Consider the following 54713-nt stretch of genomic DNA (forward strand, 5'->3'; position numbering starts at 1 on the left):
TGGCGACCGAAGTTCCATATTCAGCACGACTTTCTCTATTCTCGCTTACCACTTTAGCTATTTGTGTAAATTGAGCTTTCATGATAGTACCTCCAAGTAAGCATACAAGAATAATAAAGCTCTTTGTCATGTTAATTTTTGTCATTAGATTAATTTTAGAATTAATTAAGTTTATTGTTTGAATAAAAAGAGTGCTCAAAATGTTCCTTGTTTTACACAAATGGATTATTGAGTAATCTGTTTTAAATCGATTAGGGATCAAAAGTATATTTAGAATTCAAGTTTTTAAAAAATATCGTGAGACATTTTGTGACATACCTACTAACAAAGCGTGACATTATATTAAATACTTGATAAATACATGTGAATTGAAAGGTTGCTTGCGATATTCATCTTTTTTGAAATACGCTCTTTTCTCTTTCTACATGACTGAGGTGTAATATTAAGTAAAGACGCAATTTCTTTATAAGTTAAATTCATATAAAGAAAAGTTGTAAACCGAATATCACTCGAAGTTAAATTGGGATGTTGGGCCCTTAATCTGTCCAAAAAACCCTGATTTACATCTTCAAAATGCACAAAAAAACTGTCCCATTGGGTATCTTTTTTTAGGTGTTTTTTTAATTCATTTATTTGTTTCTTTAAAACGGCATTGGTTTCGATTTGCGTATTGGCAGATAAGGTTTGAACAATTTCTTCTATAAGTTCATTTTTACTTGATAAAAACATAGCTTTTGAGGTTAGCTCCCTGTTTTTATTGTCCAATTCATTTTTAAATCTTTCTCTTTCTAACAGTACTTGGGCTTTTCTTTCTTGATTCTGTCTTTCGATTAAAAGATGACTATTTTTTTCCTTAGCCAATTTGAGTTCTGCTATCTTTTTTTGCTGTTTGTGCTTTAGAGAATTGTATTTGTATACCAATATTAAAAATCCCATAAACAGAACTACACAGATTATTAAACCATAAAAAAACTGTCTTTCTCCTTGCAGTTTTTCTTTGCTTTCAGAAAGTTCATGCTGGTAATTATGAATTTGAAACTTGACCTGTTCACTTTTAAACAAAGCAGTGTTCTTAATAGCGTACAGGGAATCTGTAGCGATAACAACCGAATCTTTATAGGCCATTGCTTTTACAAAATCGTTTGTCTCATAATATAATCTGGCAAGATGATTGTAAATTTCTTTACGTCCTTCAATATCTTTACGAGATGAGCGTGCTAATAGAGCATATTTTTGAGCAAGCTTAAATTGCTTTTGTTCTTCATATACCTGAGTTAAGATCAACAAAACAGTAATTCTGTCATTAACTGTCATTCCATCTCTTAAAATTGATAAATCATTTATTTGTGGTAAAAGCTTTAGTGCTAGGTTTTCGGCTTTTACATATTGAGCTCTTAAAAGCAAATTTTCAGCCCTTGCAATTTCTCCCGATAGAAACAAAATAAGATTATCATTTATAAGGGGTAATCCCTCATCAATATACTTTTCCGAAAGTTCCAACTCCCCCATTTTATTTCCTAGCAAAGCAAGGTTAATGGCATAGGCCCCAATTTTTTCTTTATCGTCTAACTTTTTTGCAATTTCATAAGCCTTTAGAAACGATTTTTTCGCCTTTATAAGGTCTTTGTCTTCCGTATATAAAACCCCAATATTATTAAATGCAACCATTTCTTGCCTTGCACTCAAGTGCTTTACAGCAATTTCGTAGGCTTGCAAATAGTATTGAAAAGCCTCACCATAATCCATTAGTAAGTAATAGTTGTTTCCAATATTTAGGCTTGCATTAAATGCCTGAGAATACCATTCTTCTCGGATTGCTAACTCTTTTGCTCCGATTAGTTCTTCTAGCGATTTAGCATGATTTTTCTCAGATAAATATTTTATACCCAAATCAATGCGTTCAATTACACTCGCTTGAGTCTCTATTTGAGCAGAAAGTTTTAGTGGCGATATGTTAAATAGCAGCAATAGGATCGCATATTTAAATAAATGCATTTTTTTAAAAAATGGAGATATGAGTTTGATCACTTTTGATGAAATTGATGTTTAATTCTGACTTCTTTAGTTTTACTATGTTTTTATTAAGACGCTTATTCTTTGGATAAGTTACATAATCATTAGGCACGAAATAATAACTTTTAAAAAACAGTGTATTAATTATAAAGGTATCAAAGTGAAAACGCCTGTATTTTTTTAGGTTTTCACAAAACAGATGTGAGCTCGCTAATAAATTACCGCAATATAGAAGTAGGTATAAAAGAGAGTAGTCAGGCTTTCCTTTCTATCTTTTGCAGAAAAAGCAAAAGGATGCCAATACAATCCCTAACTCATGTCTAAGTAAATTTATAATCACATAAAACTGTATAACAATAATACCTCAAAATATCGATGATTTTTTCATTGATATCTTGAGGTAAATTTTAATCCCCACTGTCTACATACCTTTAAAAGAAACATGCTAAGACATAAAGCTAAAACAGATCAATTAATGTTGTAAAATATTGGTGATATTTTTATTCAAGTTCCATTAATTGTATTTCATTATTAGAAATTCTTTTAAACGTTCCAACTACAAAATCTTGATTCGTTATTGTTGTTTCTAATTCATTGCAAAGAGTATTACAATCAATATCTATTTGATTAAGCAGTTTTAATCCAGAGTCGGTGGTTACAAAACTTTCTCCACCTATTTTTAAATCTATATCAAAAAGAGTTTCAGTATCAACGTCTTGAGTTGACTTAACTTCTACAAGAGTATAGTTCACAGAACTTCCATCAGCAGGTGGGTTGTCTATATTTTCTATTTTTACCGAAAGATTGTAGATTTTACCTGGTTCATAATTAAATCCCTCAATATATGAATAGAATTTAGTCCAGCTCTCTGTTCCAATATTATTTCCCTCCTGTATTTCTAATATTAAAATAGGGCTTAGAGCTATTCCTGTATCCTGGAAATGGTTAATTCTTATATCAATAATTTGAGAGTCATTTCCATCATCATTAGAACAAGAGCATAAAATCCCTAAAACCATTAAAAGTAAAAATTTCGTTTTCATATTTTTTAGATTTAGTTACTAGTACTAAGTTGCATGATTATGCTAACGGTTGCGTCAAAGTGTTGCCAAGGTTTGCTGAAGGGTTTGCTGCACAAACACTTAAATGATAAAAATGGACTACGTGCAGGCAATTCAACAGAATTTCCGCAGTAATCATTAAACGCTCTTTAGCAATAAGTGATACCAAATTATATTTATAATGCCGTATGAATAAATTGAATTATTTTTTGATTGATTGAAATCAAAAATAAGTAGCATAGCCTTAGCTACGGTAATTATTTTTGATGAAAAGCAGGCGAAAAAGAAACGATTTATTGCGTCATTATAGGTCTAATTTGGTATGATATGCTTTGTTTTGCTTAGTTATTATAGATTTTCTTTAAACCAACTAAGGAGTAATCTATTAAGCTCTTCTTTTTTATTAGAAAACGTATGATCCGTCTTCACTTTTTCAAGTTTAAAATCATAGTTTATTTCCTCCAGTTTGTGAGCTATTAAATCAGCTTGATTTGGATGTACTTGTTCATCCTCGGTTCCGCAAAGAATAAGTAAACTAGCATTTTTATCTAATTCATCTGCCCAATTAATAACAGAACGTTTTTGTAATTCTTTTGTTTTGTTCTTATCGTATTCAGGAATCAGCTTTGCACATACCCTACTGTCCATTTCCGGTCTATCAATGATAAGTGCTTCTAAATCTGAAGGTCCATTACCCACTACTGCCGTTTTAATTTTAGTGCTATTTTTTAAGGATAAGTAGGTCATCATTCCTCCTCTTGACCATCCATACATCCCTATGCGAGTTGCGTCAGCTTTATCAATAGATTTAATAGTTTCAGTTAGATTGAGTACATCGTTAAGGTCATCCCCTCCAATCTCATCTTCTTCTCTGTAGCAGCTAGCAATAAGTAAATAATCTTCATCTGCCAGTTTAGAGGCCGTTGTTATTAGAGAATATAGTGTTTTAGCTTTTGCAACTTTCCCAATTTCTTTATTGCCTCCTCTGTTAAATATAATTACAGGAAATCGTCCTTCTTTTTTGGGTTCAGCAATTATTCCATTAACCAAAAGTAAATCACTTTTATAAACGATGACATAAAAATTGATGTTATCTAAATATTTATAAGCATGTAGTAAAGAATCATTTTCAGAAATAGTAGTCCAAATTGGTAGTATTTCTGAAAGGTTAATTATTTTTTTAGATAAAATTTGTCCATTTTTTAGACGCTCTGCTTTAGTGTAATCACTAGAGCTAATTTCATTATCTAAAATTGTATTGGTTAGTATCTCTTCGTTTTGATATGATTTGTAATATCTCATCCCAAATTTTAAACCGAGAAAGAGGGTTCCCGATAAGGTTAGCACTGATATGGTAATTGCAATTCGTTTTAATATTTTCATAAATCATATACTTTCTCTTTAAGACGAATTATTTGTTTTTTTGTTACAATCTTGGCATTAAGTCCAATGCTTTGGCTAAAAAACGTGAGGAATAAAAAACCAGTTACTTCCAAATAACACCAAGCCATTACCCTTCAATATCAATACTTATGGTGGTCTTTTTAAAAACTTGCAAAACTTTGGGGTTTCCACTTTCTTAGCTATTGCTTATACATTTTTAGCAACTGTTATGTTACTTTCCTCTCACCATTTACAAAGACTCAATAGTATTTCTTTTCTTTAAGTAAGTAAACCCCTATAGTTCTTTATGAAGCCAAATCATATAATTTTAATTAGTTTTTAAGTCACCAACAGATTCAAAAAGGTCTGTGATTATATGTTTTTGATCGCTTGGTGCAACCTCTCTAAAATAGCCTAACAGATCTTTGGTAGTTGCATACCTGTCTGTAGTCAACTTTAGTTTTCCATCTCTTGAATTCCAGTCATTTATAAATCGTTTCAAAGCCAGATTGACTTGGTCTTCACCAATCTGTTTCTGAAGTTCATACATAGTAATAGCCCCTTTTTCATAATAAACATACTTTTGATTTTCTACCAAAGCTAATGATGGCTCTTGAGCATTTTCTTTGCGTTTTTCTTCTAAATACCGATCTTTCTGAAGCTCCAAAAATTGCTGCACTTTTCCTTCAGAATAGTGTTGCTTCAATACCATGGTTGCAGCATATTGCGATAAAGTTTCTAATAGCATAAGTCGTCCTTGAACATTAGCAGCTTCCACTTGCATTCCAAACCATTGATGTGCCAATTCATGAGCCGTCACATAAAATGCCATATCCACATCTTTTTCATCATCAATATCTAACACAAATCCGATAGATTCAGAAAAGGGTAATGTTCCCGGAAATGCTTGTGCAAATTCTGCATAACGCGGAAATTCCATAATACGCATTTGTTGATATTGATACGGACTAAAATTAGTACTGTAATAGTCAAACGATGTCTTCATTGACTCCATCATTCTGTTTATATTATAGTCATGTTCTTTATGATAATAAATCTCTAAATCAACAGGTTTCTTTGCAGTACCTGATGTTGGAATCCAAGTATCTTTTTTAACTTCATAGTGTGCTGAACCTATTGAATAAAAGTTGGTCATTTGGATATCCATTTTATAATGAAAATAAGAACGATCGTTTTCTTTCCAACTCTTCAATAGATTACCAGGAGCAATAGCGGTCTGATTCTTATCTGTCCCAATCACAATTTCAAAATGAATACCGTCAGAATCTCCGCCAGACATAGCGTTGACTAATTCTTTGGGGTTTTCCCTCTGAGCTTTGCTTGATCTAATTGGTAAATTATAATCTGCACGATCATCAGCATCACTGAGTTCATATTTTTTGTTATAACCTAAGGTTGGAAAATCCGTATTGTTGAAAAAGGTACCGTTATGTACAATTTTAGTATTGGAGCTACCTTGCTCAAAGCCCTTCGTTGTAAAGGTCTGCTTAAAGTTCATTTTTATGGAATCTCCAGGTTGTAAGGGGTGCTGTAACTTATAATTATAATAAGAGAATTCTGAATACTTTTTATCAATAGTTGCTTCGCCTTCAAAAGTCACAGACTCCAGTTCTACATTTTTTTCTATGAGTTTCTGAATATGAATTTCTTTAATAAGAGTATCGTTTGTGTTTTTCAGAACATAAAAGCCTTCAGCAGTATAATTTCTGGACTTTGGATATAGTTCTACCTTTAAATTAACAGCTACTATTTTGGGCTGCGGCAGGTATTCAAACTTTTTTAATGTTCGTTCATAGTCAACTCTAAATACTGTCTTTTCAGAATTTGTCCAATGTTCATTTAAGATATTTGTGTTGTAAAATATATAGCTACCAAGCATAATAAAAGCTACCACTGTAACTAATCCTAGTTTCAAGATAGGTTTACTTATTCGGTGTTTACTCGCTTTCAATCTTTTTATAAGATTAGTTTCTGTTCCCCTAACGGAAACAATCGATGCTACAATTAGTAATAGCAGTCCGAATAAGAACCAATAGCTTTTAATGATTAGATAAGGCTTCATAAAATGTCCATAGCCGTTCATATCTGAATAAGCACCTAAGGAGCTACCTCCAAAGAAGTATAAATCGTGATCTATTCCGAAGAGCGCCAAAGAACCATTCAATATAAAAAATAGTAGAACCACAAGAATCCCGACAAATTTCTGATTGGTCATTACCTGCGCAAAGAAGGCTATAAGCGTAAATAAAGCTAGAAATGGTAAGATTTCCAGAAAGAAGCCATAGAAATATACCTCAAGATCATAGTTGTAATATCCATTAATCGTTTGAAAAATGAGTCCTGAAATAATCAAGGATATAATAAGTACAATATAGATCAGTATGAGTCCAAAATATTTACCTGCGAGATTCAAGAAATCCGACATTGGACTTGCATCATAGATCAAGTTTAGTTTAGCACTTCTTTCCTTCCAAATGAGTTCTCCGGAATAAAAAACAAGGATGATCACAAAGAAGTAAAAAGACGTTTCTCGAAGTTCTTCAACAATAAAATAAGTTGCAGGATAACTATCAACACCATATACGGTTCCGAGATTCACTGAATTGATTAAAATGATAATCATCCCACAAATCACAATGGCCCAAAAAGAGGTTTGCTTGCAAATACTCACGAAATAAAACCATGAGAAATGCATGAGCTGGGACCATTTCGATTTAATACCTTGTTCTATTCTGAATTCTGGAATTTCGACATCATAAAGTTGATCCGTTTCAGATTCAAGTGCTTGTGACTTTTTCTTTTTAATGCGTTTACTCCTAACTATTAACTTCGAATCAATAGTTCTTTATTTATAGTTAAATATTTCGTATATTTATAGATGGAAAAAATAGACTTAAGGAGTGTTTCTGATCAGGAAAGAGGTATAATTCGAAGGGATGCTGTAAAAATGATAAAACGTGGAGATAAAAAAAAAGACATAGCTCTGTTTTACGGTGTTCATGTAAATACTGTTAGAGATTGGTGGAAGCTTTACAATAAAGAAGGTCATAAATCTTTGTCATATCAAAAACGAGGAGTCAAATCAGAAGATCGAAAACTACTCAATAAAGATCAAGAAGCTGCAATCCAAAAAATGATTATTGATGTAATGCCCGATCAACTAAAGTTAGATTATGCTTTGTGGACTACAAGGGCAGTAAGGGATTTGATAGCAAGAGAGTTTAGTATTACAATCGGAAGAAGAGCTGTCGGTAATTATCTCAACGCTTGGGGATTCACGCCTCAAAAGCCAAAAAAGAGAGCTTATGAACAATGTTCCAAAAAAGTTCAAAAATGGTTAGACGAAGAATATCCAGCAATAAAAGAGAAGGCAAAACAAGAGAAGGCAACTATTCATTGGGGGGATGAAACGGGTGTAAAAAACAATAATCATCATGGACGTTCCTATGCTCCAAAAGGAAAAACTCCTGTTAAAAAACATATGTCGAAGCGGTTTTCAATCAACATGATTTCTACAGTTACAAATCAGGGTTTAATTCAGTTTATGATATATAAAGAAAATATGAACTCAGATGTATTTATTCAATTTTTAGAACAGCTCATCAAATCGCAAGAAACCAAAGTATTCTTAATCCTTGATAATTTACGAGTCCATCATAGTAAAGTTGTAAAGAAATGGGCGGAAGAAAATGGCGAAACCATAGAACTATTTTACCTGCCATCATACTCACCTGAGCGAAACCCAGATGAATATCTGAATTGCGATTTAAAGTATGGACTCTCGGATAAACCGGCACCAAAAACACAAGAAAAAATGAAAGAAAATTTAGAGAATCATATGAAAATGCTTCAAAATGATAGCGAAAGGGTAGCAAAATATTTTAAACATGAGAGCATCAAATATGCTGCATAAAATTAAAGATCTTTAAGTGCGAGGTTAATACATTAAATTCGAATTTCTTATAACCAAAGCCTAGAATAAGCACACCCAATACAACCCAAAATAGCTTATTGTAAAGCAGCACTCCCCTAAAAGGAATTGCCTGTAAACTTATTTCTGCTCCTGTCCAAGTATCTGTGAGTAAGGTGAGTGTAGTTAATGAAAAAGGATCTAAAATAGCTTGCCAAAACTCATTAGTGATCGCTTTGGTCAACATAAATGCAACGAAAAAGAAAATTCCCTGTGTATACACAACCATTAATTTTCTAGTTAATGCGCCAGTTATAAAAAATAGGCAAGCCCCAAAAAATAGAATTGGCAATGTTACCATTATAAATGGCTTCAGATAGGTCAATATATTAAGCGGGAGCAAATGATCTGGTTGATGCCAAGGCATAAATTCCCCCATCATCATTCCAAAGTAAACGCCACTAAACACAAAAAGTAACACTACAAAAGAACCTAGAAACCGGCCTAATAAATAATCTCGTTTCTTGATTGGATTTGAAAATAGGAGAGATTCTATATTATATTCAAAGTCACGTAAAACGGAGACTCCCATAATCATAGAGGCTAGTATCATAAATAGTCCTGTAATCACTCCCATGGTTTTTGCAACAATCAATGGGGAATTCTTTTTAACGAGTCCGAAGTCCATCCCTTGATATATAAAATCGACGCCAACTAGTGAAAACAGTAATAGGAAGACAAAAAAGATGTAAGTATCTCCTCGCTTTAGCCTGTATTTTAATTCGAACTTAAATATGTCGTACCACATCATTATAAAACTGATTTAAGGTTTGTGTTGCTTCCAAATATTTGTGAGAAATACACATCCTCTAAATCGGCTTTAACGGGAGTAAAACCATTCCCAGGATTGGTGTCACTAAGAATGTGTATGATTGGTTTTCCAAGAAATAGTTTTTCACTGATCACTTGGTAGTTTTGCTTATAGGTTTCTAACTCAGACTTGACTATTGTTCGCTGATACACTTTGCCTTCCAGCTCTTCAATTATTTTTAGAGGATTCCCTTTCAGTATCACCTTACCTTGGTTAATCACTGCCATAGTGGTGCATAATTCTTTTACATCTTCAACAATATGTGTCGACAGAATTACAACCGTATTTTCTCCGAGTTCACTTAATATATTATAGAAACGATTTCTTTCTACAGGATCCAATCCTGCTGTAGGTTCATCTACAATAAGGAGTTTCGGGTTGCTAAGTAAGGCTTGGGCAATCCCAAAACGCTGTTTCATTCCACCAGAAAAACCTCCAAGATTTTGTTTTTTTACGTTGTATAGATTCGTCTTGTGCAAAAGCGCATTTACAACATCTTTACGCTCCCCTTTATTTGTAATACCCTTGAGAACTGCAAAATGATTTAATAATGCTTCTGCAGATATTTTAGGATACAAACCGAATTGCTGGGGTAAATATCCTAGAACATGCCGCACCTCATTTTTCTGTGTTAAAACATCTAAATCGCCTAGTGAAATGGTTCCTTCATCGGCTTCCTGCAAGGTTGCAATGGTTCGCATTAACGTGGATTTACCTGCGCCATTTGGGCCTAATAACCCAAACATTCCTTTAGGGATTTCTAGAGAGATATTCTGAAGGGCTTTTACGCCATTTGAATAGGTTTTTGATACATTGTCAATTATGAGTTCCATCTGTTCGTTTTTTGATTTTAATTCTTGTAATTTATTTTTCTTCTTAACAAACATAATGTCATGTTCTTCCTTCTAAAAATAACTGGGACAAATGGTTTTAATACATGTATACAAAGACGCTATACACTGTCAAAGTTCTTTTATCACAGTTATTTAACTGTCTGTACTTCTCTTGAGGCTGTTTGTCAACTTTCTTTGTGATGAGGTTTAATACGCTTAATTTAGAGGAATGGTATTTCATATAAATAGAAAGAAAGGGCTCTTAATTATTAGTGTAGCGATAGTAACAGCGCTAATTCCAGTAGTAATCACCGCTTTTGAATTAATTACAACAGACAAAGAATCTGTTGTCTTTTTAGAAGGATATCCAACTTCAATTAGCGTTATTGTTCTTTTGTACTATATCCTACTCGTCATTTTAGGCCTTTTCTGGTTTATAAAACAACTTATATCCTTATTCAGATTAAAAAATGAAAAAGCAAAAACAGAGTTATTGCATTTAAAAAGCCAAGTAAATCCTCACTTCTTTTTTAATACGCTCAATAATTTATACGGTCTCGTCGGAACAGATACAAAAAAAGCGCAGGAGTTAATCCTTAAACTTTCAGATATGATGCGATACAGTATTTACGAAGGCGAAAAAGAGATGGTAACACTTAAAGCAGAAGTTGAGTATTTAAAGAATTATATTGAGCTTCATAAAATGCGTTATCACAAACCTATTGATGTGAAATTTGAATCTGAAATTGAGGACGATTACAAAGTGATGCCTTTACTTTTTATTATTCTTTTAGAAAATGCATTTAAACATGGTATTGAGAACTTAAGTAAAGAGGCCTATGTTCATATTTGTATAAACTCAAAGAACAATAAAGTAATTTTCGAAATAGAAAATAATTTTGACACGACACTTACAAAAGGAGAAAACGGTATTGGATTGAACAATCTAAAACGAAGATTAGAATTGGTGTATTCAAAAAAACATAGCTTATCTTTTTCTACAAAACAAAATGTATATAGAGCACAATTAACATTGCAGTTATGATTACATATCTAATTATTGATGATGAATATATAGCACATGATATTATAAAGGGCTATTGTGGTTTATTGCCAAATATGCAGTTAATGAAAAACTGTTATGATGCTTTAGAAGCCGTTGACTATTTGAATAATAACACTGTTGATTTAATTTTTCTAGATTTAAATATGCCAAAGCTAAAGGGCTTTGAATTTTTAAAAACACTGACTTTGCCACCAAAAGTAATTGTAACCACAGCTTATAGAGAATTTGCGCTTGAAGGATACGAACTAAATATTTCAGATTATTTATTGAAACCGTTTGGTTTCGAACGTTTTTTAAAAGCAATCAATAAAACAGTAAGTGTAACCACCAAAACAACAAAATCTAGTGTAGATAAAAAAGATGCAGTTTCAAAAAGCATTTTTCTTCGAAGTAATACTAAATACATTCAGGTAACAATGGATATCATTCAATATATTGAAGCCGCTGGGAATTATACTAAAGTGACTACCACCAAGGAGACGATTGCGATTAGAGAAAAGATTTCAGATATTTTAGAATTATTAAATGATATAGATTTTATCCAAGTCCACAAATCGTTTGCGGTATCAAAAAAGCACATTAAGAGCATTGAAGGTAATCGCATCTTTATTTCTGAAACTATTATTCCTATTGGAAAAACTTATAAAGTAAATATTATTCAATTATTGAAGTAGCTCCTTTGGTTCTAATACCAAATTAGACCTATAATGACGTAATAAATCGTTTTACCGATACGAATTCGGCACAGGCTTTTTTCGCCTGCTTTTCATCAAAAATTATTACCATAACTAAGGCTATGCTAGTTATTTTTGATTTCAATCAATCAAAAAACCTGTGCTGAGCTACGCCGTAGTATAATTCAATTTATTCATACGGCATTATAAATATAATTTGGTATAAACAACTAATGTACCTTTCTGTTTTGTCTAGAGAGGTATAATAAAAAATTCAAAGAATCACAAATGTGAATCTCCAAATCTAGAATACTAGGGTCTCATAATTAATGAAGATAAGAGTTGTTTTTTACCTCAGTTCTTTGTTAAGTGTAGGCTATTTAACTGACTTTAATATATACTTAGGTATCATTTCATTTGGTGGTGTACTTTTACCATATAATTGATAAGAATTATAGTTTCCACCAGTAAATACTGTAATCATATCAAGTTCAGGCCAAATATTGATTTTTTGCCCCCCATTTCCTGAGGCTAAATATGAGTTATAAGTTTGTCCATTAATTACAAAATATTTGTGCTCCCATAAATAGCCATAATCTCCTTTGTCCATTTTAATTGTTTTATCAATCCAACTTTTTGAGATTATTTGCTTGCCTTTCCACTTCCCCCCATCTTTAAATAACTTCGCCAATTTTATCAAATCTCTAGGCGTAATATACATTTGACTGAAATTATTTCTACTAGCCTGATTCGGTTCGAAAGTCCAATCATAATTCAAGATTCCCAAGGGGTTGAATAGGTTTTCTTTTGCGAAATCTTCAATTTTCCTACCTGCTGCTATCTCAACTAAACTACCTAAAGTCAAAGCGCAACCAGTACAATAGGATGATGATATACCAGGTCTTTTTACCATTGGTAAATCAAGCGTGTATTTTACCCAATCCTTGCTTTCCATCATTGTAACCTCATTTCCCTTGCTTTCAGGATTGTTATTCTCACAGTCCATACCGTGGTGATACATCAAGAAATCTTCTATTGTAATTTCTCTTTTACGATGATCCAAATTTGAGATTTTTGGATATCTCGATTTGAAATAGGGCAAGATTTTTTCTTTTTCACTATCTATAAGTCCATTGTCTACTGCTATTCCAAGAATTCCACCAATAAACGGTTTTGTCGCAGATCTTAATTGATGCGGTGTATTTTCATCATAACCATAGAAATACTCCTCAAGTACCAATTTGTTATTCTTGTAAATCAAGATGCTGTGAACATCGGGAAATTTTCCTTTTATGGTTTCTTTGACCATCTCGATTATAGGTTTGGGATTTTTGAATTCATCTGCTAAACTGCCAGTTTCTAGTCCATCTGTGGTTTTTTTTGGTTTGTGATAAACGTAGTTATCAGGATTATGAAATAATTCTTTTCTCGGGAACATTTCCATTTTTTCAATGTCGGAAGTAATTAGTTTGAACTCTAGTCCGTCAGTTCTGTAACCTTTAACTCGATTGGATTCGTCTCGTTCAAAAACCACAGGAATGTCTGCGATATTCGCAAAACTATCCAAGGCGATATGCTTTAAAGGATATTTTGCTTTATCTATGACTGCATAGAGCGTGGTATCAAAATCTGAAGCTTTAAGTTCTAGTGTAGTATTATCAACATATTCATATTTACCTTCATAATCAAGTAGCTTTTCATATTCAGATTTTTCTTCAGCCGGAGAACAGCTGATAAGTAATGGAACTAGTAAAAATATTTTCTTCATTTGGCTCTTGTTTTAGAAAAACGCAATTTTTTTTCAGATTAAACATAACAACTCGGCTTTGAGTATTTGAGGGTGTTGACAATTTATTTTAAGTGCAAGCTTCCATCACTTGCAAACGCTAAAAAAACAAAGCCTTTTAATTTCTTATTAAATCTAGAAATTACAGTAAAGAATCCTCGGGGTATGCCCACGAGGCATTTAGAGGGCTTTTTTTTGATTGATGAAAACCATCCGTTTTCAAACTTTCCTCAAAACTCGAGGCAAGGCTCGGGGAATTAAACCCAATAGAGATTAAAGTTCTTATTGAAAAAAACTTAATTTATATTTCGTCGGTCTCATGCAAGAGAAAAAATTTGTAACTGCATAATCCACGCCTTAAAACTTCTATACACTCCCAGTCTTGCCTTTAAATTAAACACAATTAAATTAGTTATTATTTTAATCTAGGAGCATATCATACATGTAATTTAGGTTATGGTTTTTAGAAGATCAAAAAATTGTTAGTTTTATTTTATTTTATTGTAGATTTAAGGTGTTTATCTCAAATAAATCAATCTTTTATTAATTTGAATAGTTATCCATGTCGAATGCCACTAGAATTAAGTTCCTTGTTTCCAATATCTACTCAGGTATTGGGATAGGTTTGTTATTGGGTTTTATTATGGGGAATTCTGTTTCAGGGACAGTACAAACAGTAATAGTCGTAATTACTGGAATGCTAGGGGCTTTGTTGGGTCTGGAGAATAAAATTGGAAAAACAGAAATTAATGAAAGCAACAATACCGCAGTTAATATAAAACTTGGAAGTTTTGGTTTTGGTGTGGTTCTCGGAATATTATTTGGAATAACAGTCCGCACACATAATTTATTTGCTCCAACTATAACTGAAAGAATGAAAAACTGGACAGAGGCAGGCTTTGATTCTATATCAGCAAGGAAATATGTACTCTATGAAAAGTTTCAGATAAATCCTAAAACGGGAGACATCACTTTGGAATCAGACCAACACCAAAAAGGAAATAGTTCCATACTCTTCAAAGCTGAAGACCTCTCTAATATTGGGACGGAGTTAGATACTACTTACTTTGAAGGTGAAATTCAAAATGCAATTGACAGATTAGAAATTTTTGAAAACAATGCTCTAAATGATTTGCTTACTACTGCCTCTAAAACACTTCCTGAAGAAAATCAAATGATTTTCTTAGCCATAATTCAGAAAATGATATTTCAATCTGAAGATGGAATAAGTTATTGTGATTTACCTCAAAGCATAGATAATTCGGATAGTGAAGTAGTAAGAAATCTTTACGAAGTTCTAAGTGAAACCAATAATCAACCCAGAAAAAATCTTATTGATAAAATTAGAACCTTTTTATGTAATAGTAATAACTAATGAGAAAACCAATGATTCGAAATTTATTAGTATTTATCGCAATAGTCCTTCCTTTATTTGTTTTTGCTCAAGTTTCGAGTAGTAATTTTGCTAAATCCTCTGTAGTTTACATACAAGTTAGTTCGAAGAAAACGAATGGGAAAGTGGGATTAACCCATGGCACAGGTTGGGCTTGGTCATGGAATTCTGAACTTTATGTTGTTACTGCATTGCATGTTGTGGCAGGTATGGAAACAATCACAGTACGGCTAGCAAATAAATTCAATGAAAGGAGTTCTGCAACGCTAGTAAAAACATTTAAGAAGGCAGATTTGGCTTTACTCAAATTGGACAGGGATATAGGACTTGTTCCCTTGGACATAGACACTGTTGATCCAAATTCAAAACCATCACTTATGATATGGGGGTATCCTCTATCTTCGCGAAAAATAAATGGGAAAGCAATTGAATTTTCGTACAGCCTTGAAAAAGAACCAACACTTAACAGTATGTTATTAGGATTGAACCGGAAGTATCTAAGCGAACTTAAAGAACAAGGCTTTCCTCTACTTGATGTTAATATCTTCCAAGTGGAAACTACAATAACACACGGTCACTCAGGAGCACCAATTATTAACGACAAGGGAAAAGTTATTGGGATTGCCAATGGCGGTTTGAAAAATGGTATATATGGATTGAATTGGGCTATTCCCTCAAAATATTTGCCCGAACTAGCTAACTCTCAAGAAAATAGTCCTAATAAAGTATCCATTCAAGGGATACTCCTCAGTGGTGAAGTAGAAGTTTCTGAGGACACGAGTGAAGAAGAAATATATTCATATTTTGATCGAGAGGAGATAAATTCTACTATAAACGGGGGTAATGGGTCTGAATTACACAGAACTTGGGTTGCGTCGTTAGAAGATATTGCGTACACAATGGACGATGAGGATATAAGTGCAATAAATGATATGATAGAGTTAGAATATATAGACTTAAAGGATACTTTCGACGTCTATGAGGATTATAACACTGGAATCACTTATGCAGTTCCGTCAGGTTATGAAGTCAATTTCGAAGATGACATGTATTCAGTTGAAGGAAACGATTTTACATTTGGTTTTTCTTCTGTTTCAAATGTTCCATTCAACCAGGCAAATAATCAGATAGATTTGTTTGTCGATGATATAATACAAAGTTTTCCTGATGCAAGGATCTCAGAAAATTTAGATGATAGTTTTGAAATGAACTCCAATGATAAAACTCTAGATAAAATAATCTATAGAGAAGTTTATTTTGAAGGAGAAAATTATTTGCTCAGCGTAGGAGGTACAGCTAAAGGTACTGATGTAGGATTCATATTTATTATTTCAAGACTGCCACGAGAAATGAATTATGATGAATTGAGAGAGTATTTCTTATTTACAATAGCAATGAGTCTTTTTTCGTTATCTTAAAAAAACATTTAAAAGAGAAGAAAGATGTGTTCAAATTCAAAGCAGTTGATTATCCAAATGTTTATAAAGGAAAAATAATTATCGATAAAAATTTGTTCCACATACATTATACTTCTCTCCTATTATCGTTTTGTAAAAATAGTGTTACATCAACATCACAGTAGAAATTTTAAAAAAAAATGTATTGCTTCTCTTTTAGCCAAAGTAAAGTGAAATAATGCAAAACATTATAGAATAGTTGTAGGAAATGCGGAATAGTGATTTTTGTGTTATTCTACATTTGTTTTGTTGGGTGTGAGCACTATAAGGTACAATTATGAGAAGCATATCTCCTAGATCACTAATCCTAGTGCAGTTATAAATACTCAAACTTTAATATCTGATAATACCAATTTAGTTTTTAAATGTTGTATTGAAAATTTGAATTAGACTAAGGCGCAGCTCAGCATATATTTTTTAGATAATTGAAATTAAAAATAATTTATATAGCTTTAGTTATGGTAATTATTTTTGATAAAAAGTAGGTTAAAAAAACATGTGCCATATTCGTTTCGGTAAACCAATTTATGGCAACATTATAAGTCTAATTTGGTTTAATAGGATGTATTACGGACTATTTTTAATTTTTGGAGCCACTTACTATCCTAGAAACAATTCCTTTTTGGTTTGTAAATTCTGCTATCAGTACACCCAACCAATGGAGAACAAAAAAACCCACTAAATAATAAATACCAAGCTCATGAATCTCTTCGATTATCTTTTTGAATGCTTTATAACCAAATTCTATAATCAGTCCAGTAACTAATGAAACAACTACACAGATGTAAAAAATGATATAGGTCCATTTCTGAAATTTCTCTTTGATGGGTAGATTATTCGCAAAAGGATTTTAAAATTTCATTTTTCCAAAAAGAGGAAGAATAAAACGAATACTGAATAAACTAGTTAAGACATATCCCATATATATATATGCCAGTCCCACATAGGTTGTCTTATTTTCTTTGCTAGAGAAATAAGTTGGTCTTGTGCAAGTGTAATGTTTGTATCACTGAGGTAAGTTTCAATAATAGCAGCGATACTATACTTATTCAACCAAGTTAGTCTAAGAAAAACAGTAATTAACAAAAGCAAAAATGCAATAGAAATTGCCCAGTGAACTAGTCTATATAGGTTAGAATACTTTTTAGTTGCCATGATTTTTTCACTTAGAGAATGATGAAACAGTATTAAATAATATTTAAAAATACCCTTATAAAATAGGTGACTGAACTTCTAGTATTATAAGGTCACAATATGTTTTTGGATTTTTTAATTGATAGAAATTGAACGTATAAGTTAACTAACGAAATTTAAAAGAATACTCTTGTTTTATAGGGGTCAAAACAGTCAGTTTATCATTCTCACAAATAGAACAATACTGTTCTAAAGTATTGAAGTCTATATGCTTTTTATAATGATCTATAAATTGAAATAGTCGCTTTTACTAATTTGAATAAATTTCTTACCAATTTTCACTTTTCCGTCTCTTAGCTAATTACTGTGATAACCATAGTTTTAAACTGAAATAAATAAAGGAAAAAATAAGAAATTGAACCAGAGAGAGATCCGTAGGGTGTTCCGATTAATTAGTGCAAAAGCATTGAATCATATATGTTTTTTTGCAAATGCAACGAAATAGTAGAGTGATAGGTTTAAGTTTAACATCCGATTTTCAATTTATTTTTATTAAAAGAGTATTTTTTGCTTCTTTAAATTTCAAAAAAAATAACGAAAAAAGAACAAGACTTTTTTTCTCTACAGTGATTTACCGTTTGAGAATTGAAATCCGTAAGTTGTTAAACATCCGTTAGAGTTAGACTCCGAGTTTGGATAAGTAAATAGTCAGATTTTGAATGATCAGAAACTCTGATTCATTTTATTGAGAGTAAAGTGATAAGAATTTGGAATATTCAATATGATTTGATCCCTTAATTAGTGCTTTAAATTTTTTGAGATGTTTTTGGTGAAAATTAGATATGGTGCGTATGGCATTTTAAAATACTTCATATTCAACTCATTGTTAACGGTATTTGTTGCCATAATATTTACTCTGGTCTTAATTGTAAAATACACAATATCTATTGTTACCATATGGTTTTTATTCAGCTAGCAAAAAGGATAATTCAACACGGCTTCCTTTGGGCTTGTTTTCGCTTATGATCAATTCTCCTTCATAAAAGTTTATTAGTTTTTTACTGGTGATTAATCCAAGCCCTAAACCTTGTTGCTCCATCTTTGATCGGTTAAATTGTGTAAAGGCTCCAATTTGATTTAGTGTTACTTCATTAAATCCTACACCATTGTCAATAACTGTGATATAAACATGAGAATCATCTAATTCTACCTCAATTATAACTTTATCTCCTTTATTAGAAAATTTGAAAGCATTGTCTATAATATTGACAATAATTACATCAAAATGAAAAGAACTTATTTTAATATTAAAAGACTTAATATGCAACTCAATATCAGACTCCCGATTAAATTTTTGAGCTATAATTTGGCTTTGTTCTTCTAACTCATGTTCACCCGTTTCCGTAATTTTTTCTTTTAATAAAGCTTTTTTTTTGTCATTACTGAGTAGTAATTCAACTTCGGTATAATAAATAAACTTTTGTAAAGTGCTCAAGAGTCGATTGCCAGAATCAAAAATACCGACGGCAAAATCTCTAAGTTTATTTTTATCTATCTCGATCTCTGGATCTTTCATTAAGCCCGATAGGCCTATAATACCGTTAAGCGGCGTAAGTAATTCATGAGGGATAGCAAAGCTAATATTGTGCTGTAAAGTCTCAAGTTTATTATTTTCAAATTGTTTTCTTTTTTTCTCTTTAAACAAACGACTCTTAACGGATTTAATTAGCAAGTCAATATCAAATGGTTTGGTAATATAATCGTCTACTCCCAGTATCATACCCTCCCTAATATTTTCAACTGTAGCTTTTGCTGTCAAGAAAATAAAAGGTGTGTGCTTAATAGCGTTGATATTTTGAATTGTTGCAAACACCTCAAAACCATTTTTTAGGGGCATCATGATGTCACATAATATAAGATCGGGTAGATGTTCTTTGGCTTTATCGATTCCTTCTTGTCCATTTTCTGCAGTAAATACCTGCATGCCCTCAAAACTTAATATATCTCTGAGTTCTTCACGAATACTTTTAGTATCCTCAATGACTAAAATGTTATATTTTCTCATTATTATATAACTATTATTTATTAATAGGTAAAATTATTCTGAAATATGATCCCTTACCTATTTTGCTCTTCACCTCTATTGTACCTTTATGTAACTCAACGGCCTTTTGTAAAACGGATAACCCTAATCCCGTACCGGATATATTTTGTACATTATTTCCGCGATGAAAAGGTTTAAACAGTAGTTTAATGTCTTGTTTTGAAATACCAATACCATAATCTTCAAAAGAAAAACTAATTCCGGATTGTTCTTTTTTTATACTGATTTCAATCTGTTTATCCTTGTTTGAATACTTGAGTGCATTACTAAAAAGATTAATAATAATGTGTTTAATCCATTTTTTATCTACTTGTGCCATGATTACAGGTAAAGAGATGTCATAAACTATGAATCTTTTTTCAGATTCACCAAATTGGTATTCAGTAATAATGTTTTTAATTAGAGCAACAATATCCAAGAGTTTTGGATTGTAGTCTAGTTTTTGAGCCTCTGATTTTCCAATAATTAAAATATCTTCTAACATAATGACCATGTCTTCTACTTCTTCTTTGATTTTTTCTAGTCGCTTGTTAATGTCATTCCGACTCAACTTTTCGTAGTACCTTAAAATGACATCAGCGATTGCATTTATAGACGTAAGTGGTGTCCTAAATTCATGAGATGCCATTGAAACAAAACTGGTTTTAAGTTGCCCTAATTCCTTTTCACGCTCTAGGGACTCTTGAAATTCCTGCGTGCGTGACTCCACTTTGGACTCTAAGTTTTCTTTGTGTTCGTTCAAAATAGTAATATCCTGTCCTACACCAATCACACCAACAATTTCACCCTCTGCATTTCTACGCGTAGATGCGTTTAATAATACCATTACACGTTGTCCACCTTTGGTAAATAGCGGAAATTCGTAGTTGGCAGTTTCTTGTCCTTTTAAGGCATTGTCTAATACTTCTTTTACTTGTTTTTGGTAATCTTGGGTGATATATGTTTGTACCAAATCTTCCCCCAATACATCTTCTTTTTTAAATCTAGTGATTTTTTCAGAAGTTTGGTTCCATTCGTTAACTCTCCCTTTATTGTCTATTCCGAAAATTGGCGCATTGGCAGTTTCAATAAACTGACGTAACTCTTTGGCAACAGATTCTGATTGGGTACGCAGTTTATCCATTTCAGAAATATCTTGTCCTACACCTAGCACTCCAACAATTTCACCCTCTGCATTTCTACGCGTAGATGCATTTAATAATACCATTACACGTTGTCCACCTTTGGTAAATAGCGGAAATTCGTAGTTGGCAGTTTCTTGTCCTTTCAGGGCATTATCTAATACTTTTTTTACTGCATCTCTATAATCTTCGGTGATGTAGGTTTTAACCAAATTTTGACCTAATACGTCTTCTTTTTTAAATCCAGTAATTTTTTCAGAAGTTTGGTTCCATTCGTTTACCATCCCTTTATTGTCTATTCCAAAAATTGGCGCATTGGCAGTTTCAATAAACTGACGTAATTCTTTGGCAATGGATTCTGTTTCGATACGGTTCTTAGTTAACACTACTTGAAAGTCAAGTTCTTTCTTGGCAATGGCTAATTCATTTGCACGCTTTTGCTTCTCATCGTTCTGAAAGGTAAGTTCTTTATTGGCAATGGCTAATTCATTTGCGCGCTTTTGTTTCTCACCGTTTTGAAAGGTAAGTTCTTTATTGGCAATGGCTAATTCGTCTGCTCGTTTTTCTTTCTCATCATTCTGAAACGCAAGTTCTTTATTGGCAATGGCTAATTCGTCTGCTCGTTTTTCTTTCTCATCATTTTGAAACGCAAGTTCTTTATTGGCAATGGCTAATTCGTCTGCTTGTTTTTGTTTTTCTTCATGTTGAAATGCAAGTTGTTTGTTAGTAATGGCTAATTCTTCAACTGCTTTTGATTGAGAAATTTTGAAAGAAAGCATTGAAGCTATCGTATTTAATATTTTTAAGTCATGATCAGAAAAGTAATCTTTCTCTGGATACTCAGAATCGATAATACCGATCACAATACCATCCGAAAGAATAGGCACTGTTATCTCTGAACGTCGATCTTCATCATCAACAATATATCTTGGGTCTTTTGAGGTGTCGGCAATAATCTCACCTATTCCTGTGAGGGCAACGTGTCCACAAATACCTTCACCCATTTTCAATTTGATAGGGTTCAGAACATCTTGAGCAATAGGATTTTTATTTCCGTGAGCTGCACATTGAAAAAGAACCCCATCATCATTAAACAAGTAAATAATGCAATCAATGTATCCCAACTCTCCAACAGCATGTTTAGTCACACACCAAACGGACTCTTGCGTTGTACTAGTTTTCATTAGAAGAGAACCAAACGTATTGATTGTTTCCAAAAAATGCGCCTTTCTCTCACTTTGCAATCTTTCTCTCATTTCGCGATATTGTGTTTCGATTTATGATAACATTCTTTAGAAATAAAATCACTTAAAATGCTGCTGTTAAGTTTTAATCCAATGGTATTATTGACAATTTAATACACGTTTTTACTTTTTAATTCTGATTTAAAAGGAGATGAATTTACTTCAGGGTATAGGCTTAAAACTTCTGAATGAATTTGTTTTTCAATATCTTTTATAATTGCCAATCTAAATTCATTTCCAGCCTTAAAAACGTTATCGCTTTTCATTAAAAAAATAGTGCTTCTGGCCTCTCTTATTGCCAATATATCTTCCAAAATTAATATTTCATACATATTACCTATTTGAACCTTTAGAATTTTCACAAAAAAAACAGATATTCCTCCTCCTGTAGCACTCTTCATAATTATTTCTCATCCTATTGCATTTATTGCTTCTTTAGTAATTGTTAAGCCAAGGCCAATTCCTGATATTAAATCCACACTTTCTCCTCGGCTAAAAGGTTCAAATATTTTTTTTAGCTCTAATTAGGAAATTCTAATTCCAAAATCTGTAACTAAAATAATTGTGTGGTCTTTTTCAAGTGATAATTCAATAACTTGTTTTTCTTTCTCTTTATTCTTAAAGATAAGTTTTTTTGGATTTTATGTTGAGTCTGAGCTTGGACACTAATCAATTTATTTTTTTACGCAATATATTATAAAATTTTATTAATTACAATTATTAATATTTTCGAAGTAAAGGCATTAAAAAATAAAGGAAAAACATCTTCACAATAAAATCTTTGTTCAAAAACCGTTCTACTAGGAATACAATCTGAAAGCATAGTAACATTTAACTCTTTTCAAAAGTAGACCTTAAAGTAGAGTCAATATAAACGGAACTGAGAGATCCAAAAAAGCTATGTTAGTGCTATTAGATTCTATCCAATCTGACTCAAGAGAGGTGTTTGCAAGAGCATTTAATCCTTGTTTCTCAGGAATCTCAATAATTTCATCTCCAAACTGTGCTTGCTTACTAATTGTTTGAAACCCGAGAGATTCTTTTTTAAAAGCGCCAACTTTTTTAATGGTTTTTCGTGTGCAAACAGGTTTAATTAGTTTTGAATAATTTTCTGAAAAGATAATAGAGGTAGATATAATTAAGACATCCTCTAGTTCCTTAATATTCCTGTAATTTCTAATGATTCTTGAACAATTCTTCTTGATAGTCTATCTTTTGAAAAGTAGTCGTTTTGAAATCCAATTATTACTATTGCCGTTTTTGTGGTTTAATGTGTTAATTGTTTTCGTTTCGTCATTTAAAATGGAGTAAACTTCTTTGTACGAGTTAAGGCGGTATCAAATCTTATTAATTTTCAGTATATCTTTTGCGATCATCTTCTTCCCTTATTTTTAAGATATCAACCTTTTAAACAAAAAAACTTGAGTAGCCTTTTATAATTGCTAATTATAATAGTTAGCTTTGATAAACGAACACTCATGTAATTGGTAAAGTCACTTTAAAATTAGAGCCTATTTTAATTTCGCTTTCAACCTCTATTTTACCCTTATGTAACTCTACTGCTTTTTGTAAAACAGATAATCCTAATCCAGTACCAGAAATTTCACCTACATTTTCACCTCTGTGAAAAGGCTCAAACAGGAGTTTAATATCTTTTTTTGAAATACCAATACCATAATCTTTAAAACCAAATACAACTCTAGTTTTGTATTTATTCATGCTTATTTCAATTGGTGTATTCTTCTCTGAATATTTTAGTGCATTACTAAGAAGATTAACTACAACGTGTTTGATCCACTTTTTATCCACACTTGCCATTATTGAGGGTAAAGAAATCTTATAGGTTAGGTTTCTGCTTTTAGACTCACTGAGTTGGTATTCGAAAATGATATGCTTTATTAAAGGAATAATATCCAAAACTTCTGGATTATAGTCTAATTTTTGTACATCAGATTTTCCAATAATTAAAATATCTTCTAGCATGATGGTCATGTCTTTTACTTCGTTTTTAATCTTTATCAAACGCTTGGTAATATCTTCTTTACCTAATTTGTCAAAGTACTTCAGAATTACATCAGAAGCGGCGCTTATAGATGTGAGTGGTGTTCTGAACTCATGAGATGCCATCGCAACAAAACTACTTTTAAGTATACTCAATTCTTTTTCGCGTTCCAATGATTCTTTAAGTTCTTGTGTTCGTTCATTTACTTTTATTTCGAGATTTTTAGTAAAATTTTCTTTTGCTTTCAAAGATTCTGTTTTTTCAGTAACATCAATACAAATACCATATAAACGGGTAACGTTTCCGTTCTTTCCTAAACGAACCTTTCCACGGCAATCTATGTACAAATCCTTTCTGTCATCAAAAATTCGTCTCTGTGTCAATATATACCCTTTCTTTTGGTTAATAGCTTTTTCGAATGCTTCATTAGCAAGTTTATGATCGTCTGGATGCAAAAGATTAACGTAGTTTTCATGAGATGGAATGAACTTTTCTGAATCGACATGTAAAACGTAAAACAAATCTTCAGACCAAATCATATTATTATTGATAAGGTCAAGTTCCCAACTACCCATTTTAGCGACTCGTTGTGCTTGCTTGAATCTTTTGGTAATATTTTGCATTTGAACTTCTGTTTCCTTTAAATCCGAAATATCAGCAGTATATATATTGAGATACTTTTTTGATAAAATATATATGGCGAAAAAGCGTATGGTCTTATTGTTAAATTGCAAATCAAATTGATAAACGCCCACTTTTTTAAATGAAAAATTGAGTTCTTGGATAAACTTTTCTTTTAATTTTGAATTTGAAGATCTATTTAAAAATAAACTAATTTTCTTACCCTGTTTATTGGCATATATTAGATCTTTGGTCTGTTTCGAGAACCTCATAACAGCATTCGGGTTTTGTTCTGAAAACAAATTAGTGTTTTCTAATGCGTCCTTTAGCTGTTCATTGGCATTATATAATTCTAAACTTTTTTTTTCAAGTATACTTTCCGCTTCTTTCCGAGCTTTTTTCTCCCTTATAAGCGCTTTTTTAAGTAATTCTATATCCATAGTGACATCATTTTTTTTTGATTTTCAGTATGACTATTTCACCATCATCCTTTTCACTGATTTTTAAGATATCAATGTCCTCATTAAAATACTTTGATGCACCTTTTATTAGACCAATGGCCAAATCAGACAATTTTCTTGATGACATGTAATTTAAAGTCATCTCATCCTTACTATTTATTTCTGCTTCGAAAGATGGTAACTCTGCTTCGGGGTATAACTTCAAAACTTCTGGATGAATATATTTTTCAATAGAATCTAAAAAACTAAATAAATTAGATTTCTCCATAAAGTGTGGGTAATCATTGCTCAAAGTAACAAAGAAATATTCACCAAAAATAGTCAGTAATTTTGGAACCGGAATTTCCTTTATTTGAGATAATTTCCCAACCATTTTAAACATATCTTTATGGCTATATGTGCCTACAGATGTATAAACGCCATTAGTGGTGAGGTCACATTCATCAATTATCTTTTGAACTATCTCTAGTCCAAATTTATTTTCTAATAGCTCTAAAAATTCAGTAAATATAATTCCTTTCATAATCGTTATTAAAAAAAATGAATAACAAAACTTAGTTAATTTAAGGATAAAAAACGATTTGAAATAACTCAGTTAAAATTGAGATATTAATTAATCATTATAGTCTAAATATACAGAATTTAATAAAAACTGGAATCGTTTGTAAAAGGCATTAGTTTTGTTCTTTAATTATACATTATTATAAAATCGTTATTGTTTTTTATAAAATACAATAGGAGAACCATAATATTCTATAGATTTAAAGATTTACGATAAAAGCCATTTTTTTTTGTTTTTTCTAATAGCGTAATTAAATTCAAGATTTTAATTCAATAAGGCTCTAGTTTAATACAGCTATTATATGTATATTTAGATTATGAACATAGATAATCTAAAAGAGGAAATACTATCACTATCCACTCTAGATCGTGATAATCTGTTAAAGGATATTACAGATTCACTTGAGCATAATCAATTGGTTGAGCGGGCTTCCCGTCGCCATATTTTAGATAATAAAATGGGCGGATGCCCACATTGTTTACATGAAAAATATGTTCGTTTTGGAGTTGACAAAGGCTCGCAGCGCTATAAGTGCAAGTCTTGCAATAGAAGCTTTACTGAATATACTGGCACTTGGATGGCGGGACTTCAAAGAAAGGATATGATTTCATCTTATTTAAGTCTTATGGTTCAAGAAAAAAGTTTAGATAAAATAAGTTCAGAATTAGGCATCAATAAAAAGACAGCCTTTGATTGGCGTCATAAGATATTAGCTTCATTCGATACTAAAAATGACGATGACCAAGACAACTTTACAGGTATTACAGAGAGTGACGAAACCTTTTTCCTAAGATCAGAAAAAGGTATGGAGGTAAAAGATAGGGAATCAAGAAAAAGAGGCGGTAAGTCTAAAAAGAGAGGTATAAGTAAAGATCAAGTTGCGGTAATTGTAACACAGGATAGAAAATCAACATTAGACCTTAGCGTGGCTAAACTCGGTCGAATAGGAAAAGTAGATATAGAAAATGCTATCGGTAAACGTGTTATAAAGGATATAACCATATTGTGTAGCGATGCCCATCACAGTTATAAAGGGTTTGCCAAAGATAGCGAAACAGAGTTCCACATCGTAAATGCATCAAAAGGAGAAAGAGTAAAAGGAAAGTATCACATACAACACGTTAATTCTACTCACAATAGAGTTAAAAAATGGATTGAAAATACCTTTTGGGGAGTATCAACAAAATATCTACAACAATATATGAATTGGTATCGAATAAAGGAAAATATAAAGTCTAGAAGCGATAGAGCCAACGCCTTTGTGGAAGAAACAATTGCTCTAGGTACATTGAAACGGTATAATCAAATCGAATCTAGATATGAAAACTTAATATCAACGCAGACCTAAACTAGAGCCTTCAATAAATAAAAACCGTACACATATAAAATTTCGAAGAGCTTTTGTAAGTAGGCGAAGACTGGCGACTTTTTGCGAGCATTATAATACTGTAGTTCTTCACTTTCGACCTAGCGTTACAAAAAGTTGAGATTTTACTTTCCATACATTTGACAGTTTAATCCACATAGCTGAATAATTTACATCAACTAAAGAATCATCACTTTTTCTGGATCGCCCCCATTCCAAGTTCCGGTTTCATAAGCCAGTCTTATTTTTTAATAACTATAATTTCTTTTGTTTCGCGAAACCAATATATTTTATTTTTTCCACCATCTAAATATGTTTTTTAATGCTTTTTTCCAGATAATAAATTTCCGTTTCCTGTTGTAGTTAAAAGGTGATCTGTTAGATATATAAGTACTGTTTTTTCTTTGTGCGATTTAAAAGCTAAATTTGACCCCTTTCTAATTGCTAATATTTGTTCTTCATTAGTTTGAGGTAATAGCTCTGATGTGTAAATAAAGAGGCCTAGAACTGCAAGAAGAATCTGTTTTGTGTTTTTCATTTATTCTATATTTTGTTAGGTACTGTTTTTAGTTTTTGTAATAAGAGGTCATTTGATTTAGACCATGACTAAATCTGCTGTAAGGAGTCTACTTGTAAATAGCTACTTTTGGTTTTAGAGCTATAAATCAAGCATACATTTTATATTTTGTTGGTGGTAGTTTTATTTCTTTTAGCAATGTTTTAGATTTAATCATTGGCAAGTGCTGACGACAGATAATGAAAAATCAAAAAGAAATTGATATTTATCTGAATTCTTACTAACACCTATACTGTGAACTAGCTTCTTTCTGTCTCCGATGCCTAAGTCTTGAAACTTGTTTGTAATTATTATACCGTTCTCTGGGTCATGTGCATTTGGATTTATTGGATTTTCAGATGATCCTGGTTCTCTCTCATAAACAAAGTAAATTGGTGCTGATGATATCTTTACTTCGTCTTTTGGAGACCACCAGTTAGGATCTATCCAAATACCATCAGGAAGCGCATTATAAAAATAAAATCCTTTAATACTTGGGCTCTATTGGTGTCCATATTTGCAGCTGATAATACTTTCGCGAGAAGAGCCTCCGATAATAAAGTTAGACGTGTCAAGCTTGTATTTTTCAGCATTATTTTAACCCATTCAAACATAAGTTCCACGTCATTCCATCCCGTTTCTACCTCACTTGGTGTATGTACTGAAGTTAGAGACTCCCATGCAATAACAGAGGTGCCTTGGGCATTCAAATCTTCTATTATTGAGTTTAACATATAAGTACTACCATCATTTCCGTGAGCATGAAAATAAACAGGCGTTGAACAATCTGATTCAGCTTTATAGAGATCAAGGAACTGTCTAGACTTTGAGCTATATTGTACTCCTTTTAAAACTAAAATTTCTGTTAAAGAGTTATTGGTTTTTCCTTCATTATTAGAACTACAGGAAACAAAAAGTATAGCGACATTTAAAATCAACTACTTGAAATTATCTGTACCATTTATCAAACCAATTGAATCTTTTGACAAAGTAATTTCTTGAACACCGCCTAATAAACCACCATATTTTGTAGAATAATAGAATCCCGTTTGATTTAGCTTTTGAATTTTGAAGTACTCATTTTCATTAGTTTTCTTACCAGAATTTGAGTAATTCAATAACAATATACTGATGATTAAAATCAGAATTATGTTTCCTCTATTATTCATGTTATTTGATCAATATCTTATGTTACACAACGACTCGGCTAAAAATAACCCTACGGGTCGCAAATGCTTATTTTTAGCCGAGTCGTTGTGTGTAGTTAATTTAATAGGCTAGCTATTAATTTTCCTCCACAAACGATTATTGTTTCCTTAATTATACCTGCGAAAGTTTCATACGATGTTATTGTATAACCGTCATCCCGCAGGGAATAGGTGCCGTTTATATTATCAATTACTGTGTTTGATTTTCCTGAATTAATTACAGCGCAACCACTTGAATTTGTTCTAATAATTACAATGCCATTTGGTTTAAAATTGTATTTCTAATTATCCTTTTTGGGTTTAGAATCTAATTTATATGACCATTCTTTGGAAGTGATATCCTTGGAGCTATATGTCCAGTGGCCTAATAATTCTTCATTTGATTATGCAATTAAATTCTATGTTATGAATAGATAGATAAGAAATATAAGTAGCTTATTTATTTTTTATTTAATTATACACAATTATTTGAATTCAAGATTTACATTCAAGTCGTTCGTCGATTCTTTAAATACTTTCTTTGTCAATGGCCCAATAAGACTGTCATTTACTTTTTGGATAATGAAATATTCTATCGTCCCAGTGTTATTGTCACGTTTAATCAGAGGATCACGCTTAGCAATTATATGTCTTGAATCTGATTGTACTTCAATTACGTCACCTTTAATAATTATATCACTAAAAAGATATTCCTCGCTTGACCTATAAAGGATTGATTCATTTTCAGGATATCCAACATCTATCGCTTCATATTTGGGAAGATGGAAATATCCATCGCCTAAATCTCTATCACCACACGAGGCAAAGAACATTAGAATTAGTAAGAAATATAAAGCTCTGTTCATCATTTTTAATTACACACAATATCCATATAACCCCTGTTCAACTCTTCAGTATAGAGTATATATCTATTTAGGACGTTGATTTATTATCAACTAAATCAACACTTTGATATAATTATTTCAAGAGATTTTTTAATTAACCAATAAAAATGCTAAAATCAAGATTCTAAGGCGACAGAGGTTTTCAACACTACTCCCCTATTTTTTTCTTGCATCACAAACGCAGGTTTTAGTCATTAAGTTTTCCCTAAACGTCTTCGTATTCTACTTAAAGCTTCTGGAGTAATACCAAGATAGGATGCAATCATATATTGAGGGATTCGTTGTATTAATTCTGGTCTAGCGATAAGCATATTGGCATAACGCTCTTTGGGAGAATTTAAAATAAATGATGCGTTAATATCGCATACTTTTATATACAAACTTTCAGCTAGCAACTTTCCGAATTGCACAAAATTTGGAATGTTTTTGTACATAACGTCAACATCCTTTTTTTTAAAAAAGATAACCGTGCTATCTTCAGTAGCCTGTAAATAAGTCAAAGACTTTTTCTCGGTTAAAAAACTTGAATAATCTGTACAAAACCCACCATCCAAGAAAAATTGTTTGCTGTATTCTTGACCATCAACCGAATAAAAACCTCTAAACGCTCCTTTATTTATAAAGGCAACAAAATCACATACCTTTCCCTGTATTAAAATAAATTCATTTTTCGAAAAATGTCTTACTGTTGTCAACTCTTCAATAAGAAGAACATCCTTTTCTTCTAAATCTATAAATTGTTTAAAAAATGAAATAACCTGCTTGTGCATTCTTTTGAGTTTAAAACATTAGATTCCAGCTAAAATACAACATTTAGCTTTTTGATTTTGTATCGCCTGTATTTAGGTTATTATTTTCTGTTCTAAGATAGCATGGTGTCTATCAGAAAATATTCAACTGAATCTCTGGTGGTTTATTGGTTAGATCCTCCCTCTTTTGAGTTTGGTTTTCCATAAAACTGAACAGGTCAATATAGCTCCTTAGGTGTAATCTTAACATCGAGATCATATTTGAGTATGCCCAGTTCTTTTTCACCCGTTTTTGTACTATCATCATCAATAAGTGTATGTTCAGTCCACACCATATCTGTATCTCTATGGCGCTCTGGTGGTCTCCCAAGACCTATTTTAATGGAAAGTTCTGCTTTAGTCTTTTAAACATCGTTTCAATCTGCCATCTGTGCATGTAGATATCACATATTTTTTCTGAACTCAAAAGGAAGTTGTTGGATATGAATCTAGATTTCTTTTTCTTTATGCCCACCAAAAGGCTAGGCAGCGTAATTTTATGGTCTGTCCGTTTTTCTTTACGGTTATAGTCTCATCCTTAAGTATATTGTCTAACGTACCTTGCTGTGGATTAAACTCGGATATGCTTTTACAGGACAGGAGGCATTCTCTTTTTGGCGTGTCACAAAATAAATGTCTTGCCGTGTCCATTCAAAGTATTGCTTATAATCAGTATAAGCTTTATCAAAAACAACAAATGACCCTTTCTTTAAGTCGAGTTCTTTAATAAATGTAATGCGTGGCTGCGCTACTAAAACGTACCAGACAAGGATCGTCTTCCAGTGCGATGATTATTATGTACATTGTAATACCACCTTTCTTTTTACCATTTGTAGGGTTATGCCCAAAACCTTTCAAAATATCACTAAACAAACTGATGGTGGTAGAATCAACTATTTTGAGATATTTATTAGGCAAACGAAGCGGGCTGCTGTCCGATAAATCTCTTGCATACTTACCCAGTAGTGCATAATAGATACTTGCAAAGACCTCGCCATTGCGATTTGCATTGGCATCAGATAATGTACTTCGTTTTGGAAAAATTTTAAGGTTGAGATGACTGAGTATGCCCTCACACGAAAGCATCACTGTTGATAATTCTCGAAGTTAATTCACACCATTTAATATACCGTAGAGTATGGAAACTAGATGTTCGTAGGTTTTACAGGTCTTGTAGTAGCAACACTGTCAAGGGATTCAGCTGTCCGACTAATTATTTTTGCAGGAATCAAGTTTAATAACTGCTTTATTATGTGATGTCCGCTAAAGTGGTATACTATAAAGCGGGTAATCCTTTTAAGAAATCCCGCTTTTAAATATGTTTAATTGAGCACTACTGTTTTTAAAATTGAAAACGATAGCCAAAATCAGGGAAAAAGCCAATTTGATTTATTTGTTCTATGCTACTAGTACTTCTATTATATCTTCTAACAAAAACATTATCTCTATTGGTAAGGTTTTGGAAGTCTACATAAAATTTATGAGATGTTTTTTTCTTATTACTATTAAGCGTTACTGCAAATTTTAAATCTAGTCTCAGGTAATCTTCATATTGCTCACTAAACGCTAAATCATCTTGTAAGACTTCATACCCTGCATTTTGTGAAGCCTCCAAATCTACCGGTGTAAAACGATTTCCTCCTGAGGTTACAAAACGAGCATCGATGGAAAAAATATTTTTCTTATTCTCTCCAAACTTAAACTCTTTCCCCGCTAAAAAATTAAAGATGTGACCACCATTAAAAGGGGTGCTTCGTTCGATGCCATCACTACCTTTATAGGTACTCTCAAAAAAAGAACTTGTTATCAAGGCATGATATCCTTTGCTAAATGATTTTTCTAAGGTGAGTTCCAATCCTATATTTTCTCCAGTTCCTGAACTAACTAAATCTGTATTATCTGATGAAAATGTGAAATCTGCTCCTTCGGTTAATGAAGAATAACTAGATGGGGATCCGTCTATGGCAGCATTATCTATTTTTTGATAATAGGTTTCTACTTTTGCTCTCCAGCTAGGTGCAATTTTAACATCATAGCCTAAAACATAGTGCTGACTTCTCACAAAATCTAAATTTTCATTAGGGTTTGTGATCACTCCATTTACTTCTTCATTTAGAAATAATAATGGGGTGGCTATATTTTGATGATGAAGACCGTACCCTATATTTAGCGTATGTTTAGGGTCTATTCTATAAGACATAGAGGCTCTTGGTTCTACAACAAACTGCTCATTAAGATCACTATACATGGTATGTATTCCTGTATTTAGGGTCAGTTTTTCAGTCAATCTATATTTAGTTTGAATGTAGGGTTGAAATACATTATAACTCCCGTTAATACTTCTAATGGTTACTAAATCAGGGTCTCCATCACCGTTTAAATCTTCTTGTTCATCTCTCTGCTTTCTATCTAAATCTGCTGAGAAATTCTCTAATAATAATCCTGTTCTAAGGGTGAATTTATTGTTGATTTTAGTATTGAATAATGTTGAAAATGTTAATCTAGTTTCTTCATTGTTATTTTCTGCAAATCTTATAATCCTTTGGTCATCGGTAGCCAAATCAATAATACGGTCTTCTTCAAAATCGCTGCTATTCGATGCGCCTGCAATGACTGTTTTTAAATACGATTTTTCGCCAATGTTCAGTAAATGCTTAGCTCCTAAAACACCAATGTTAGAAGACACATAAGAGTTTTCATCTTCTGCTGAGAAAAGGTCATCTTCATCAAAATCCTCACCGATTAAATCGATGCTTGATGTACCCATGATTCCAAATAGAGAGAATGTACCCAGTTTGCTTTTTCCTAAATTAATATTAAATGAAACATCAGAATAATTAGGGGTGTCGCTGGTTCCTGCCCCTCCTATAAGTCCGATAAGCGAGTATCGTGCAGCCACCAAAAACGAGCCGTTATTCTTTCTGTTCAATGGGCCTTCTGCCGTTGCTTCTAAACCCGTGAAGGCTCCCACTTGAAAAGAATACTCATACTCATCTTTGTTTCCATTTCTAAAACCCAAATCAAAAACACCTCCAATGGCATTACCATATTCGGCAGGGAATGCAGAGGTTATAAAATCAGAATTTTTAAGAAGATTGGGGTTTAATGCAGATACGGGGCTTCCTGTTGTCCCTAAGGCCGAAAAATGATTGGGACTTGGAATTGGAATACCTTCTACCCGCCATAACAACCCTGTTGGAGAATTCCCCCGAACTACGATATCATTACGGCTATCGTCTGGTGAAGCTACTCCTGCAAAATTACTTACCAATCGTGCAACATCATTTCTTCCACCAGCATATCTTGCAACTTCTTTTACACCAAATTGACGTGCGGAGACTGACGAGAATTTGTTTAAAGATTTTATTTTATTCGTTCTACTTGTAATTATGATCTCGTCTAGACTCCCATAAGATTCTGTAAGTGCTACGGTAACATCTACATCTTTTCCTGTACTCACTTCAATATCTGGAATTGTACTGGTTTCGTAACCAATGTAACTTACTCTAATGGTTTTTCTGCCCACAGGGACATCCGTTAATGTAAAATACCCGTCAAAGTCTGTAATTACACCTTTGGAAATTTTAGCCCCCAAGAGTTCTACATTAGCTCCGATCAATGGAAGTTCGGATTGTTTATCGAGAATTTTACCTTTTATAGTTCCATTCTGTCCATACATTATGGAGGCAAATAATGTAAAAATAATAAAGATTGATTTTTTCATAGTAATTGGTTTGATTTTTATTTCTACAAAGAAACATTGCTTCAAAGCTTAAACTCGTTGACTTAAATCAATAAATTTAGTTGAGTGATAAAATTTATTAAATTTTTCTTTAAGCACATATAAAAAACCAAAATATGCATGTATCATATTGTTTTACAGTGTTTTGTATAACATTCGCTAAAAAATATTAATCCATATTTAAAAATACGTTTAGCCTTTCTGCCCTATTTTTTAATTTTAATTAGATTTATTTGATGCCGATTTATGCCAATTTTATAACAACACACGAAGGCTATCATAACAAGTCATATTAATTTTTCTATGCTTTGAATATCTTGTAGATGCGTTTTTTTAATATCAAATCCACTAGACTTCACTGCTTTAAAAGACCTCTCAATTTGCCATCGTTTTTGATAATCGTGTTGTGCATTTTCAGGCTTTTGAGTTAATCATTTAGTCATGAAAGTATTCAAAGGTCAAAGCATACTCAGTTTTGTAAAAGAACTACCAAATGATGAGGCTTGTAAAGCATATTTAGCCAAAATTAAATGCTAGGATGGTTTTAAATGTATGATATGTAATCATAGCAAAAGCTGTGAAAAGAGGGTTATAGGTATCATTGCTACGGTTGCAATCATGTCGAAAGTGCCACAGCAAGCACCTTATTTCATAAGGTTAAATTTGGTTTACAAAAGGCATTTTGCGTTGTATTTGAAATGAGTACGAGTACTAAAAGTGTTTCCAGTATTCAAATGGGAAAGCAATTTGTTATTCGACATGGTACAGCTTGGTATTTTATGCAAAAGGTTAGAAAATCTATGAGAAGTAGTCTAATGTATCCTCTAACTGAAATAGTTCATGTAGATGAGTTTACTGAAGGAGGCCAATAAGAGACAAAGCAAGGCAGAAGTTATGATTCAAAAAAAAAGGCAGTAATAGCTGTTGAGTTGAACGTAAGACATCAAATAAAAAGAGTCTATGCAAAGTCTATAGATGATTATTCAGCGAAATCATTAACTCCACTATTTGAAGAACAGATAAGTTCTTCGGCAAAAATAGTTACCGATAAATGGAAAGGTTATGTTCCGCTTAAAAAAAGCTACATTATAGAGCAAAAACTAAGTAATACCAATTTAGTTTTTAAATGATGCATTAAAAATTTGAATTATACTACGACGTAGCTCAGCACAGGTTTTTTACTTAGCTGAGGAAAAAAATATAAGCATAGCAATAGTTACGGTTCTATTTTATGACGATTAGTAAGTGAAAAAGAAACTAATTTTATACGACATTTGAATGCTAAATTGGTATAATAACAGGAGAAACTTTAAAGAATTACATGTAGTAATTATGCAGTTGAAATCTTGGCTAAAGGCTATACCAACTCATGTTAGTAAATGGCATTTGCAAAGCTATTTCGAAGAATTCTGCTTTAAAATTAATCGATCTCAATTCAAACAAAGTGTTTTTCACAAGACTATTGAAAAAATGGTAATAGCTAAACCGATTTTTCATAAAGATATTAAACAGAGGTTAAATGTGTAACTCAATAAAATTGCATAAAGTTATTAAGTAATATCCATTGAATATAGACTTGGGTTCTAGTCATTTTTCTTTTTCTCCCAAAATAGTAATGATTGGTTTTATTTGTGGTAATGATAAATGTATGCTCAGTGACCCTTATTCATATCCCATATTTTGTCCATTGATTATACGTCGTGTTAGCCTTTGTATCTCCAAATTTAAGAATCAGATTATGTTTATGGTGTTTAAGTCTATATTTCTTTTCTTTCCTCTAAGCTCAATACTTCCCAAAGGGATTAGTTTATATCCGTCAGTATCAGAAATAAGATTAAAAGTCTCCTTAGAAATCAAGATGTCTACGTTGTATTGATTGCATTGTTCCTGAATTCGTGCAGTGGTATTTAGTACATCTCCAGAATAGATGATATCTTTTTTAATAACACCAACTTCACCTGCCATGACAGAGCCGTAATGAATACCTGCCTTGAATTCTGGCATAACCTTATATTTCTTTTCGTAAATAGGCCTTAGATCAACAAGTTTTTCTTGAATCTGCGAAAAACAATTAAGACAATTTGCATTTCGTATACCCTTTTTCAACGACCAAGAGATTACAATTTCATCTCCAACATATTGGTATATCTCCCCTTCATTATTAAGAATCGTACTGGTCACATCCGCAAATAAATCATTCAATAAATTGAAGTATTTCTCATTGCCTATTTTCTCTGCAATTGAAGTTGAAGAACGCATGTCCATGAACATAAAAATTCTTTCCTCTTTTTTTGGCTGGTGGTAATTTCCTGCGAGGAATTTTAATAATATACCAGGGCCAAATTTATCATTGACTTGTAATAGGAATAGGGTTAAAAGTGTTATAGCACCCCACAAAATAAAAGTTGTAATTAAGGTCGGATTAAGAATGAATCCCAAAGCTGTTTTTATTGTGTCAAATGAAACTCCAGAGAATCCCTGTTCTACTAATACATTTGTAAATGTGGTCACCACGTTAACTAGAACAAAGATCAAGACATAAGCCGTGAGCGTTGTGAGCATGGCAAACTTGAAAGATCTTCTCCTGAACAATTGGCTATTTACAGAAACAAGTATGATCCCTCCAAGTACTCCGGCAATTAGCCCGACTACTATGTTTGATAGAAAATAAATTCTAAAATTGAATAAAGGTGAAGGACCTAGGGAATATGGGGAATTGATTAAAGCATAATTGAAAAAAAAGATGAATATATTTATTAAAATGTAGCCAATCGTAATTACGGCTACTTTGTTGAGATTCATCTTTAGTTGTCGGGATAATTTCATCTAATGGAAGATAACGTCTGGTATAATGTTAGTTGCGCGTTTAAAGCACTAAATTTAGTAAATAAAACGAACCAGAGGAAATACCGAAGGAATTTCCAAGCAAACTAGAACCAAGCCATTAATTATACACGGCTTAAGTTTACAATTCATTTAATTTAGATATAAATCAGAAAGCACCAAAGAGAGGAATAAGGTTAATATACAGGCAGAGACTATGATCTAGTCAATCCCGAAGCCTCGGAATAAATCCCCTCTCTTTTCTACACAGGTTTCGAACTTCCTATATCTATCGGGAGTATGAGGCTTTATACCAAATTAGACCTATAATGACGCAATAAATCGTTTCTTTTTAGCCTGCTTTTCATCAAAAATAATTACCGTAGCTAAGGCTATGCTAGTTATTTTTGATTTCAATCAATCAAAAAATAATTCAATTTATTCATACGGCATTATAAATATAATTTGGTATTAGACCTCGAATAAGTAAAATAGGCAACCAAAAACTTCGCAATTTATTATTTATGTGCAGTTTTAAGCCTTGTTGTACCTGCCTGCCAGTAGGCAGGTACAACAAGGCTTGTAGAGATCTTTATGAGCGGATATTAGCCAAAGGAAAGAGTAAGAAATTGGCATTAATTGCGGTATGTAATAAGCTCTTAAAACAAGCCTTTGCCATCGCAAAATCAGGGTTGATATATGATAAAGAATATAAAAGTACTCTAGTGAAAAATTAATGAGTTTTTACTTGTTTTTTGCCACAGTACTTTGTTGTGGGTAGTTTTTATTCACATTTATTTAATTCCGAATAGAATTTAATCGGATTGCGTTTTATGTATTCCTTGCCATTTATGGATTTACAAAATTTCGCTTTATCCATTTTTATAATTATTTCTAAATACGTAACAAAGTCCTCTGCGTATTCTCCGTCGGCGAAGCTTATTAGCTTTAAGCTCGGTAAATAAAAATCAGAATTTTTTTCAGAAGTCACTTGTTCAAAAATAAGTCGAGTCGTTTCATAGAAAAAGTCTGTTTTGCCAAGATTATGGTCAGGTCCAGTTGTTCCGCAGTATAATTCAAATTCAGTATAGTTTTCAGGAACAAGTTTTATTAAAATAGAGTCAGGAATTTTATTTTCCTTTAAATATAATTCAGATGCAGTATTTAAGTTTTTCTCATATTCAGATACATTCAGAGTATTTAATTCGGTTAAATTTCCAAAAGTCAGAAACGAAAAAATCATTAAAAGTGGTAATGTCAAAAATTTAATCATAGGTTTTTCTCAAATGTGCTACGTTGTTGCACAAGATTAGTTGCTGTATTTGAACACTAAAGTTAATAAATAATTACTGAATAGAAAGTCCACGAGTCCCGACGGTTCGGGATTCCTAAGTAAGCCAAAACAAAGCAATTAATTTTGTATGGTGGTTTGGGTAGGCTTTCTGCGTTCTAAAATTCAATTCTATTTCCTTTTTATTTTGTCCGACGAATTATAAATCCGTTTTCAACTTTTTCAAATCCAATTTTTGGGTAATATTCCATTGCAATAGATGCCGAAAGTAAAATTAGAGCCGTTTCTTTTCCGATTTCCTTTTGAGTCAATTCTATTAGTCTTTTTCCAATTCCGTCTTTTTGATATTCACTTTTTACAGCCAAATCCGACAAATAGCAAGCATAACAAAAATCAGTTATCGAGCGTGAAATTCCAATCAGTTCGTTATTCAACCACGCAGTTATAATCAGATTTGAATTTTCATACATTTTCCTTATTCGTCCGCTATCTGATGTCGGTCTTTTTATTCCAGAACTATCATAAACTTCAATTATTTCTGATGTTTTTGGAACAATTCCGACTTTAAATTCAATTATTTTCATTCGATTACAGTTTTTTTTAGCTTACACCCCTCCCCCCTGTATCAATCGTGCGTTATGGTTAAGATAATGTTCCGGACACAAAATAGCCAAATATGCAGAGTGGTCTATACCTTTTTTTTATTCCTAATAGGCCAATTCGCAAAATTGGCGGGTCTACCAGAATACACAGAACTTTCCCCTAGCACTGCCCACGACGCATGATTTGATCACAGAATGTTATGCTTATTTTGTTAAGAGTTCAACAAATCTGCTACTCATCCAACCGACAGAGAAATAGCTGTCTTCATATGCATAATCATAGAAAGTTCTATCGTTCGTTTGATTGTTCAGCATAAATACAAACCACCAGACTCTTCCAGTATTATCAGTTCGTTCGGCTAATGCATAACCCAGGTCACCTGCTGTAAAAGTTGCTAAGATATTGTCATCCAAAATTTGGGGTGAATCTCTTAAAGAGTATGCTTCATTTAGAACCTTGAATTTCTTGGGACTAGAAAGTTTAGCTGGAAATACAGTTCCACCAATCCAATTTACTTTTTCAAGTATTTCGAAATTGGTTCCATCGTAATTCCAACGTTCCAATGAGTAGGTGTTCCCAGCGCAACAAGGCCAATGAATAAGCTCAAAATACAGAGTTCCGCCTATATTTGTTCTCCAAAAAGATTCAACTGTTCCGAACCTATTGAATACTTCAGAATACTTTCCATCTGAATTCTTTTTAAGAATTGTTATTCCAGTTGGTTCTCCTCCAGAAAATCCTTCATATACGATTTCCAAATCATCGTCCATATCTAGATCAATGAATTTGAACTTTTCCAACTCTTCTTGGAGTTCGATCCAATCATTTTGCCCGTAATAATCCTTTATTAACCAGTGATCTAAAGACTTTGCAATCTCAAGTTTTGTTGAATCGGGAACTTGAGTTTCAATGCTTGTCCATTCTACAGGCTTGGTCAACAATACTTCATGCTCCTGACTGAATGTCTGGAAAGAAATAATAAAGGCCAAATGGGCAAAGAGTATTTTCTTCATGAAGGTCAATTGAGCATAACTTTGTTGTACAAGTTTTTTCGCGGTGATTAAGCGATAAAGTTAATAAATAATAGCTGAATAGAAAGTCGGTGAGGACTTTCGTAAGTGGGCAAGAACTAGCAATAAATCATATACTTTGTTAGCCACTGTTACTGTTTTTCTGCATACTTTAGAGGTGTTCGATATATGTCTCTTACCTCTGTCGCACCGTTTTCAGTATCAGACGTATTTACAAATACAATAATACCGATTCCATTTTCCCGCAAAAAATAAGCGTGCGAAAGCAAACCTAAATCGTTTCCGCTATGACCAATTTTTTCAGAATCCACAGTCCAAAACACACCTTTTCTAAAATCAGACGAAACAGGATCTTTCATCATTTCTTTATAACTCTCAGCAGTTAATAAATTATCCTCACCTTTATATCCTCGAATCATCGTACTTAAAAACTTACCATAATCGATTACGTTTGAAATCAAATTGCCATCAGGATAAGTTATTAAATCGGCATCTGGCATTGGATACCCATACCAGTATAAAGATGAAACATTCTTGGGTTCGTAATTTTTGCCTCTCCAACCTGTATTATTCATCTGCAAAGGGTGTAATATGTGTTCTTTTACAAACTCGGCATAATTTTCACCTGTTGTTTGCTCAATGATGTAGGCTGCAATATTTGCCCCCATATTACTATATTTATAAGTATTCCCTGGGTGTTTATTGGAGAAGTTTTGTTCTTTGTTATACCAAGTTTGGTCCTTAACATATTGTTTTTTTATAAATTCTCCTAAAGGCATTATTTTATTTGTATTAAATAATTCAATCCATTTTTTCACTTCCACTTTTAAATCTTTATCGGAAAAGTTGGTGTAAAAAGACGGTATTTTGTTTTCAAACACGTAAGTTCTATCATAAGAATCGCCATCAAGTATACTTGACGTATGGTTTGCTAGTTGTTGTATGGTAATGTTTTCGTTTGGAAAATTGGGGTTGTATATTTTAAAAGGTAAATAGTTATTAATATTGTCATCCAAACGTAATTTCCCCATTTCTTGGGCTTTCATTAATGCAACCGAGAGCAATGTTTTAGAAATAGAAGCAATGGGTTGTGCAGTATGGATAGTGTAAGGTTTTTTTGTTTCTTTATGAGCATAACCAAAGCCTTTTGCATAGACAATACCGTCTTTATTTACGATTGCTACACCAAAGCCAACAAGATTACTGTTTTTACTTAATTTCGTCAACTCAATAGTAATTGAATCATTAGTACTTTGTGCTTTGATTGATATGCTTATAGCTAGAATTAAGAATAGGATAATTACTTTTTTCATAAATGTAAATGTCTGTTCTGTTTAAAAGAAGACGAGTAGAAGGTTTTTTTGTTACGCCATTCTTTAAGTTAGCATGACGTTTTGAATATGCGTAGTGCAGGAATTCAAAGCTCCAGTTTATCAAGCCGTTGCCGTTTTTAGTAAATGTACTACAGTTTAAATTTCATCTAATGATAGAGGTTTCGGTTGTTTCCCATCACTATCTTTTACTCCGTACTTTATAGCCTCTTTTGCAACTATCAGTATTTTTCCCGTCTTTTCAATGGCTTTTATATCTGACGCTATTTTGGATATTACAATACCAATAAATTCAGGTGATTCCGAATTGCTTAAATCAAAATGTTCTTTATTTTCTATTAACTTCGAATCAATAGTTCTTTATTTATAGTTAAATATTTCGTATATTTATAGATGGAAAAAATAGACTTAAGGAGTGTTTCTGATCAGGAAAGAGGTATAATTCGAAGGGATGCTGTAAAAATGATAAAACGTGGAGATAAAAAAAAAGACATAGCTCTGTTTTACGGTGTTCATGTAAATACTGTTAGAGATTGGTGGAAGCTTTACAATAAAGAAGGTCATAAATCTTTGTCATATCAAAAACGAGGAGTCAAATCAGAAGATCGAAAACTACTCAATAAAGATCAAGAAGCTGCAATCCAAAAAATGATTATTGATGTAATGCCCGATCAACTAAAGTTAGATTATGCTTTGTGGACTACAAGGGCAGTAAGGGATTTGATAGCAAGAGAGTTTAGTATTACAATCGGAAGAAGAGCTGTCGGTAATTATCTCAACGCTTGGGGATTCACGCCTCAAAAGCCAAAAAAGAGAGCTTATGAACAATGTTCCAAAAAAGTTCAAAAATGGTTAGACGAAGAATATCCAGCAATAAAAGAGAAGGCAAAACAAGAGAAGGCAACTATTCATTGGGGGGATGAAACGGGTGTAAAAAACAATAATCATCATGGACGTTCCTATGCTCCAAAAGGAAAAACTCCTGTTAAAAAACATATGTCGAAGCGGTTTTCAATCAACATGATTTCTACAGTTACAAATCAGGGTTTAATTCAGTTTATGATATATAAAGAAAATATGAACTCAGATGTATTTATTCAATTTTTAGAACAGCTCATCAAATCGCAAGAAACCAAAGTATTCTTAATCCTTGATAATTTACGAGTCCATCATAGTAAAGTTGTAAAGAAATGGGCGGAAGAAAATGGCGAAACCATAGAACTATTTTACCTGCCATCATACTCACCTGAGCGAAACCCAGATGAATATCTGAATTGCGATTTAAAGTATGGACTCTCGGATAAACCGGCACCAAAAACACAAGAAAAAATGAAAGAAAATTTAGAGAATCATATGAAAATGCTTCAAAATGATAGCGAAAGGGTAGCAAAATATTTTAAACATGAGAGCATCAAATATGCTGCATAAAATTAAAGATCTTTAAGTGCGAGGTTAATAATACTGCTTCGGTTCTTACAATTCCAGGATATAAACCAATTACAGGAACATTGAATTTAAATAATTCAAAAGCCATAGCTTCAGTCATCTTATCTGTTGCTGCTTTCGAAGTGCAATAAGCTACTCCTTTGTCATTTCTTTGAGCAACCCAAAATGAAAGGTTAAAGATTATACCTGACTTTTGTTCTGTCATTTTTTTAGCGGCTTGAGCGCTTGCAAAATAAGCTGCTCTAACTCCAGAAGAAAACATTTTATCCCATCTTGAAATTGGGGAATCCCAAAAACCTTCTTCTAACCAAAATTTTGTACCATCGTTAAAGTATTCATATCCTCCCCAAACACTATTTACTAAAATATCGATTTTGTTATGTGTTTCAAAAATGTGTTTGAAAACCTTAACTACTTCTTGGTCGTTAGTATGGTCACAACATATAGCTTTACATCTGCCTCCATTTGCAATAATTTGTTTCTCAGTTTCATAGATAGTTCCTGAAAGTTTAGTTGTATTATTTTTTTCGTTCTCCGTTCTCCCAGTTATATAAATTGTTGCTCCACTTTTAGCCAAAGCAATAGCTATTCCTTTACCTATTCCTCGACTTGCACCTGTTACTAGTGCAACTTTATTTTCTAATTCATTCATTAATGTATTCAGTCTGTTTTAGTGTAAACTACGTTTGTTATATGGTTTGATGCGTAATTAAGTACATAATTTAGTAAATAAAAACTGAGTAGAAAATCCGCAAGTCCCGACGCATCGGGGTTAGTAAGCAAGCTCAAACTAGCAATAAATTATATGCGGTATTATAAAGCGTATTATTCCAGCTTCCCCATTAAGCCCCAACCATTAGCTTTGTCGATAACAACACAATCAAGTGTATTATTACCTTTTTTTAAGTTTAAATATAATTTGTTAGCATTGATATCTATGTGTCCTTGGTATTGTAATCCTTTAGATCGGAATGCGTTATTGCCACTAAAAATAGCTGTTCCATTTAGATAGACTATTATTTTATCACTATAATCAAATGAAAATAGCCTCACTTGATTGTTATTTGATTCAATACTAGTTGAAGCCACAGCATAGACTTCTTTGTTTTTTTCGAAATTACCTGATGATGGCTTTTTAATGAATTTTGAGAATGGAAGTAGACCAGAATTTTCGGTTGTAACAGTTACGAATTTCTCTTTTGAAAAACTGTTGAAGCTTAATTCGTCTTCAATAAATGGAAATGCTTTTGTAATATTCCATTGCGATATAATGTTAGGTTCTTTCTTGTTTTGAGTTTCTTTATTAGTTTTAATAGTAACCTCTTTACTAGTAAAACTAAAATTTGAAAACCTATTATCAAATAGTGAAAATAGGCCTATTTCTCCATTATTGTTTGCCGTCCTAAGATCATCTAGCGTAAGCACTTTTTCATCATTAATAAAAACTTCAGCAGTATTACTGTTTATTTCGATACGTAAGGTATTCCAACCTTTATTTTTAAAAGTAACATTGGCTTGGTATTCTTTATATAATTGCCAAGTAAGCTCTTCATTATAAGTTGGAGAGTATTGTAATGCATCAGCTTGGTTAGATTTATGAAGCCTCATATAGACTTCTTCCATAGTGTTTTGTTGCTTTCTAAAAATGATGCCAGCAAAACTTCTATTTTTATTGGCGAATACATCAACCTCTATAGTTCCATTTGAGAATTGTTTGTTTTTCACAAAAGCTTTGCCATTTAGAAGAAGTGTTTCTCTATCGTCAAATGTTTCAAAAGTAGAAGTTCCTTTATGTATTTCCCAGTCCGAAGAATTCATAGGAATATCAGTAGCGTTATTTTGTGCATATGATAATTGCAAGCTAAATAGGATGATAAACAAATTGAAGCAGAATAAATTTTTCATAGTATTTTCGATTTTTTAATACTTGCAAAGGTTGGCCTTCGTTCTCGCAAAGAACATATCATTTTATAATAAATGACTATCATTTTGGTAATTTGCGATACATACTTGGAGTAATACCCTCGAGCCTATTGAAAAAGCGTGTAAGATTATTGGCTTCACTAAAATTTAGAGCATTTGCAATTTCAGAAATAGTTTTATTGGAATAACTTAATTCCATTTTAATTTCCTGCAGTAATCTAAAATGGATAATTTCTTTAGAAGTACATCCAAAGTACGCTTTTGTAACACTATTTAATTGCTGTCTGGAAGTGTTCAGAATTTCACAATACGCTGCTACAGAGTGAAATTTCCGGATATGTAACTCTAGCTTTTCTTTAAACCTGTAAGCAGTTGAACTTCCTTGTGTTTCTGGCGAAAGATTATAATGTTTTGAAAATAATCTGTTTATTTTTGATAAATAGAAATATAAAAGAGACCTGATAATATGAATACTATCATTTTGAAAATCATTTATTTCAGATATGATTTCATTTAATATAAATTGAATTTTATCATATTCTCTTCTTGGTAGCTGTAAGTATTGTGGGTATTTTGAATTGTAAAAGTATTGAAGTCTATATACAAACAGTTTGTCGTCAAAAAAATCAGATAAGAAATCATTTTGAAAAACAAGATGAAAGCCTTTAATATCTGAAAGGTCTATTTCACAGCTTTTTTTTTGGTATGGTGAAATAAAAAATATGGAGTTTTCTTCAATATTTAATCTATCTCCATTTAACTCGATATACCCTTTTGCTTTTTCAAAAATGAAAATTTCAAAAAAGTCGGTAGTATGAGGGGAATTTTCAAAAAAAACATTGGGATTTGTTTCGAATTTGTGCAAATCCATTAGGAGTTCAAATCCATATTTTTCTTTTTCAAAATGAAATGTGCTCAAATCTTAATTCTTTTTGTTTGTGGTTTTATATAATTTAGTAGAGTAGAGCCTGATTGTTCTTCTCATATTCTCTATACGAATATAATAAAACAATCAGCACCCCCTTCATCAAACACTTCGACAGGCTCAGTGCAGCGCCGTGCATGAAGTTTTCCCTCACACAGCCTGCCCCGTTTTTGTCGGGGGCTTACCGATAGATTTCTTTATTGAGCTTTCGCAAGGGTTTTTAAACGTGCATACTTTTCTATGTCAAATAGGTTGTAAAATTTAACCAAATTCTCATAGGGTCGCTGGCGTAGCTTCCGATGCGCTTTCCTTCCTTTGCACTTCATCCATTTAAATAATTTGTAATCCAGATGCTTTTTAATGATTTTTATGGTTTCCCAAATATGTGTAACCTTACTGATAGAAAAGTAATTTAGCCAACCTCTTAATAATTGATTAACCTTCCATACTATCCACTCAATTGTCCAATGTTTTCGATTTGCAAATAGCTTCGTCGAAAAGCTTCTATAAGCGTATTGCCCTCACAGAGTTTTCCGTAAAGACTATAAGCCTTGAAGCCCTTATCTTGCTTGGCTCTAATATATAGCTTCCTCTGAAAAACACGAATAGCTGCATCGCTTTGCGATGGACTTGTTAATAGATTTACATCAATATTTGTCATTCTGTCTTTCATATAAGCATATCTAAAGTAGTGTCCCTTTCCTAATTAGAGTTTTGTTGTCTCTAACATCATAGGTACTATGAACACCTCCGACTTCTCTTGCTACAGCTAGTAATTTCGTAATACTTATGTACTAGCTTTTATAGTTGCCACCATTTGTAACAAGAGACCTCCCACAGCCTGCCCCGTTTTTTCGGGGTTTCGTAGTTTTCCATCTATAACCACGCCATCCCTATGACTCCGGTAGATTGTTACACTTCATACTACTGTTTATCCATGCAACATAACAGGGTTCGAGAACGTCGAAACTCTCCCCAATCTACAGATACACTTATCGAAGCTACTACGGGTTCACACTTGCGTATTACAGCTTGGTTATTTGAACATGCCCAGCTTCAGCGAAACCCTCACAAATTTAACTGTCGGCAGCTCTTCTAAATGAACAGCAAATTATTTAGGTAGGATTTACACCTACTGGAAAAACACAACTTCGTGGCGCACCAGCGGTTTGGTGTATAAGAATAGTTGAGTGATTTAAATATTAAAGTTAGCAAATAATTCACAGATATAAAGTCCGTGAGGACTTTCGTAAATAAACTAAAACCAGCAACCCGCCATAATGACGCTGTCGGGCTGGTTAATTTTATACGGTGTTGGAAATTGGCTTTTGTTACTCTATCTCATCAGATAGTCACCCTTAAATAAATTGACATAAAATTAGTCTTTTGAGCATTGCTTTTATAGTTGGTTCTATTGATTAATTCTCTAAATTCTTTTAGTTTGTTCCTTACATTTGAATAGACTCAATTGTGTTTATTAAGTCTATGATTACAAGACTAAAGAATATTTAGTTTTTTTTAGTTTAATACATACTAATCATTAAACTGTACAAGTAATAATTCACTAGTCATAAAACTATAAAAGATTTTAATGTTCATATGATAACTGGAAGCCATAGACTCAGTACTACTTTTTAATTCTTCAATTTTTTGTTGATCATAATACATTCCATTTTGAATCACTCCATAAATTTGTTTTGTATTGCTTATGGACTCTAATGGATTTTTATCAAGAATTACCATATCTGCTAGCTTTCCAGTTTTAATACTTCCTAGTTCGTATTCTTTTTTAGCATACTCAGCAGGGACTATAGTTGCTGCTCTTAAAGCTTCGATATTCGATAATCCAGCATCTACTAAATCTATTAATTCTTGATGGACACTAAAACCAGCAAACGTATAGGAGTCTGTAACGTCCGTGCCAACCATAATTGGTACTCCGAGACTATTGGCTTTACTCACTAACTCTTTAGATTTTTCATAAAATTTCTCACTAATGATAGGGTTAGGATGAGCCAAATTCCGCTCTTTATTACCTGAAATGTCAAATGACCACCATAGTTTTTTTCTTGCTATAGAAATATATTTTGTCATTGAATTGTTTAAAAATTCCTCTTTATGAGCATTCGCTTCAAATTTAAGAGTCTGTAGCGTAGGCGTCCAATAGGCATTTTCTTCACTCATTAATTGCATGAGTTCTTCAGCTTTTCGATCGTTAAATTGATCGATCATCTCATTTTTATACAAACTATAGTTTTTACGCCAGTTTAGACTCAATCTTAAACTGTCTGCATGGGGAAAGCAATCATACATAAAAATGCGTCCATGTTCAAAGCTTTTTTGGCCTGCTTTTATAGCTTCTTCTAGGCTTATAAATATGGGTTTATGACCTGCTAAATGCATATTATATTGCGAGGCTTTTTTAACTAATTCTCTGTAAGATTCAGGTTTTATCTGTTGATAGATTTTTATGAAGTCTACCTGTTCTTTTTTATAAAAATCTAAAAAGGGTTCAACATCTTTTTTGTTATTTAGTTTGAAGAAATCTGGCACGCCATTTGGAACCGATTGTTCACCATCTATTTGGTAACTACCCTGTAATACATATCGAGGCGTAACACGCTTCTTGTTTTGTAAATCTTTATTCCATTGTAGTCTGGTCTTACTTCCTACCCAATAGGCATCCTCTTTATCTAGAGTCCCAGACATATCTCTAATAGTGGTGACACCATTTGCAATGTATAAAGGATGATGAAGCCATTCAGAATGCACATTAGAATGCGTGTGCATATCCCAAAGTCCAGGAATTACATATTTTCCTTTGCCATTAATGATAAAGGTTTCATCAGCACTGTTAATGGAACCAGAAATTCCGATTTCTGTAATTCTATTATCTGTTATTTTTATGTCTTGGTCTTTAATTAATGTTCCTGATTCTATATCAATAATTGATATCGATTTGATTAGTATTGTCTCATGTATTTCAGGCACTTCAATATCTTGAAGCGGCCAATACACACCGGCAAAAAAAAGTAGTACTAGTCCGATAATTAGTAATGAGGCTATTTTTAAAACCCTAAAAAGTTTCCGTTTCATTGATCGTTTTATTTTAAGGTCTTATATACAGATTTTCTAAAGTCTTTTCTAACTTTCAAAGAGTGCCATCCTCCTAATTGTGTCATCATCAAAGCAGCAAAGCCTTCTTTGGGATCAATTATAAACGTGGTTGAATAAGCCCCTTCCCAATAATAACTGCCTTCGCTATAGAATTCATTAAATGCACCATTTTCGGTAATTATATTTAGACCGAAACCAAATTTATTGCCTTTACCTAATATAGGATAAAACCCTTTAGGATAATCAATGCCTCCAATTTGATTTGTAGTCATCATTTCGATTGACTTTCTTGATAGGATTCGTTTGTCTTCATAGATTCCATTATTGAGAAGCATTTGACAAAACCTTATATAATCTGAGGCTGTAGAAATTAATCCACTTCCTGCCATAAATACTTTTGTTTTGTACTCTTTTTTCAAATCGAGTTCTTTGTTAATCCCTTTTAGGCTATCGCCTTTTTTTGAATACGCTCTAACTAATTTATCAATGCTTTGACGATGCGCGTCAAAACCAGTACTAGCCATGCCTAAAGGCTCAAATATGTTTTGTTCTAAGTAAATTTCTAAATTTTGACCAGTAACGACTTCAATTAAGTATCCAAGAACATCTGTAGATGGGCCATAGGTGAATTTTTCTCCGGGTTGATGAACAATTGGCATGGAACTTAAATCTTTCATAAAGCTAGAAAGGCTTTCGTGTGTAGGATTAGAAAAAGATAAACTTTTCTCTTTGTACAGTTTTGAAATTATAGGGCCATCGTAAGCAAAACCAGCAGTCTGATTTAGTAGCTGCCTAATGGTTATTTTTTTTTCAGTGCTTTCAAGTGTATAATTTTCAGAAGAACTATCTTCAATAATCACTTTGGTGTCTTTAAAAATTGGAAGATAAAGCTCTATAGGATCATCTAAATCAAAATTGCCATCTTCATATAATTTCATGATGGCAACAGTTGTAATCACTTTTGAAAGTGATGCAATTTTAAAGTAGTCATTGACCTCCATATCTCTTTGAGATTCTAAATTAGATTTCCCTTTAGTTGTTGAGTATAAAATATTGTCTTTGTCTGCGATTAAAATTACAGCTCCAGATAAATTATTGTCATTTATATTTGATTGTAACCAAGTGTCAATCGTTCTTAAATTTTCGAATTCTGGATTTTGAGCTTCCGTGGATTGATAGAAACTACATGCGATTGTAAATAAAAATAGTGCTCTTCTCATAGTGTTTGTTTTATATTAATGCCACAAAAAGAACCTATGTGTAGAGATAAATAAGCAAGTATTTATAAATCACAAAGACGAATTTATAAATTCGTCAGACGTAAGACTATGAATCTCGATATTGAGAAGGTGTTTTGGATTCAATTTTTTTGAAAGCCGAATTAAATGAAGACATGCTGTTGAAACCTGCATCATAAGCTATTGAAGCAATCGTAAACCGTTTCTCTTTATCATTAGAAATGATTTTTTTCGCTTCTTCAATCCTGAATTTATTGATATAACTATTAAAATTATAACCTGTTTCTTCATTGATAATATGAGACACTTGATGTACACTTAAAGATGAAATTTTTCCAATTTTATTTAAATCTAAATTTGAATCCAAATAGAGTTTGTCTTTCCTAATGACATTATCAATACTTTTAAACAAGCTACTATCATTTGAATCATTTTTAAAAACCATTCCATCATAATTAATAACGCCCAATTTAAAAGCAATACATGTGAGGATATATATGGTGATGCTGTATATAAGTGGGCCTAAAATATAAGGTACCCTATCTTCGAAAATATTTAAAATATAGGAAAACCATATAATGAATACTCCAGCGATCACATATCTTGACCAAATTAGTACAGTGTTTTGAGATTTAGTTCGTGTATGGTTTTCTTTTTTTAATATCTTTTTTACGATTTGCCAAGATTTGAAAATATAGAAAGCTAAATGACCATACACAAAAGCCAGAAGTATAAAAGCCCAAAATTTACCGTGTTCAATAAACCAGTCTTCGGTAGCAAGAAAACTCAAAATAAGCATGAAGACGAATGGCCAAAAATAATGGTAATTCGTTTTCTTTAGTTGGTAATTAGGAATTGTTAGAGACTTAATATAAAAGTAGAGTAATGGACCTATAAGTAGTAAAAAAGACAAACCAATAAATATAATAAAGAAATCTAAATCTTCAGCAAAATTAAATAATACCGATTTACCTACTCTTAAAGCCATTAATAGCAGCATGATAGCCATCAATGATTTTGAAAGTGTTTTTTTTGTTCTGTTCGTTAGCAGAAACAATGAGATTAGAATACCATGGATTAATCCAGCTCCACTAATTATAATTAAAATAATATCTAAGCTTTCCATTCACATCTTTTGGTAGAATAATTATACGTACTAATTCTCACTTGTAATTCTTTCGTTCACTAAGTAATAAACCAGTGCTCCTCTTTTTTGACATTACTGCTAATGAATAGGTTTAAGTCTTTAAAGGTTCACTTTTTTGCAGATACTTAGCAATATAATATTTTACACTTCAAAAAAATCTGGTTTTATCAAGGTTTCAAATTATTATTTTCGGGAAATAGTTGCGAAAGTCAGAAATACAATAAGAATCGATGTGTTTATTTGATAGTAGGACTAGCTTGTTGCCAACGTGTTTGTGGTCGAGTAGACAAGGGGAATTTCACCCCAAGCCTCTCACAGAAGACTACGACAGGCTCAGTGCAACGCCGTGCTTGAAAGTCTCCCCTCACACAGCCTGCCCCGTTTTGTCGGGGCTCTTCTAATTTAATTTACAAAAATAAGCTCTTCCTCTTGCAAGTTGGCAAATTGTAAATAAAAATTAGCCCATCCCTTTGCTCCAGTTCCATTACACTCCCGATCGCTATCCGGATCAACACTACTACGAATGAGTCCGCCTCTGCTTATAACTTCTCCCGATTGCTATTGGGACTATCTCTCGATTGTATATTTCCCTTTGACTTGTAGCGAATCCTAATGCGGTAGCCTTACATAAGTCTATCATCCATAAGCAGTTTCCCAAGTTCCATAATTAAGCCCAAGTAAAGTTCCCCGAATAAAACGGGGCAGGCTTTACCATCTGAATGATCCCGATAGATATCGGGACTTTACAGAAAATAAATAGGTTATCTCTGTAATTAATGTTGTTGCTAACATTACTTTTCACTCCGTATGCCTCGCGCCAGCTGGCTCGTTCTCTAAAAATATCCTCAGGACATTTTCTTAACACACTGCCCTGTAGCTTTTGACAGGAGGTTCCTACTTCTCAGCCTGCCCTGTTTTTTCGGGGACACCTCGTCAGTGGTTTACTGAATTTTATCCTGAGCTTGACGAAGGGTTCAACTTCATTACTCACACCTTGCCAACCTCGTGGATTGGATTCTCCTAAACACTCAGCACCCCCGAGGCTTCGGGGCTCTTTACAACAGCACCTTTAGGGGGTTTAGAGCCATCGCCTATACAACGACTCTGATGGACCTACCATCATCTTAACTAGTGACTGGTTGGAAATAGACGAATTTTATCAAATGAATTATTTTTAATGAGATTTGTTTTTTATTTTATGAGGTGATGCCATAGCATCAGGCGATTAAAATAAAAAACAAACATCGCAAAAAGAAACATTTTTAATTTTGCTGTATTTCCTACCAAACACTATACACAGCATTCAACCATTTTATTTATTGCCATGGTTGATTCTTGGCACACTATGGAAAGTAGCGGTTTTGTGTGCGAGGATTTTCCGAAGGAAAATCAGACGTAACAAAAGTGCAACTACCTTTGGTTTAGTCTAAAATAAGCAATTTTTTATACACGTTATTGTAAACAGTTTTTTACCAATTTCTAATTTAGAAGTCTCTTAAAACACAAATAATTCCATTAATTTGTTTACTCATAACTGAATCATCATAATAAGTTGTATATCCACTAAATGATATAATCATAAATTCGTCTACTTGCCCTATAGAATGTTCTATTAAAGAAATATTTGGTTTATAACTAGCATCAGAGATATCTCCATTAGCATCACTTAAACCAAATTGAAAACCTTCATATCAAATTAATGAAAAAAAGCTTTCAGAACTATTAGAATTGTATGTCACTTCTTTGTAAAAGCTATTGTCTTCAGCTTGAAAAGCTACGTTTTGATATGTTATAACTGAATGATCGGATATCTGATAAGTAATCATTTCCTCTAATGCAGAACAAGTATTGATTAAACCTATTTCCATGTTAGTATCAGTTGAAGGGAAAGTCAATGTTTCTGATATTTGATTAGTATTAAAATCAATAGCAAATATCGAATAAGTATCTTCTGCAGTGCAATTTATCCCATTAAATTCAAATGCACCATCATTAATAACCTGTATTAATTGTTTTCCATTTAAATTAAGTATTACAGCTCCATTAGTTGTAGAATGATTGTTACAGTCATTAACAGTTCCAGAAATATTATAATTAGCATAGGTTTCTGAATTTTCAACTGTAATTAATACATCATCTAAACTTGGGTCAAAAATAAATGGGCCATGAATTTCAATATACGTTTGTGCATTACCACAATTATGTGTATAACCTATTTCGAATGTTATTAACTCCTGAGCTGGTATATTTAAACATATATTGCTGGAATTATCAAGACAATTCTCATAACTTTCACCTCCTGAACTAGAGGTTATGTCAACAGTAAAACAAGAATTTAAATCTTCTGTGAATTGTATTTCTGAACATAGTATAAACTCAGTAATATCTTCAAAATCTTCTTGCTCATTAGTATCACTATCCGAACAAGAAAATAAAAATGCAATCAAACTTAAAATTATATAAATTGTGTTTCTTTTCATTCCTTAAATTGTTTACAACAACTTTTGGTATATGAGCTGTGGCGTGTTTTAACACGAATTTCTCCAAATATAAACTAATTTTGGGAAATCCGTAGATTTTCCAAATAGGCACACACCAAGCTATAGCTTATATACGGTGTTGCCGGTAGTGCTTCTAATCAGCTTAATTTTTCAGTTCGTTTTGACTTTTAGTCACTCGCTTTGTTTTTGCCAAACGTTTTTCTTTATCAGCTTTTATAAATTCGCTAATAGCATTTTCTTCTTCTTTTGTTAATGGTCTTGGGTCGACTACAAAATCTACATCCAAAGGTTCTTTTATTAGTCCCATATCATTATGTTTTAAAATATTTACCAATTAATTTTAATGCTGATTCAGTTGTTATTACCATTAGATGACCTCCAAAATGAATTGCTCCCAAAGTATCTATGTAATGGTCAATTAATTTTGTTTTAGCTATGAATGATATATATCCTTCGCCACCTCGTTGAAACGATAATTTACAGGCAAAAGCAACTAAATTTCCTGGTATCCCTAAATAAACCTTCGTCTTTCCTATATTGAACGGCGCACTTTCAATTAAATGCATATACACGTGGTCTTTCTTTACTTCTAAACTTATAAGACCTTGTATTATGCTAGGATTGCCAACTATTGTTAGTTTATAAATATCCTTTTCAGGTTGTTTGAATTCATTTTTCCAATTAAAATTCCAACCGTTTTTCTTAATTATTGCCTTTAACTCCGAAACATTTAATATAGAAATTTCGGTAGGAAAACTATCGCCAGTTTGAATATTCTCAATCGAGTTTGTCAACTTGTCGATTATAAAATCTAATTCTATTTTAGAAAATTTATTCATAGTAGCAATTTACGAAATATTGGCTGTATTTGTAAATCGTTCAATGTTTTTTTGCATTAATGGGTAGAGTAGAGCCTCATTGCTTATCCAAAGTTGTCACTTTAAAAGTAACAAAATAAATAAACAATCAGCACCCCCTTCATCAAACACTTCGACAGGCTCAGTGCAGCGCCGTGCATGAAGTTTTCCCTCACACAGCCTGCCCCGTTTTTGTCGGGGGCTTACCGATAGATTTCT

47 protein-coding genes and 4 pseudogenes (1 of these 51 running past the window's edge) are annotated in these 54713 nt (G+C 32.5%); 11 read left to right on the forward strand and 40 right to left on the reverse strand.

What is annotated here, in order from left to right:
- The 5 genes from P700755_RS18320 to P700755_RS18340 form a co-directional block, all read right to left on the reverse strand.
- Nucleotides 1-145, reverse strand: the 5' end (the start) of a protein-coding gene (locus tag P700755_RS18320; protein WP_015026097.1) for a T9SS type A sorting domain-containing protein. Its footprint begins 1352 nt before the window's first position; only the first 145 of its 1497 coding nucleotides appear in the window; its start codon is at nt 143-145; its stop codon lies off the left edge, out of view.
- Between the two features lie 197 nt (nt 146-342).
- Nucleotides 343-1995, reverse strand: a complete 1653-nt coding sequence (locus P700755_RS18325; RefSeq protein ID WP_015026098.1) for a tetratricopeptide repeat protein — start codon at nt 1993-1995, stop codon at nt 343-345.
- Between the two features lie 518 nt (nt 1996-2513).
- Nucleotides 2514-3056, reverse strand: a complete 543-nt coding sequence (locus tag P700755_RS18330; RefSeq protein WP_015026099.1) for a DUF4377 domain-containing protein — start codon at nt 3054-3056, stop codon at nt 2514-2516.
- Nucleotides 3057-3422: 366 nt separating this feature from the next.
- Nucleotides 3423-4457: an alpha/beta hydrolase family protein gene (locus tag P700755_RS18335; RefSeq protein ID WP_015026100.1), complete on the reverse strand. Its 1035-nt coding sequence runs from the start codon at nt 4455-4457 to the stop codon at nt 3423-3425.
- 328 nt (nt 4458-4785) lie between these two features.
- Entirely contained in the window at nt 4786-7173 is a 2388-nt protein-coding gene (locus P700755_RS18340) for a M1 family aminopeptidase (RefSeq protein WP_015026102.1), read from the reverse strand.
- A gap of 183 nt (nt 7174-7356) precedes the next feature.
- Here P700755_RS18340 and P700755_RS18345 point away from each other — a divergent pair, with 183 nt between their 5' ends.
- Entirely contained in the window at nt 7357-8391 is a 1035-nt protein-coding gene (locus P700755_RS18345; RefSeq protein WP_015023751.1) for an IS630 family transposase, read from the forward strand.
- Here P700755_RS18345 and P700755_RS18350 read toward each other — a convergent pair.
- Nucleotides 8375-9199, reverse strand: a complete 825-nt coding sequence (locus P700755_RS18350; RefSeq protein WP_041758523.1) for an ABC transporter permease — start codon at nt 9197-9199, stop codon at nt 8375-8377. The two genes, P700755_RS18345 and P700755_RS18350, sit on opposite strands and share 17 nt — an antisense overlap.
- The gene (locus tag P700755_RS18355; protein WP_015026103.1) at nt 9199-10092 is read right to left on the reverse strand and encodes an ABC transporter ATP-binding protein; all 894 of its coding nucleotides are present in this window, start codon (nt 10090-10092) and stop codon (nt 9199-9201) included. The genes P700755_RS18350 and P700755_RS18355 overlap by 1 nt, the downstream gene beginning before the upstream one ends.
- 229 nt (nt 10093-10321) lie before the next feature.
- Here P700755_RS18355 and P700755_RS18360 point away from each other — a divergent pair, with 229 nt between their 5' ends.
- Together P700755_RS18360 and P700755_RS18365 are read left to right on the forward strand one after the other, a co-directional pair.
- A complete protein-coding gene (locus P700755_RS18360) occupies nt 10322-11137 on the forward strand; it encodes a sensor histidine kinase (RefSeq protein ID WP_015026104.1) in 816 nt (271 codons plus the stop codon).
- Nucleotides 11134-11832, forward strand: coding sequence for a LytR/AlgR family response regulator transcription factor (locus P700755_RS18365; protein ID WP_015026105.1), 699 nt, complete (start codon nt 11134-11136; stop codon nt 11830-11832). The genes P700755_RS18360 and P700755_RS18365 overlap by 4 nt, the downstream gene beginning before the upstream one ends.
- Before the next feature lie 376 nt (nt 11833-12208).
- Here the strand turns inward: P700755_RS18365 and P700755_RS18370 are convergent, their stop codons facing one another.
- Nucleotides 12209-13600, reverse strand: coding sequence for a serine hydrolase domain-containing protein (locus tag P700755_RS18370; protein WP_015026106.1), 1392 nt, complete (start codon nt 13598-13600; stop codon nt 12209-12211).
- A gap of 580 nt (nt 13601-14180) precedes the next feature.
- Between P700755_RS18370 and P700755_RS18375 the strand changes: the two genes are divergently transcribed.
- Nucleotides 14181-14993, forward strand: a complete 813-nt coding sequence (locus P700755_RS18375; RefSeq protein ID WP_015026107.1) for a hypothetical protein — start codon at nt 14181-14183, stop codon at nt 14991-14993.
- 11 nt (nt 14994-15004) lie between these two features.
- A complete protein-coding gene (locus tag P700755_RS18380) occupies nt 15005-16429 on the forward strand; it encodes a S1 family peptidase (RefSeq protein WP_157609344.1) in 1425 nt (474 codons plus the stop codon).
- A 619-nt stretch (nt 16430-17048) separates the two neighbouring features.
- Here P700755_RS18380 and P700755_RS20945 read toward each other — a convergent pair.
- From P700755_RS20945 to P700755_RS18420, 7 genes are all read right to left on the reverse strand, one after another.
- Entirely contained in the window at nt 17049-17294 is a 246-nt protein-coding gene (locus tag P700755_RS20945; RefSeq protein WP_342626363.1) for a cytochrome b/b6 domain-containing protein, read from the reverse strand.
- 80 nt (nt 17295-17374) lie between these two features.
- Nucleotides 17375-17623: a hypothetical protein gene (locus tag P700755_RS20950; RefSeq protein ID WP_245535974.1), complete on the reverse strand. Its 249-nt coding sequence runs from the start codon at nt 17621-17623 to the stop codon at nt 17375-17377.
- A gap of 943 nt (nt 17624-18566) precedes the next feature.
- Nucleotides 18567-19667: a hybrid sensor histidine kinase/response regulator gene (locus tag P700755_RS18395; protein ID WP_015026110.1), complete on the reverse strand. Its 1101-nt coding sequence runs from the start codon at nt 19665-19667 to the stop codon at nt 18567-18569.
- Between the two features lie 13 nt (nt 19668-19680).
- On the reverse strand, nt 19681-22083 hold the full coding sequence (locus P700755_RS18915; protein ID WP_015026111.1) for a PAS domain-containing protein: 2403 nt from the start codon (nt 22081-22083) through the stop codon (nt 19681-19683).
- 98 nt (nt 22084-22181) lie between these two features.
- Nucleotides 22182-22472 carry a hypothetical protein gene (locus P700755_RS18405; RefSeq protein ID WP_015026112.1) on the reverse strand — a complete coding sequence of 97 codons (291 nt, stop codon included), beginning with the start codon at nt 22470-22472 and terminating at the stop codon, nt 22182-22184.
- 1075 nt (nt 22473-23547) lie between these two features.
- The gene (locus P700755_RS18920) at nt 23548-25134 is read right to left on the reverse strand and encodes a sensor histidine kinase (protein ID WP_015026113.1); all 1587 of its coding nucleotides are present in this window, start codon (nt 25132-25134) and stop codon (nt 23548-23550) included.
- Nucleotides 25135-25141: 7 nt separating this feature from the next.
- On the reverse strand, nt 25142-25678 hold the full coding sequence (locus P700755_RS18420; RefSeq protein ID WP_015026114.1) for a heme NO-binding domain-containing protein: 537 nt from the start codon (nt 25676-25678) through the stop codon (nt 25142-25144).
- Between the two features lie 355 nt (nt 25679-26033).
- Between P700755_RS18420 and P700755_RS18425 the strand changes: the two genes are divergently transcribed.
- Nucleotides 26034-27065 (forward strand): IS1595-like element ISPto1 family transposase, encoded by a 1032-nt coding sequence (locus P700755_RS18425; RefSeq protein WP_015022784.1) that lies wholly within the window; start codon nt 26034-26036, stop codon nt 27063-27065.
- Between the two features lie 337 nt (nt 27066-27402).
- On the opposite strand, the gene P700755_RS18430 is transcribed toward P700755_RS18425, so the two are convergent.
- The 9 genes and pseudogenes from P700755_RS18430 to P700755_RS21435 form a co-directional block, all read right to left on the reverse strand.
- Nucleotides 27403-27621, reverse strand: coding sequence for a hypothetical protein (locus P700755_RS18430; RefSeq protein ID WP_015026115.1), 219 nt, complete (start codon nt 27619-27621; stop codon nt 27403-27405).
- Between the two features lie 461 nt (nt 27622-28082).
- Nucleotides 28083-28577, reverse strand: a complete 495-nt coding sequence (locus P700755_RS18435; RefSeq protein ID WP_015026116.1) for a hypothetical protein — start codon at nt 28575-28577, stop codon at nt 28083-28085.
- A complete protein-coding gene (locus P700755_RS18440) occupies nt 28578-28808 on the reverse strand; it encodes a hypothetical protein (protein WP_015026117.1) in 231 nt (76 codons plus the stop codon).
- A 503-nt stretch (nt 28809-29311) separates the two neighbouring features.
- Entirely contained in the window at nt 29312-29695 is a 384-nt protein-coding gene (locus P700755_RS18445) for a DUF3997 domain-containing protein (RefSeq protein ID WP_015026118.1), read from the reverse strand.
- 230 nt (nt 29696-29925) lie between these two features.
- A complete protein-coding gene (locus P700755_RS18450; protein ID WP_015026119.1) occupies nt 29926-30501 on the reverse strand; it encodes a Crp/Fnr family transcriptional regulator in 576 nt (191 codons plus the stop codon).
- A 352-nt stretch (nt 30502-30853) separates the two neighbouring features.
- Nucleotides 30854-30994: a transposase gene (locus tag P700755_RS21430; RefSeq protein ID WP_157609345.1), complete on the reverse strand. Its 141-nt coding sequence runs from the start codon at nt 30992-30994 to the stop codon at nt 30854-30856.
- A gap of 248 nt (nt 30995-31242) precedes the next feature.
- Nucleotides 31243-31608: a hypothetical protein gene (locus P700755_RS19740; protein ID WP_157609346.1), complete on the reverse strand. Its 366-nt coding sequence runs from the start codon at nt 31606-31608 to the stop codon at nt 31243-31245.
- A gap of 253 nt (nt 31609-31861) precedes the next feature.
- Nucleotides 31862-34243, reverse strand: a complete 2382-nt coding sequence (locus P700755_RS18460) for a TonB-dependent receptor (RefSeq protein WP_015026120.1) — start codon at nt 34241-34243, stop codon at nt 31862-31864.
- Between the two features lie 305 nt (nt 34244-34548).
- Nucleotides 34549-34656 (reverse strand): annotated as a pseudogene (locus P700755_RS21435) (transposase); the annotation flags it as partial.
- Nucleotides 34657-34702: 46 nt separating this feature from the next.
- Between P700755_RS21435 and P700755_RS18465 the strand changes: the two are divergent.
- Nucleotides 34703-35388, forward strand: a pseudogene (locus P700755_RS18465) (IS1595 family transposase); the annotation flags it as partial.
- A 166-nt stretch (nt 35389-35554) separates the two neighbouring features.
- A pseudogene (locus tag P700755_RS18470) lies at nt 35555-35788 on the forward strand (IS1595 family transposase); the annotation flags it as partial.
- 204 nt (nt 35789-35992) lie between these two features.
- Here P700755_RS18470 and P700755_RS18475 read toward each other — a convergent pair.
- Nucleotides 35993-37087 (reverse strand): adenylate/guanylate cyclase domain-containing protein, encoded by a 1095-nt coding sequence (locus P700755_RS18475; RefSeq protein WP_015026121.1) that lies wholly within the window; start codon nt 37085-37087, stop codon nt 35993-35995.
- Nucleotides 37088-37557: 470 nt separating this feature from the next.
- On the opposite strand from P700755_RS18475, the pseudogene P700755_RS20955 reads away from it, so the two are divergent.
- Nucleotides 37558-37821 (forward strand): annotated as a pseudogene (locus P700755_RS20955) (IS110 family transposase); the annotation flags it as partial.
- 47 nt (nt 37822-37868) lie between these two features.
- On the opposite strand, the gene P700755_RS18480 reads toward P700755_RS20955, so the two are convergent.
- The 4 genes from P700755_RS18480 to P700755_RS18495 all read right to left on the reverse strand — a co-directional run bounded on the left by P700755_RS18480 (nt 37869) and on the right by P700755_RS18495 (nt 41322).
- Complete coding sequence (locus P700755_RS18480) at nt 37869-38357, reverse strand: hypothetical protein (protein ID WP_015026122.1); 489 nt, start codon at nt 38355-38357, stop codon at nt 37869-37871.
- A 200-nt stretch (nt 38358-38557) separates the two neighbouring features.
- Nucleotides 38558-38959: a GNAT family N-acetyltransferase gene (locus tag P700755_RS18485; RefSeq protein WP_015026123.1), complete on the reverse strand. Its 402-nt coding sequence runs from the start codon at nt 38957-38959 to the stop codon at nt 38558-38560.
- Nucleotides 38960-39181: 222 nt separating this feature from the next.
- Nucleotides 39182-39991, reverse strand: a complete 810-nt coding sequence (locus tag P700755_RS18490) for a hypothetical protein (RefSeq protein ID WP_015026124.1) — start codon at nt 39989-39991, stop codon at nt 39182-39184.
- 149 nt (nt 39992-40140) lie between these two features.
- Complete coding sequence (locus P700755_RS18495; RefSeq protein WP_015026125.1) at nt 40141-41322, reverse strand: serine hydrolase domain-containing protein; 1182 nt, start codon at nt 41320-41322, stop codon at nt 40141-40143.
- A gap of 411 nt (nt 41323-41733) precedes the next feature.
- On the opposite strand from P700755_RS18495, the gene P700755_RS18500 reads away from it, so the two are divergent.
- Nucleotides 41734-42768, forward strand: coding sequence for an IS630 family transposase (locus tag P700755_RS18500; protein ID WP_015023751.1), 1035 nt, complete (start codon nt 41734-41736; stop codon nt 42766-42768).
- On the opposite strand, the gene P700755_RS18505 is transcribed toward P700755_RS18500, so the two are convergent.
- From P700755_RS18505 to P700755_RS18520, 5 genes are all read right to left on the reverse strand, one after another.
- Complete coding sequence (locus P700755_RS18505) at nt 42752-43438, reverse strand: SDR family NAD(P)-dependent oxidoreductase (RefSeq protein WP_015026126.1); 687 nt, start codon at nt 43436-43438, stop codon at nt 42752-42754. The genes P700755_RS18500 and P700755_RS18505 overlap by 17 nt on opposite strands.
- Before the next feature lie 173 nt (nt 43439-43611).
- Nucleotides 43612-44691, reverse strand: coding sequence for a 3-keto-alpha-glucoside-1,2-lyase-like domain-containing protein (locus P700755_RS18510; RefSeq protein WP_015026127.1), 1080 nt, complete (start codon nt 44689-44691; stop codon nt 43612-43614).
- Nucleotides 44692-44770: 79 nt separating this feature from the next.
- Nucleotides 44771-45628 carry a helix-turn-helix domain-containing protein gene (locus tag P700755_RS18515; RefSeq protein ID WP_015026128.1) on the reverse strand — a complete coding sequence of 286 codons (858 nt, stop codon included), beginning with the start codon at nt 45626-45628 and terminating at the stop codon, nt 44771-44773.
- A 203-nt stretch (nt 45629-45831) separates the two neighbouring features.
- Nucleotides 45832-46095, reverse strand: a complete 264-nt coding sequence (locus P700755_RS19650) for a group II intron maturase-specific domain-containing protein (protein WP_083858536.1) — start codon at nt 46093-46095, stop codon at nt 45832-45834.
- Nucleotides 46083-46307: a hypothetical protein gene (locus P700755_RS18520; RefSeq protein ID WP_041758528.1), complete on the reverse strand. Its 225-nt coding sequence runs from the start codon at nt 46305-46307 to the stop codon at nt 46083-46085. Before P700755_RS18520 ends, P700755_RS19650 begins: the two co-directional genes overlap by 13 nt.
- Nucleotides 46308-46571: 264 nt before the next feature.
- Here P700755_RS18520 and P700755_RS20210 point away from each other — a divergent pair, with 264 nt between their 5' ends.
- The gene (locus tag P700755_RS20210; RefSeq protein WP_157609228.1) at nt 46572-46733 is read left to right on the forward strand and encodes a hypothetical protein; all 162 of its coding nucleotides are present in this window, start codon (nt 46572-46574) and stop codon (nt 46731-46733) included.
- 434 nt (nt 46734-47167) lie between these two features.
- On the opposite strand, the gene P700755_RS18525 is transcribed toward P700755_RS20210, so the two are convergent.
- The 6 genes from P700755_RS18525 to P700755_RS18545 form a co-directional block, all read right to left on the reverse strand.
- Nucleotides 47168-48730, reverse strand: coding sequence for an amidohydrolase family protein (locus tag P700755_RS18525; protein WP_015026129.1), 1563 nt, complete (start codon nt 48728-48730; stop codon nt 47168-47170).
- An 8-nt stretch (nt 48731-48738) separates the two neighbouring features.
- On the reverse strand, nt 48739-49971 hold the full coding sequence (locus tag P700755_RS18530; protein WP_015026130.1) for a serine hydrolase domain-containing protein: 1233 nt from the start codon (nt 49969-49971) through the stop codon (nt 48739-48741).
- A 106-nt stretch (nt 49972-50077) separates the two neighbouring features.
- A complete protein-coding gene (locus P700755_RS18535; protein WP_015026131.1) occupies nt 50078-51115 on the reverse strand; it encodes a helix-turn-helix domain-containing protein in 1038 nt (345 codons plus the stop codon).
- 1712 nt (nt 51116-52827) lie between these two features.
- Nucleotides 52828-53616 carry a hypothetical protein gene (locus P700755_RS18540; protein WP_015026132.1) on the reverse strand — a complete coding sequence of 263 codons (789 nt, stop codon included), beginning with the start codon at nt 53614-53616 and terminating at the stop codon, nt 52828-52830.
- Between the two features lie 163 nt (nt 53617-53779).
- Entirely contained in the window at nt 53780-53944 is a 165-nt protein-coding gene (locus P700755_RS20355; RefSeq protein ID WP_169314472.1) for a hypothetical protein, read from the reverse strand.
- A 4-nt stretch (nt 53945-53948) separates the two neighbouring features.
- Complete coding sequence (locus P700755_RS18545) at nt 53949-54476, reverse strand: hypothetical protein (protein WP_015026134.1); 528 nt, start codon at nt 54474-54476, stop codon at nt 53949-53951.
- Between the last annotated feature and the right edge of the window lie 237 nt (nt 54477-54713).

It is taken from the genome of Psychroflexus torquis ATCC 700755, from assembly GCF_000153485.2.
Taxonomy (GTDB): Bacteria; Bacteroidota; Bacteroidia; order Flavobacteriales; family Flavobacteriaceae; genus Psychroflexus; species Psychroflexus torquis.

Coding starts and splice junctions, on each gene's coding strand:
- P700755_RS18325 (WP_015026098.1), bottom strand. CDS start 1,995: ATGCATTTATTTAAATATGCGATCCTATTGCTGCTATTTAACATATCG.
- P700755_RS18330 (WP_015026099.1), bottom strand. CDS start 3,056: ATGAAAACGAAATTTTTACTTTTAATGGTTTTAGGGATTTTATGCTCT.
- P700755_RS18335 (WP_015026100.1), bottom strand. CDS start 4,457: ATGAAAATATTAAAACGAATTGCAATTACCATATCAGTGCTAACCTTA.
- P700755_RS18340 (WP_015026102.1), bottom strand. CDS start 7,173: ATGCATTTCTCATGGTTTTATTTCGTGAGTATTTGCAAGCAAACCTCT.
- P700755_RS18345 (WP_015023751.1), top strand. CDS start 7,357: ATGGAAAAAATAGACTTAAGGAGTGTTTCTGATCAGGAAAGAGGTATA.
- P700755_RS18350 (WP_041758523.1), bottom strand. CDS start 9,199: ATGATGTGGTACGACATATTTAAGTTCGAATTAAAATACAGGCTAAAG.
- P700755_RS18355 (WP_015026103.1), bottom strand. CDS start 10,092: ATGGAACTCATAATTGACAATGTATCAAAAACCTATTCAAATGGCGTA.
- P700755_RS18360 (WP_015026104.1), top strand. CDS start 10,322: ATGGTATTTCATATAAATAGAAAGAAAGGGCTCTTAATTATTAGTGTA.
- P700755_RS18365 (WP_015026105.1), top strand. CDS start 11,134: ATGATTACATATCTAATTATTGATGATGAATATATAGCACATGATATT.
- P700755_RS18370 (WP_015026106.1), bottom strand. CDS start 13,600: ATGAAGAAAATATTTTTACTAGTTCCATTACTTATCAGCTGTTCTCCG.
- P700755_RS18375 (WP_015026107.1), top strand. CDS start 14,181: ATGTCGAATGCCACTAGAATTAAGTTCCTTGTTTCCAATATCTACTCA.
- P700755_RS18380 (WP_157609344.1), top strand. CDS start 15,005: ATGATTCGAAATTTATTAGTATTTATCGCAATAGTCCTTCCTTTATTT.
- P700755_RS20950 (WP_245535974.1), bottom strand. CDS start 17,623: ATGGCAACTAAAAAGTATTCTAACCTATATAGACTAGTTCACTGGGCA.
- P700755_RS18395 (WP_015026110.1), bottom strand. CDS start 19,667: ATGAGAAAATATAACATTTTAGTCATTGAGGATACTAAAAGTATTCGT.
- P700755_RS18915 (WP_015026111.1), bottom strand. CDS start 22,083: ATGAGAGAAAGATTGCAAAGTGAGAGAAAGGCGCATTTTTTGGAAACA.
- P700755_RS18405 (WP_015026112.1), bottom strand. CDS start 22,472: ATGAAGAGTGCTACAGGAGGAGGAATATCTGTTTTTTTTGTGAAAATT.
- P700755_RS18920 (WP_015026113.1), bottom strand. CDS start 25,134: ATGGATATAGAATTACTTAAAAAAGCGCTTATAAGGGAGAAAAAAGCT.
- P700755_RS18420 (WP_015026114.1), bottom strand. CDS start 25,678: ATGAAAGGAATTATATTTACTGAATTTTTAGAGCTATTAGAAAATAAA.
- P700755_RS18425 (WP_015022784.1), top strand. CDS start 26,034: ATGAACATAGATAATCTAAAAGAGGAAATACTATCACTATCCACTCTA.
- P700755_RS18430 (WP_015026115.1), bottom strand. CDS start 27,621: ATGAAAAACACAAAACAGATTCTTCTTGCAGTTCTAGGCCTCTTTATT.
- P700755_RS18440 (WP_015026117.1), bottom strand. CDS start 28,808: ATGAATAATAGAGGAAACATAATTCTGATTTTAATCATCAGTATATTG.
- P700755_RS18445 (WP_015026118.1), bottom strand. CDS start 29,695: ATGATGAACAGAGCTTTATATTTCTTACTAATTCTAATGTTCTTTGCC.
- P700755_RS18450 (WP_015026119.1), bottom strand. CDS start 30,501: ATGCACAAGCAGGTTATTTCATTTTTTAAACAATTTATAGATTTAGAA.
- P700755_RS18460 (WP_015026120.1), bottom strand. CDS start 34,243: ATGAAAAAATCAATCTTTATTATTTTTACATTATTTGCCTCCATAATG.
- P700755_RS18475 (WP_015026121.1), bottom strand. CDS start 37,087: ATGAAATTATCCCGACAACTAAAGATGAATCTCAACAAAGTAGCCGTA.
- P700755_RS18480 (WP_015026122.1), bottom strand. CDS start 38,357: ATGATTAAATTTTTGACATTACCACTTTTAATGATTTTTTCGTTTCTG.
- P700755_RS18485 (WP_015026123.1), bottom strand. CDS start 38,959: ATGAAAATAATTGAATTTAAAGTCGGAATTGTTCCAAAAACATCAGAA.
- P700755_RS18490 (WP_015026124.1), bottom strand. CDS start 39,991: ATGAAGAAAATACTCTTTGCCCATTTGGCCTTTATTATTTCTTTCCAG.
- P700755_RS18495 (WP_015026125.1), bottom strand. CDS start 41,322: ATGAAAAAAGTAATTATCCTATTCTTAATTCTAGCTATAAGCATATCA.
- P700755_RS18500 (WP_015023751.1), top strand. CDS start 41,734: ATGGAAAAAATAGACTTAAGGAGTGTTTCTGATCAGGAAAGAGGTATA.
- P700755_RS18505 (WP_015026126.1), bottom strand. CDS start 43,438: ATGAATGAATTAGAAAATAAAGTTGCACTAGTAACAGGTGCAAGTCGA.
- P700755_RS18510 (WP_015026127.1), bottom strand. CDS start 44,691: ATGAAAAATTTATTCTGCTTCAATTTGTTTATCATCCTATTTAGCTTG.
- P700755_RS18520 (WP_041758528.1), bottom strand. CDS start 46,307: ATGAAAGACAGAATGACAAATATTGATGTAAATCTATTAACAAGTCCA.
- P700755_RS20210 (WP_157609228.1), top strand. CDS start 46,572: ATGCAACATAACAGGGTTCGAGAACGTCGAAACTCTCCCCAATCTACA.
- P700755_RS18525 (WP_015026129.1), bottom strand. CDS start 48,730: ATGAAACGGAAACTTTTTAGGGTTTTAAAAATAGCCTCATTACTAATT.
- P700755_RS18530 (WP_015026130.1), bottom strand. CDS start 49,971: ATGAGAAGAGCACTATTTTTATTTACAATCGCATGTAGTTTCTATCAA.
- P700755_RS18535 (WP_015026131.1), bottom strand. CDS start 51,115: ATGGAAAGCTTAGATATTATTTTAATTATAATTAGTGGAGCTGGATTA.
- P700755_RS18540 (WP_015026132.1), bottom strand. CDS start 53,616: ATGAAAAGAAACACAATTTATATAATTTTAAGTTTGATTGCATTTTTA.
- P700755_RS20355 (WP_169314472.1), bottom strand. CDS start 53,944: ATGGGACTAATAAAAGAACCTTTGGATGTAGATTTTGTAGTCGACCCA.
- P700755_RS18545 (WP_015026134.1), bottom strand. CDS start 54,476: ATGAATAAATTTTCTAAAATAGAATTAGATTTTATAATCGACAAGTTG.